The sequence below is a fragment of the Paenibacillus sp. 1SOY10 genome, from assembly GCF_056836745.1.
The window spans coordinates 57,672-115,342 of sequence record NZ_JBXENK010000012.1 but is presented as its reverse complement, the minus strand read 5'-3'; the positions used below and the strand labels follow the sequence as shown (position 1 = coordinate 115,342).

General features: G+C 49.4%; 56 protein-coding genes and 1 riboswitch (2 of these 57 cut by a window edge). Of the genes, 24 read left to right on the top strand and 32 right to left on the bottom strand.

Annotation, left to right across the window (positions count from 1 at the left end):
* The 4 genes in view from mnmL to AC1VOR_RS20730 are tightly spaced (at most 50 nt apart) and all read left to right on the top strand, a layout consistent with a single transcriptional unit that may run on beyond the window.
* Positions 1-236, top strand: the final stretch of a protein-coding gene (mnmL, locus tag AC1VOR_RS20745) for a tRNA modification radical SAM protein MnmL/YtqA (RefSeq protein ID WP_482620694.1). 718 nt of this gene lie to the left of the window's left edge; 236 of the gene's 954 nt are visible here — the last part of the coding sequence; the start codon falls outside the window, past its left edge; its stop codon occupies positions 234-236.
* A gap of 2 nt (positions 237-238) precedes the next feature.
* The gene (gene mnmM, locus AC1VOR_RS20740; protein ID WP_482620689.1) at positions 239-820 is read left to right on the top strand and encodes a tRNA 5-(aminomethyl)-2-thiouridylate-methyltransferase MnmM; all 582 of its coding nucleotides are present in this window, start codon (positions 239-241) and stop codon (positions 818-820) included.
* A gap of 50 nt (positions 821-870) precedes the next feature.
* A complete protein-coding gene (locus tag AC1VOR_RS20735) occupies positions 871-1,269 on the top strand; it encodes a VOC family protein (RefSeq protein WP_482620688.1) in 399 nt (132 codons plus the stop codon).
* 43 nt (positions 1,270-1,312) lie between these two features.
* The gene (locus tag AC1VOR_RS20730; protein WP_482620686.1) at positions 1,313-2,245 is read left to right on the top strand and encodes a lysophospholipase; all 933 of its coding nucleotides are present in this window, start codon (positions 1,313-1,315) and stop codon (positions 2,243-2,245) included.
* A 103-nt stretch (positions 2,246-2,348) separates the two neighbouring features.
* Here the strand turns inward: AC1VOR_RS20730 and AC1VOR_RS20725 are convergent, their stop codons facing one another.
* Both AC1VOR_RS20725 and recQ read right to left on the bottom strand, forming a co-directional pair.
* Positions 2,349-4,169, bottom strand: coding sequence for a B12-binding domain-containing radical SAM protein (locus AC1VOR_RS20725; RefSeq protein ID WP_482620684.1), 1,821 nt, complete (start codon positions 4,167-4,169; stop codon positions 2,349-2,351).
* 12 nt (positions 4,170-4,181) lie between these two features.
* Positions 4,182-6,014 carry a DNA helicase RecQ gene (gene recQ / locus AC1VOR_RS20720; protein WP_482620682.1) on the bottom strand — a complete coding sequence of 611 codons (1,833 nt, stop codon included), beginning with the start codon at positions 6,012-6,014 and terminating at the stop codon, positions 4,182-4,184.
* A gap of 162 nt (positions 6,015-6,176) precedes the next feature.
* Between recQ and rlmD the strand changes: the two genes are divergently transcribed.
* From rlmD to AC1VOR_RS20680, 8 genes are all read left to right on the top strand, one after another.
* A complete protein-coding gene (gene rlmD / locus AC1VOR_RS20715) occupies positions 6,177-7,637 on the top strand; it encodes a 23S rRNA (uracil(1939)-C(5))-methyltransferase RlmD (RefSeq protein WP_482620680.1) in 1,461 nt (486 codons plus the stop codon).
* A gap of 15 nt (positions 7,638-7,652) precedes the next feature.
* Positions 7,653-8,453 carry a hypothetical protein gene (locus tag AC1VOR_RS20710; RefSeq protein ID WP_482620679.1) on the top strand — a complete coding sequence of 267 codons (801 nt, stop codon included), beginning with the start codon at positions 7,653-7,655 and terminating at the stop codon, positions 8,451-8,453.
* A gap of 167 nt (positions 8,454-8,620) precedes the next feature.
* On the top strand, positions 8,621-8,998 hold the full coding sequence (locus AC1VOR_RS20705; RefSeq protein ID WP_482620677.1) for a GntR family transcriptional regulator: 378 nt from the start codon (positions 8,621-8,623) through the stop codon (positions 8,996-8,998).
* 2 nt (positions 8,999-9,000) lie between these two features.
* Positions 9,001-9,861 (top strand): ABC transporter ATP-binding protein, encoded by an 861-nt coding sequence (locus tag AC1VOR_RS20700; protein ID WP_482620675.1) that lies wholly within the window; start codon positions 9,001-9,003, stop codon positions 9,859-9,861.
* The gene (locus AC1VOR_RS20695; protein WP_482620673.1) at positions 9,858-10,505 is read left to right on the top strand and encodes an ABC-2 transporter permease; all 648 of its coding nucleotides are present in this window, start codon (positions 9,858-9,860) and stop codon (positions 10,503-10,505) included. The genes AC1VOR_RS20700 and AC1VOR_RS20695 overlap by 4 nt, the downstream gene beginning before the upstream one ends.
* 156 nt (positions 10,506-10,661) lie before the next feature.
* Positions 10,662-11,357: a response regulator transcription factor gene (locus AC1VOR_RS20690; RefSeq protein ID WP_482620671.1), complete on the top strand. Its 696-nt coding sequence runs from the start codon at positions 10,662-10,664 to the stop codon at positions 11,355-11,357.
* Entirely contained in the window at positions 11,347-12,807 is a 1,461-nt protein-coding gene (locus AC1VOR_RS20685; RefSeq protein ID WP_482620669.1) for a sensor histidine kinase, read from the top strand. The genes AC1VOR_RS20690 and AC1VOR_RS20685 overlap by 11 nt, the downstream gene beginning before the upstream one ends.
* 107 nt (positions 12,808-12,914) lie before the next feature.
* Positions 12,915-14,027, top strand: coding sequence for a TolB family protein (locus AC1VOR_RS20680; protein WP_482620667.1), 1,113 nt, complete (start codon positions 12,915-12,917; stop codon positions 14,025-14,027).
* Between the two features lie 79 nt (positions 14,028-14,106).
* Here AC1VOR_RS20680 and AC1VOR_RS20675 read toward each other — a convergent pair whose 3' ends face one another.
* The 27 genes from AC1VOR_RS20675 to AC1VOR_RS20545 all read right to left on the bottom strand — a co-directional run bounded on the left by AC1VOR_RS20675 (position 14,107) and on the right by AC1VOR_RS20545 (position 44,459).
* The gene (locus AC1VOR_RS20675; RefSeq protein ID WP_482620666.1) at positions 14,107-14,919 is read right to left on the bottom strand and encodes a prepilin peptidase; all 813 of its coding nucleotides are present in this window, start codon (positions 14,917-14,919) and stop codon (positions 14,107-14,109) included.
* The gene (locus AC1VOR_RS20670) at positions 14,916-15,965 is read right to left on the bottom strand and encodes a type IV pilus twitching motility protein PilT (protein ID WP_482620664.1); all 1,050 of its coding nucleotides are present in this window, start codon (positions 15,963-15,965) and stop codon (positions 14,916-14,918) included. The genes AC1VOR_RS20675 and AC1VOR_RS20670 overlap by 4 nt, the downstream gene beginning before the upstream one ends.
* A gap of 29 nt (positions 15,966-15,994) precedes the next feature.
* Complete coding sequence (locus tag AC1VOR_RS20665) at positions 15,995-16,825, bottom strand: serine/threonine protein kinase (protein WP_482620663.1); 831 nt, start codon at positions 16,823-16,825, stop codon at positions 15,995-15,997.
* Positions 16,807-17,367, bottom strand: a complete 561-nt coding sequence (locus AC1VOR_RS20660) for a vWA domain-containing protein (protein ID WP_482620661.1) — start codon at positions 17,365-17,367, stop codon at positions 16,807-16,809. The genes AC1VOR_RS20665 and AC1VOR_RS20660 overlap by 19 nt, the downstream gene beginning before the upstream one ends.
* A gap of 20 nt (positions 17,368-17,387) precedes the next feature.
* Positions 17,388-19,883 (bottom strand): DUF5702 domain-containing protein, encoded by a 2,496-nt coding sequence (locus AC1VOR_RS20655; protein WP_482620659.1) that lies wholly within the window; start codon positions 19,881-19,883, stop codon positions 17,388-17,390.
* A 23-nt stretch (positions 19,884-19,906) separates the two neighbouring features.
* Entirely contained in the window at positions 19,907-20,581 is a 675-nt protein-coding gene (locus AC1VOR_RS20650) for a hypothetical protein (protein WP_482620657.1), read from the bottom strand.
* Positions 20,556-21,851, bottom strand: coding sequence for a response regulator (locus AC1VOR_RS20645; protein ID WP_482620655.1), 1,296 nt, complete (start codon positions 21,849-21,851; stop codon positions 20,556-20,558). Before AC1VOR_RS20645 ends, AC1VOR_RS20650 begins: the two co-directional genes overlap by 26 nt.
* A complete protein-coding gene (locus AC1VOR_RS20640; protein ID WP_482620653.1) occupies positions 21,848-23,584 on the bottom strand; it encodes a hypothetical protein in 1,737 nt (578 codons plus the stop codon). Before AC1VOR_RS20640 ends, AC1VOR_RS20645 begins: the two co-directional genes overlap by 4 nt.
* Positions 23,585-23,634: 50 nt before the next feature.
* On the bottom strand, positions 23,635-24,198 hold the full coding sequence (locus AC1VOR_RS20635; protein WP_482620651.1) for a type II secretion system protein: 564 nt from the start codon (positions 24,196-24,198) through the stop codon (positions 23,635-23,637).
* 5 nt (positions 24,199-24,203) lie between these two features.
* The gene (locus tag AC1VOR_RS20630) at positions 24,204-24,839 is read right to left on the bottom strand and encodes a type IV pilus modification PilV family protein (protein WP_482620649.1); all 636 of its coding nucleotides are present in this window, start codon (positions 24,837-24,839) and stop codon (positions 24,204-24,206) included.
* Positions 24,808-27,300: a vWA domain-containing protein gene (locus tag AC1VOR_RS20625; RefSeq protein ID WP_482620647.1), complete on the bottom strand. Its 2,493-nt coding sequence runs from the start codon at positions 27,298-27,300 to the stop codon at positions 24,808-24,810. Before AC1VOR_RS20625 ends, AC1VOR_RS20630 begins: the two co-directional genes overlap by 32 nt.
* 104 nt (positions 27,301-27,404) lie before the next feature.
* On the bottom strand, positions 27,405-28,052 hold the full coding sequence (pilO, locus tag AC1VOR_RS20620; RefSeq protein ID WP_482620645.1) for a type 4a pilus biogenesis protein PilO: 648 nt from the start codon (positions 28,050-28,052) through the stop codon (positions 27,405-27,407).
* Positions 28,049-28,684 carry a PilN domain-containing protein gene (locus AC1VOR_RS20615; RefSeq protein WP_482620644.1) on the bottom strand — a complete coding sequence of 212 codons (636 nt, stop codon included), beginning with the start codon at positions 28,682-28,684 and terminating at the stop codon, positions 28,049-28,051. Before AC1VOR_RS20615 ends, pilO begins: the two co-directional genes overlap by 4 nt.
* A gap of 2 nt (positions 28,685-28,686) precedes the next feature.
* Entirely contained in the window at positions 28,687-29,679 is a 993-nt protein-coding gene (gene pilM / locus AC1VOR_RS20610) for a type IV pilus biogenesis protein PilM (RefSeq protein WP_482620642.1), read from the bottom strand.
* A gap of 23 nt (positions 29,680-29,702) precedes the next feature.
* Positions 29,703-30,242 carry a prepilin-type N-terminal cleavage/methylation domain-containing protein gene (locus tag AC1VOR_RS20605; RefSeq protein WP_482620640.1) on the bottom strand — a complete coding sequence of 180 codons (540 nt, stop codon included), beginning with the start codon at positions 30,240-30,242 and terminating at the stop codon, positions 29,703-29,705.
* A gap of 27 nt (positions 30,243-30,269) precedes the next feature.
* Complete coding sequence (locus tag AC1VOR_RS20600; protein ID WP_482620638.1) at positions 30,270-31,481, bottom strand: type II secretion system F family protein; 1,212 nt, start codon at positions 31,479-31,481, stop codon at positions 30,270-30,272.
* Between the two features lie 23 nt (positions 31,482-31,504).
* Positions 31,505-33,178 carry a GspE/PulE family protein gene (locus AC1VOR_RS20595; protein WP_482620636.1) on the bottom strand — a complete coding sequence of 558 codons (1,674 nt, stop codon included), beginning with the start codon at positions 33,176-33,178 and terminating at the stop codon, positions 31,505-31,507.
* The gene (locus tag AC1VOR_RS20590; protein ID WP_482620635.1) at positions 33,178-33,981 is read right to left on the bottom strand and encodes a hypothetical protein; all 804 of its coding nucleotides are present in this window, start codon (positions 33,979-33,981) and stop codon (positions 33,178-33,180) included. The genes AC1VOR_RS20595 and AC1VOR_RS20590 overlap by 1 nt, the downstream gene beginning before the upstream one ends.
* Positions 33,965-35,650 (bottom strand): DUF6382 domain-containing protein, encoded by a 1,686-nt coding sequence (locus AC1VOR_RS20585; protein WP_482620634.1) that lies wholly within the window; start codon positions 35,648-35,650, stop codon positions 33,965-33,967. The genes AC1VOR_RS20590 and AC1VOR_RS20585 overlap by 17 nt, the downstream gene beginning before the upstream one ends.
* Before the next feature lie 20 nt (positions 35,651-35,670).
* On the bottom strand, positions 35,671-36,183 hold the full coding sequence (locus tag AC1VOR_RS20580; protein ID WP_482620632.1) for an A24 family peptidase: 513 nt from the start codon (positions 36,181-36,183) through the stop codon (positions 35,671-35,673).
* A 29-nt stretch (positions 36,184-36,212) separates the two neighbouring features.
* Positions 36,213-36,407 (bottom strand): Flp1 family type IVb pilin, encoded by a 195-nt coding sequence (locus AC1VOR_RS20575; RefSeq protein ID WP_482620630.1) that lies wholly within the window; start codon positions 36,405-36,407, stop codon positions 36,213-36,215.
* Positions 36,408-36,436: 29 nt separating this feature from the next.
* Positions 36,437-37,309: a type II secretion system F family protein gene (locus tag AC1VOR_RS20570; RefSeq protein ID WP_482620629.1), complete on the bottom strand. Its 873-nt coding sequence runs from the start codon at positions 37,307-37,309 to the stop codon at positions 36,437-36,439.
* Between the two features lie 4 nt (positions 37,310-37,313).
* Positions 37,314-38,153: a type II secretion system F family protein gene (locus tag AC1VOR_RS20565; RefSeq protein ID WP_482620627.1), complete on the bottom strand. Its 840-nt coding sequence runs from the start codon at positions 38,151-38,153 to the stop codon at positions 37,314-37,316.
* 5 nt (positions 38,154-38,158) lie between these two features.
* Positions 38,159-39,421: a TadA family conjugal transfer-associated ATPase gene (locus tag AC1VOR_RS20560; protein ID WP_482620692.1), complete on the bottom strand. Its 1,263-nt coding sequence runs from the start codon at positions 39,419-39,421 to the stop codon at positions 38,159-38,161.
* An 11-nt stretch (positions 39,422-39,432) separates the two neighbouring features.
* Positions 39,433-40,530: a P-loop NTPase family protein gene (locus AC1VOR_RS20555; protein WP_482620625.1), complete on the bottom strand. Its 1,098-nt coding sequence runs from the start codon at positions 40,528-40,530 to the stop codon at positions 39,433-39,435.
* Between the two features lie 171 nt (positions 40,531-40,701).
* Positions 40,702-43,281: a winged helix-turn-helix domain-containing protein gene (locus tag AC1VOR_RS20550; RefSeq protein WP_482620623.1), complete on the bottom strand. Its 2,580-nt coding sequence runs from the start codon at positions 43,279-43,281 to the stop codon at positions 40,702-40,704.
* A 296-nt stretch (positions 43,282-43,577) separates the two neighbouring features.
* On the bottom strand, positions 43,578-44,459 hold the full coding sequence (locus tag AC1VOR_RS20545) for a LysR family transcriptional regulator (protein ID WP_482620621.1): 882 nt from the start codon (positions 44,457-44,459) through the stop codon (positions 43,578-43,580).
* Between the two features lie 140 nt (positions 44,460-44,599).
* On the opposite strand from AC1VOR_RS20545, the gene zwf reads away from it, so the two are divergent.
* The 7 genes from zwf to AC1VOR_RS20510 all read left to right on the top strand — a co-directional run bounded on the left by zwf (position 44,600) and on the right by AC1VOR_RS20510 (position 51,675).
* Positions 44,600-46,132, top strand: a complete 1,533-nt coding sequence (gene zwf, locus AC1VOR_RS20540) for a glucose-6-phosphate dehydrogenase (RefSeq protein WP_482620619.1) — start codon at positions 44,600-44,602, stop codon at positions 46,130-46,132.
* Positions 46,133-46,197: 65 nt separating this feature from the next.
* Positions 46,198-46,857: a fructose-6-phosphate aldolase gene (gene fsa / locus AC1VOR_RS20535; protein ID WP_482620617.1), complete on the top strand. Its 660-nt coding sequence runs from the start codon at positions 46,198-46,200 to the stop codon at positions 46,855-46,857.
* A gap of 18 nt (positions 46,858-46,875) precedes the next feature.
* Positions 46,876-48,288: an NADP-dependent phosphogluconate dehydrogenase gene (gene gndA, locus AC1VOR_RS20530; protein WP_482620616.1), complete on the top strand. Its 1,413-nt coding sequence runs from the start codon at positions 46,876-46,878 to the stop codon at positions 48,286-48,288.
* Between the two features lie 176 nt (positions 48,289-48,464).
* The gene (locus tag AC1VOR_RS20525; protein WP_482620614.1) at positions 48,465-49,142 is read left to right on the top strand and encodes a uracil-DNA glycosylase; all 678 of its coding nucleotides are present in this window, start codon (positions 48,465-48,467) and stop codon (positions 49,140-49,142) included.
* A complete protein-coding gene (locus tag AC1VOR_RS20520) occupies positions 49,139-49,699 on the top strand; it encodes a CDP-alcohol phosphatidyltransferase family protein (protein WP_482620613.1) in 561 nt (186 codons plus the stop codon). Before AC1VOR_RS20525 ends, AC1VOR_RS20520 begins: the two co-directional genes overlap by 4 nt.
* Positions 49,700-49,785: 86 nt before the next feature.
* On the top strand, positions 49,786-50,793 hold the full coding sequence (locus AC1VOR_RS20515) for a permease (protein ID WP_482620611.1): 1,008 nt from the start codon (positions 49,786-49,788) through the stop codon (positions 50,791-50,793).
* Between the two features lie 15 nt (positions 50,794-50,808).
* A complete protein-coding gene (locus tag AC1VOR_RS20510; RefSeq protein ID WP_482620609.1) occupies positions 50,809-51,675 on the top strand; it encodes a TIGR03943 family putative permease subunit in 867 nt (288 codons plus the stop codon).
* Here the strand turns inward: AC1VOR_RS20510 and AC1VOR_RS20505 are convergent.
* Together AC1VOR_RS20505 and AC1VOR_RS20500 are read right to left on the bottom strand one after the other, a co-directional pair.
* Positions 51,665-52,075, bottom strand: a complete 411-nt coding sequence (locus tag AC1VOR_RS20505; RefSeq protein WP_482620607.1) for a NusG domain II-containing protein — start codon at positions 52,073-52,075, stop codon at positions 51,665-51,667. The two genes, AC1VOR_RS20510 and AC1VOR_RS20505, sit on opposite strands and share 11 nt — an antisense overlap.
* A 212-nt stretch (positions 52,076-52,287) precedes the next feature.
* Positions 52,288-53,787 carry a stalk domain-containing protein gene (locus tag AC1VOR_RS20500; protein WP_482620605.1) on the bottom strand — a complete coding sequence of 500 codons (1,500 nt, stop codon included), beginning with the start codon at positions 53,785-53,787 and terminating at the stop codon, positions 52,288-52,290.
* A 196-nt stretch (positions 53,788-53,983) separates the two neighbouring features.
* Positions 53,984-54,027: riboswitch (PreQ1 riboswitch) on the top strand.
* Positions 54,028-54,187: 160 nt separating this feature from the next.
* On the opposite strand from AC1VOR_RS20500, the gene queC reads away from it, so the two are divergent.
* The 5 genes from queC (at position 54,188) to AC1VOR_RS20475 (ending at position 57,666) form a co-directional block, all read left to right on the top strand.
* Positions 54,188-54,856: a 7-cyano-7-deazaguanine synthase QueC gene (queC, locus tag AC1VOR_RS20495; RefSeq protein WP_482620604.1), complete on the top strand. Its 669-nt coding sequence runs from the start codon at positions 54,188-54,190 to the stop codon at positions 54,854-54,856.
* Positions 54,853-55,344, top strand: a complete 492-nt coding sequence (gene queD / locus AC1VOR_RS20490; protein ID WP_482620603.1) for a 6-carboxytetrahydropterin synthase QueD — start codon at positions 54,853-54,855, stop codon at positions 55,342-55,344. The genes queC and queD overlap by 4 nt, the downstream gene beginning before the upstream one ends.
* Positions 55,341-56,075, top strand: a complete 735-nt coding sequence (queE, locus tag AC1VOR_RS20485) for a 7-carboxy-7-deazaguanine synthase QueE (RefSeq protein ID WP_482620602.1) — start codon at positions 55,341-55,343, stop codon at positions 56,073-56,075. Before queD ends, queE begins: the two co-directional genes overlap by 4 nt.
* A 29-nt stretch (positions 56,076-56,104) precedes the next feature.
* Positions 56,105-56,602: a preQ(1) synthase gene (queF, locus tag AC1VOR_RS20480; protein WP_482620600.1), complete on the top strand. Its 498-nt coding sequence runs from the start codon at positions 56,105-56,107 to the stop codon at positions 56,600-56,602.
* Between the two features lie 92 nt (positions 56,603-56,694).
* A complete protein-coding gene (locus AC1VOR_RS20475; RefSeq protein ID WP_482620598.1) occupies positions 56,695-57,666 on the top strand; it encodes a 2-hydroxyacid dehydrogenase in 972 nt (323 codons plus the stop codon).
* Here AC1VOR_RS20475 and AC1VOR_RS20470 read toward each other — a convergent pair.
* Positions 57,655-57,671, bottom strand: the 3' end of a protein-coding gene (locus AC1VOR_RS20470) for an MDR family MFS transporter (RefSeq protein ID WP_482620596.1). 1,528 nt of this gene lie beyond the right edge of the window; only the last 17 of its 1,545 coding nucleotides appear in the window; its start codon lies beyond the right edge, outside the window — the gene reads right to left on this strand; it ends in the stop codon at positions 57,655-57,657. The genes AC1VOR_RS20475 and AC1VOR_RS20470 overlap by 12 nt on opposite strands.

Here is a 57,671-nt window from a genome sequence, read left to right as displayed (position 1 = left end):
AATACGAAGCCGGCTTATTGCGCTTTCTGGAGCAGGATGAATATGTTAAGCTCATCGTGGATACTTTGGAATTCCTCCCACCGGACATGATTGTCCATCGCCTGACGGGAGACGCCCCACGCGATCTCTTAGTAGGTCCGATGTGGAGCCTGAAGAAGTGGGAAGTGCTCAATGCCATTGATGATGAACTAAAGCAACGGGATACATGGCAAGGCAAATACTGGAGGGGGCGCTAGGCATGGGCTTTCTCTCCGTGTTAAGCTTCGCCCATAAGCTTGTAATTGAACGGCTCACTCCTGGCGATATCGCCGTCGATGCTACGGCTGGAACCGGCGCAGATACGTTATTTCTGGCCAAAGCATGCGGAGCCAAAGGCCAAGTTTTCTCTTTTGATATTCAGCAGCAAGCCCTTGCCTTGACCCAAGCCAGGATGGCGAAGGAAGACACCGGCTTGATTGCAGATGTTACTCTGCTGAACGTAAGTCATGCCCAGATGGAGCAAGAACTGCCCGTGAATGTGCATGGACAGGTAGCTGCCGTCATGTTCAACCTTGGCTACCTGCCGGCCGAAGGGGCAGATCCGGCATTAATTACCGTTCCTGACAGCACCATCCCCGCACTGGAGGCCGGACTTCGTCTGTTGCGTCCACGCGGTGTCTTGACCGCAGTTCTCTACCCCGGGCATCCGGGTGGAGAGATTGAAGCGGCGGCTGTCGAGGATTGGGCGAAAGCTTTGCCTGCGTCCATGGGACAGACTATCATCTATAGGCAATTGCAGCGACCATCTGCACCATACTTAATCGCAGTTGATCGAAAATAAATCTTGAAGAGGTAGCACTTGAAATGAACAATTGCATGGGGGGCATACTAATGGGGATTCGCAAAATTGAACATATAGGAATCCGCGTTTCGGCGCTGGAGGACTCCATTGAATTTTATGAACGAATTATCGGTATGAAGCTGCTTCATACCATTGGGGAAGTCGACGATGGACTTCGTCTGGCTTTTCTGGCCTTTCCCGGGCAGGAAACGGTAGAAGTCGAACTGATCAGCATCAAGGATAGCGAAGAGTTGCCGAATGAAGGTAAGGTCCACCATCTCGCCTTTTCGGCCAGTGACATTGAAGAGGAATATGCACGGATTTCTTCGCTGGGCCTCTCCGGCCTGGACCCGGAGATCCGCGATCTGCCGAGTGGGGCCCGCTTCTTCTTCTTCAATGGCCCGGATGGGGAGCGAATTGAATTCTTTCAGCCCACGTTTCTGGCCTGATTAGTTAGACCTAACATAAAGAGTGTGAGAGAGGGATTGACGTATGGAGGAACTTACGTTTACCTTCGATAATGGAACAGGTCATGACGTCTTCGTCTACCGCTGGCGGGCTGAAGACTCGAAGACGCCTCCCGTGGGCATCCTGCAAATTGCGCACGGGATGGCAGAAACGGCCAAGCGTTACGAGCGATTAGCTCGTAGCTTGACTGCCTGCGGCTATATCGTATATGCCAGCGACCACCGGGGACACGGGCGTACTGCGGGCTGCCCGGAGGAGCTCGGCTATCCTGGCAGCGACGGCTTTACCGGCATGGCAGAGGATATGCTGGCATTATCCGAAATTATCCGGCAAGAGCAGCCAGGATTGCCGCTATTTCTGATGGGTCACAGCATGGGCTCCTTCTTGACGCAAAAAGTCATGTACCTGGCGCCGGAACATTATAGCGGCTTTATTCTCTCCGGTACCAACGGCCCCCGCCCTTTGCTCACCTTGGGCAAGAGCCTGGCTCGTGTGCAGTCCAGGCTCCAGGGGGACAGCCACCGGAGCCTGCTGCTAAATGCAGTAACCTTCGGTGGCTTCAATCGCAAATTTCTGCCCGTCAGAACGCCCTTTGACTGGCTGTCCAGCGATGAGCAGGAGGTGGATCGGTACCTGGAAGATCCGGAATGCGGTTTTCTATGCAGTGCAGGCTTCTTCTACGATTTCTTCACCTTGCTCCAGGAGATTCATCAGCCCCGCAATATGCAAAAAATTCCGAATCACAAGCCTGTTTATATCTTTGGCGGAGAACTTGATCCGGTTGGCCTGAATGGTGCTGGTGTGCGCCGCTTGGCCAAATTGTACCAACAACTTGGCCTCCAGGATGTCGAGACCAGGTTATATCCCGATGGTCGGCACGAAATGCTGAATGAAATCAACCGGGATGAGGTCACGAAGCATTTATGTGACTGGCTGGAGCGGCATCTGCCGGAGTAGACGGTCGCCAGTATGGTGTTGTTGGTTGCAATGCAGTGTCAGTACGCAAAGAAATAGCGGGTAACGAGCGGGATTCCTCCCGGCTCGTTACCCGCTTACTTGATTATATGGACGATGCCCCTCCCGATAGAGCCATCTGGTTCGGTGATACCAAGAAATACACGGGACGCTCGCCTAGCTCCTGCTGATAAAGAACAACCAGCAGCAAGCTCTCAGGCAATACGCCCTCTCGTGCCGTGTCCAACATCGGATCAAGCTCAAGCTGAACAGCGGCATCCACATGCTCTCTTAGCGCCAAAGGCACTTCCTCCAAGACGGCATACTTTTGCAAATCACGTTCCTCAAGGCCATATGCTTTATAACGTGCCGGAAGCAGAGGCGACTGTCCTGCCAGCACCTTAAAGCCTGTGCTGCGCCGCTCTTTATTCATGCGGTCCTCCCACCAGATTTTGCGGGGCTTATATTTATGTTCCAGCAAATAATCCAGCTTCAACAAGCCAAGCACAATCTCTGGCTCGTTCATCCCCCGATGCTCCAGGAAAGCATACAGACGGGTAAATAAATCCTCAAGCTGATGCCCAATACGTTGCCAGCCCTGTTCCTCCCAATAGTCGCCAAATTCCTGAAAGAAATCAAACGGAGATTCAAACTCACGACTAATCAGATACTCCAGCGTATGATCCATGCGATGGGCATTCCAATACTTCTCAAGAATGTCCTCCAATCGCTTCAACCGGATCACATCCGAGAACGGCAGGATATCATTACCTAAAATCTCGTAGGGCGCATGATCCATAAATGTATAATTATACTTGGCCGCTTCATTGCGCAGTCCCGTTCCCCGCAGCATTTTCAGAAATCCAAGCTGCAATTCCTCCGGACGCATGGCAAATACATCGTTGAAGGTTTTACGGAAGGAGAAGTAGTCCTCTCCCGGCAGCCCGGCAATCAAATCAAGATGCTGGTCAATTTTCCCGCAGTCCTTGATCTTCATAACCGTCCGGGTGAGCTTGGTGAAATTTTGCCGCCGCTTGACCAGTTCATTGGTTGCATCATTCGTCGACTGTACCCCGATCTCAAAGCGGAAGATTCCCGGCGGCGCATTCTCCGCCAAGTAATCCAGTACCTCTGGCCGCATAATATCGGCTGTAATCTCAAATTGGAATACGCAGCCCTGATGATTCTCAATCAGGAACTGGAACATTTCCATCGCATAGCTGCGATTAATGTTGAAGGTCCGGTCCAGGAACTTGATGATCTTGGCACCATGCTCAATCAGGTACAAAATATCAGATTTCACTCGCTCGATATCGTAATAACGCACCCCCACCTCTACACTGGACAGGCAGAACTGACAGTTAAACGGACAGCCCCGACTCGTCTCAAAGTAGACTATGCGTTTGCCCAAATCGGGAATATCATCCGCAAAACGATGTGGCGATGGCAGCGTGTTAAGATCAGAGTTGGGACGTGGAGGATTAACGACGATCTCCTCCCCCTTACGATAAGCTGCGCCAAAGACATAATGGAACTTCCTTTCACCTGACAGCTCTTGAAGTAAATGATGGAACGTCTCCTCCCCATCTCCCATGACAATAAAGTCCACATCGTCACACCGCGCCATAAAATGTCTGGCATCATAAGATACTTCCGGGCCACCGAGTATAATTTGAAGCTCCGGCAGCACCTTCTTGAGCAAAGTCGCCAGCTTAAGCGTCTCTTCAATGTTCCAGATATAGCAAGAGAAGCCAACTACGTCTGGCCGTTTCTGAAATAGATCGGAGACGATATTCATCACCGGATCTTTAATGGTATACTCCGCCAGTTCAATATCAAATTCCTTTTCGCTATAGGCCTTCAGCAGGCGGATCGCCAGCGAAGTATGAATGAATTTTGCGTTCAACGTTGCCAATATGACTTTCACAGGCTCACAACCCTACTCCATATTTTGAAAAAAATCCAGAAACGGCTTCCCATATTTACGATACTTGACCTCACCTACGCCCTTGATCTTCAGCATGTCCGCTTCACGGGTTGGGCAAACGACGCTCATTTCGCGCAAGGTCGCATCGTTAAATATAATATAAGAGGGCACATGTTCCTTCTCCGCCAAGTCCCGGCGAATTAAGCGCAATTGCTCGAACACCGTCTCGTTGACCGCTGATGGGCCATCGTCGTAGCTACGGCGCCGTGAGCTGCCAGATGGACGACTTGCCGCTGTTGGCTCTGGGGCCCGCAACATCACCTGCTCGCGGCTTTTCAGCACCTCCACTGCCAGCGGCTGTAAACGCACTACCGGATACTGCCCCTCGGACAAGGCCAGATACCCCTCGGCAATAAACACATTAATCAGCTCAGAGATTTGCTTCTCCGTCTGGGTACGCAGCATCCCATATGTAGGGAGCTTCTCGAAGCCATACTGTAGCACTTTCTTGTTCTGTGAACCCTTGAGCACCGAAGCGACCAGGGAAACGCCAAACCGCTCCCGCATTCGGTGAATACAGGAGAAAATGATTTGTGCCTCCCTCGTCATGTCCACCAGTTCGCGTTCGTCTCGGCAGGAGCTGCAGATGCCACAGGGCTTATGGTCATGCACCTCACCAAAGTAATCCAGCATCGCCCAGCGCAGGCACTTTGTCTGATAGCAGTATTCCACCATCTGCTGAAGCTTGCGGTACTCATTGCGCTTCCGTTCGTCGTCCTGAGGGTTTTGTTCAATCAGAAATTTCTGGGTCATGATGTCCTGTGGGCTGAACAGCAAGATACATTCGCTGGGCTCGCCGTCCCGCCCGGCCCGGCCCGCCTCCTGAACGTAAGCCTCCATATTCTTAGGCATATTGAAATGAATAACATACCGAACGTTAGACTTATCAATGCCCATGCCAAAAGCGTTTGTCGCTACCATGACCCGGATATCATCGTAAAGGAAGGCCTCCTGGCTCTCCTCCCGCTCCTTATCGGCTAAGCCTGCATGATAGCGTCCGGCGGGAATACCTGAACGACTTAGCCGCTCATAGAGATCGTCCACCTCTTTGCGGGTAGCCGCATAAACAATCCCCGGCTGGTGAGCATGGGTATTGGCATAATTCAACACAAATTCCTTCTTGTTCTCACCGCGAAGTACGGACATCGACAGGTTGTCCCGTCCCAGGCCCGTGACGAACACCTCCGGCGTATCCAGCCTTAGCAGACGAATCATGTCGTCCATAACCTCTGGCGTAGCCGTAGCTGTGAACGCAGCCAGGATCGGCCGCTGTGGCAAGCTCTCCACGAACGGCGAGACGGCCAGATAGCTCGTCCGGAAGTCATGCCCCCATTGTGAGACGCAGTGCGCCTCGTCAACCGCTACGCAGGAGATGGTCAAGCCGCTCATTTCCTCGCGGAACCAATCCAGCTCCAGCCGCTCCGGCGCTACATATAGCAGCTTGAGCTCACCCCGCCGTGCCGCGCGGATGCGGTCGTTGACTTCTTTTCCCGACAGTGTGCTGTTGATATAAGCAGCGGATATCCCGGTGGCTGTTAGTGCATCCACCTGATCCTTCATGAGTGAAATCAGCGGCGACACGACTAGCGTCAGTCCTGGCAGCATCAGTGCGGGGATCTGATAGCAGATCGATTTCCCCCCGCCCGTTGGCATGATCCCCAAGGTATCCGCTCCAGACAGCACGCTGGCCACTATACGCCGTTGTCCTTCACGAAAATCGGGATAACCGTAATATTTTTGCAGCAATTGCTGCGCTTGTTCCATCGTTAATACATCCGTGGTCATTTCAGCATTTCTCCTAACATCCCATTCAAAGACTTCATGAATTAAGTTTAACGAGGTTTGCCGAATTGGGCAACCGAATCCATCCAACCCGGGATATGGAACCATTCCCTCTGCCCGTGGTATAGTGAGCTTGTATAAATGTTTTGAGGATGGAGACTGGAAATGAAAGAAAACAAGCATGCTACCCCGCGAAATAGCAAAAAGAATAGCTCCGCCAATCCGGCGAACCGCTCCAAGCCCTATGCCGCCAAACGCGAACAAGCGGAAGAAGTGCGCGCCGGTGACCGTATTGTCATCACGATCAAGAGACTGGGCATCAACGGGGAAGGCGTAGGATATTATCGCCGCAAGGCCGTATTTATTGAAGGCGGCATCCCCGGGGAGGTCGTTAAGGCCGAAGTTGCCAAGGTTGATCCCAAATATATAACCGCTCGGATCAAGGATATTGAGAAGCGTTCCCCTGGGCGTACGGATGCCCCTTGTCCCGTTTTTGACGTATGCGGCGGATGCCAGATTCAGCATATTAAATACGAGGGACAACTTGCGGGTAAGGAGGACATCATTCGCGAGGCCTTCTCGCGTTATGCCGGCTTGCAGGAGCTAAGAATGAAGCCGATGCTCGGTATGGATCACCCCTGGGGGTACCGCAACAAAGCCCAGCTTCAGCTTGGCACCTCCCCAAAGGGCATCATCGCAGGACTATATGCGGCTGATTCCCACCGCTTAATTGATATTACCGGTTGTCCAATTCAGCATCCCAAGGTCAATGAAGTGGTAGACAAGACGCGAGGGATACTAGAGCGCCTTAACATACCGGTGTATAAGGAGAAAAGCAATCAAGGCCTTGTGCGGACGATCGTGGTCCGCGTAGGATTTCAATCAGACCAGGTCCAAGTGACCCTGGTCACGGCGAATGACAAGCTCCCCCGTCGGCAGGAGCTTGTCAAGGAGCTTCGCCTTGCCCTTCCGGGTCTCACCTGTTTGGCGATGAATGTCAATCCCAAGAATACCTCACTTATATTCGGGCAACGAACCAAAATTCTTTGGGGCTCCGAAGGAATTCAGGAATCATTGGGGGATCTTGACTTCTCTCTGTCCCCTCGCGCCTTCTTCCAGCTTAATCCGCTGCAAACGGTCAAACTGTACGAGTCGGTACGCACAGCAGCCGGACTAACGGGACAAGAAACGGTGGTTGACGCCTATTGCGGCACAGGAACTATCGGCTTATGGCTAGCCCCTTATGCCAAAGAGGTACGCGGAATTGAGTCAATCTCGGAAGCGGTCGAGGATGCTAGGGCCAACGCAGAACGAAACAAACGCACCAATACTTCATTCCATACGGGGTACGCCGAAGAACTGCTGCCCCGCTGGGTCAAGAACGGCTTCTCGCCGGACGTCATCGTCGCCGACCCGCCCCGTACCGGGCTGGATAGCCGCTTCCTCGAAGCTGTGCTGCGGACGAAGCCGAAGCGCTTTGTGTACGTCTCCTGCAATCCCTCCACCCTGGCCAAGGATTGCAAAATCCTGCTGGATGGCGGATACAAGCTGGAATGGCTCCAGCCGGTCGATATGTTCCCGCAGACAAGTCATGTGGAGTGTGTGGCAAAGTTGGTACTTCAGTAAAACAAGGAGGGGCCTATGGTGAGCAAAGTGACTAAAAACGTTTTCTATGACGATCTTCAGGAGGCTAATAATTTCAAGCAGCTTGAGTACAGATTGCTAGGCGAGTCGAATCTTCCAGGTCCACGGGCGAATCTAGGCGTAGCTTCCGCCTTTGCAGATGCCTTCGCATCAAATGAGGTAACTCGCGAAGCTTGGGAATTGATTGTGGATTGGAGCCAAATATCGGATGCTCCCACGGATGATCCCCGTGAGTTCTTGCCTTTTTCCGCGCTACAGGCGATGGGGGCCTACTACCGCTACGCAGAGTCTGCTCGGCGAGAAATCATCCTGAATCGTTGCCATGTAGCGATGATTGACTCCAGATGGCGGATGCGTGAAGCTGCTGCAATCGCCCTGCAAAGAATTGGGGAACAAGATTTTGAAGTGCTCCAAAGCTTGTTTGATTCGATGTTTAGCTCGGCTGGGGCACTGGAAAAGCGAGCCTTTATAGCAACTTTAGCCCACCCTCCCCTGCTCAAGGAACCTGCTCATGCTTTGTATGCGCTGAAGCTATCCGAGCAAATTCTAAATGAGATTATTGCTGGACAATCCCGCTATAATACGGAAGACTTTCGCATTCTGTCCAAAGGTCTGGAGTATGCGCTCAGCGTATTCGTGGAACATGCCCCTGAAGCAGGCTTTCAATTGTTGGCCAAATTTGCCGTTACTGAGGACAAACGGATGTTGAAGATTATAAAATCCAATCTCGGCAAAGCTAGGCTAACCAAAAAATTCAGTCAGGATGTGCAGCGCATCCATCTACTGACAGGATTATAATAACAGTTAGGATTGTGACTTAAGGAGCACTGTAAAATAGTGCTCCTTTTTTTCTTGCCTCAAAACCCGAATACCAACTTTTTTTAAAAATTATACCCATTTCAAGTATCTTTGTAATATAATGTACTGTATCAATAAGTACACTTAATAACAGAAGGAGGGGCGTTGTGGAAATCATCATAAGTAGTAATACCAGTAAGCCCATTTACGAGCAGATCACCTCACAGATCAAAGCCATGATTATGAGTGGCGAATTGCCAACCGGCACCCCTATTCCTTCTATGCGGGCATTGGCTAAATCCATCCATGTAAGTGTCATTACGGTTCAAAAAGCATATGAGGATTTACAGAGAGATGGCTTTATCGAAACAACCGTTGGCCGTGGGAGTTTTGTATCGGCACAGAATAAGGATTTTTATCAAGAAGAGCAACAGCGATTAGCGGAAGAACATTTGCAAGAGGCTGCTGAAATTGGGCGAACGAGTGGAATTTCGTTAGATAAGCTGGTTGAACTTTTGACGATGTTCTATCAAGAGGAGGAATAACGGTGGAAGCCATTTTACAGGTGGAGAATTTGACCAAACAATACGCTGATTTCAAGTTAGACCATGTTTCGTTTTCTGTTCCTAAAGGGACTATCATGGGGCTGATTGGCGAGAATGGAGCAGGGAAAAGCACCACGATCAATGCAATTCTTGACCTTATCCATAAGGACGAGGGCACGGTTACTTTTTGGGGACAGGAGTTATCTTCATCCAAGCAGTATAAAGAGGACATCGGCGTTGTATTTGACGGTATCAACTTCTATGATACGCTGACCCCCGTGCAAGTTGGTAACATCTCCAGAATCGCTTATAAACAATGGGACCGAGATCTATACCAAGGATATTTGAAAAGGTTCCACCTTCCCCTGGACAAAGAAATTAAAACGTTATCCAAAGGAATGAAAATGAAATTGAGCCTGGCTGTGGCCCTCTCCCATCAACCAAAATTGCTGATTTTGGACGAAGCTACCAGCGGTCTTGATCCGGTCATGCGAGATGATATTCTTGATGTTTTTCTGGATTTTGTCCAGGACGAAAACCACTCCATCTTGATGTCCTCCCACATAACAACGGACTTGGAGAAAGTTGCCGACTATATCACTTTTATTCACCAGGGCAAACTCCTTTTTTGTAAAACGAAAGACGAATTGCGTTATCGCTACGGCATAATTCGCTGCGGCGCAGCCATCTTCGACCAAATTGATAAAGCCGATATCCTTGCGTACCGTAAAGAGGATTATCAATGGAATGTGCTGGTGTCTGACAAGGAAAGGGCCAGAAGAAAATATAAATCCGCAGTAGTGGACGATGCTACGATTGACGATATTTTGCTGCTATATGTGAAAGGAGAGCAAGCCAAATGAAAAGCCTCATTTTAAAAGATTTATATAATATTCGGCACAACGCAAAGTCCATGCTATTCATTGCTCTGATACTTGCTGCTGCTCTTATTCCTACATCGGGTGTGGCAGAATATATATTTGTATGTGCTATCTTGCACAGTATGCTGATAATGACTACTTTTTCGTTTGACGACAATTCCAAGTGGACACGATACGCTATGATCATGCCTGTTTCCAAAAAAGATTTGGTGGCCAGCAAGTTTATCGTGTTGTTAATTTTCTCTGCTATTGGTTCGGTAATGGGATTGATCATCGGTACTGTTGGCGGAACGATAGCAAGCAAGATTACATTCAATTTGGCAAGCATTTATGAATTATTAGTTGTGGCTTTAGCGGCATTGGTTGTGGCTATGATTTTCGGTGGTATTTCGATCCCCCTTGTATTCAAGTTTGGAGCGGAGAAAGCTCGTATGCTTCTATTGATCTCCTTCTTGATCCCTGCTGCCATTGGTCTGGGTGTATATCAGTTGTTAGCTGCGCTTGGTATTGTTCTCACAGAACAGTATGTTATCATTCTGCTTGGTTGTTCCCCGATGATTGCATTTCTTTGGGACTACATGATGTATAGAATTAGCTATCAGATTTTTTCTCATCGAGAGCTTTAGCGAATAAATGACCCTACATTTACTATAAAGATTAGAACAGGAGTCATGCTTGATTTGACTTGCTGTTATTTCATTTGCCCTTATGTTGTAATAGGGCTGGAAACAGCGTAAACTGCAAAAGATAGCTGAATTCCCGGAAAGGAGTGGCGGCTTGCGATGAAGGAGAAAATCCTTGTCATTGAAGATGAACAAACCATAGCAGATGCCATCACTTATGCCTTAACCAGAGAGGGTTATATGGCCGAGGCGGTGTATCATGGGGAATTAGCCCTGAAGAGGATCGATGAGCTTCAACCGGATGCCCTGATTCTGGACGTCATGCTCCCCGGCCTGGATGGGTATGAAATTTTGAAGAAGCTTCAAGGAAAAGGACGTGTTGGGGTCATCATGTTGACCGCAAAGGAAGACATCGTTCATAAAGTATTAGGTCTTGAGCTAGGTGCCGATGATTATATGACCAAGCCGTTTGACATGCGGGAACTGCTGGCCCGCTTGAAATCTCTGTTGCGCAGAATACAGACGGCAAAGCATCCCCCGGATTCAGATGAGATCAGCATTGGGGGCATCACGCTCTTTACAGATAAACGCACCGCTCTGGCAGGTGACCAGCCCCTTGAATTAACTCCGAAGGAATATGACTTACTCGCTCTGATGCTAGCTCATCCAGAAAGGGTCTACACCCGAGAGCAATTACTCAATTCAGTATGGGGAATCGATTATTTTGGGGGTACGCGTACGGTCGACATTCATGTTCAGCGTATCCGCAAGAAACTCGGTTCTCCTTTTGACAGTGTGGTTCAGACCGTCTACGGCATAGGCTACAAGGCCTTGGGAGGCAACCGTGAGAATTAGTATAAGAATTAAATTCAGCCTGTTTCTGGCCGCCCTGCTACTCCTTGTCGTATTTCTGCTCAGCTTACTGGTGCTGCGAGGCATTGAGAACAATCAGCAGAATCAATACGAACAATATTTAGCGCAGCAAGCCAAAACGGCGAATATGTATTTTATACAGACCATCCTTTCGGAAGAAAGCAAAGTCCCTGAAACCTTCCTCACCACCAAAGGCCAGGAGTTCGCCGAGGAGCTGGAGCTAATTAGCGGACAAGCCTTAGTTCTATATGATATGGCGGGAGAACCTGTCAGCCGCAAGACAACAACCTCCTCCCCGGCCAACATCAAGAGAACGCTCTCCTACGCCCTGGAGCATAAAACGGCTTATCTCGTGGAAGGGGATTCTCTCTTCTATCTGACACCACTTCGAGCAGGCAATGAGCAAGTGGGGGTTATACAATTCTATTACTCCCTATCCACCCATCAGGCCTTTTATAACGATATCCGGCAGTTGTTCATCTATATAGGCGCGGGTGTATTTATCTTGAGCTTCCTCGTCGGTAATATATATTTTAATTCCTTTGCCACAGGCATTATTAAGCTTAATCAACTGGTCGAACGGATAGGGAAGGGCCACTATGACACTACTACCCTCAGACGCAAGGATGAGATCGGCAAGCTAAGTCAAGGAATTCATGCGATGAGCGGACAGATCAAACAAACCATTCAGGGCATGGAAGACGAGCAAAATAAGCTCAAGCTCGCGGTGGACAAACTGTCCTTGCTGGACATTCAACAGAAACAATTCATCGGCAATGTTACTCACGAATTCAAGACCCCTCTTACCTCCATCAAGGCCTACATTGATCTGCTGGAGATGTATCCGGATGACGAGAAGCTGCTGCAGACGGCGATTGTCAATGTGAAGGGCGAGACCGAACGCCTTTATCAAATGGTCGATAAGGTCTTGCAGCTATCCGCACTGGAGAAATATGATTTCGAGCTTAAGCTTGAGAAGCTCGCGGTTAAGCCAGCAATCGAATCCGTACTGGGCAGCTTGAAGGGAAAAATCGATAAGTTTGATATTAGGCTCCATGTCGAGCTGGAGGACACCTACATCCAGGGGGACAAGGACAGCTTGACCCTTGTTCTGGTTAATTTACTGGACAATGCAATCAAATATAATAAAACGAATGGAAACATCTCCATCAAGAGTTACGTAGCCGCTGACCAGGTAGTTATTGAGATTGCCGATACCGGGATTGGCATTCCCCCCGAGCTGGCTGAGAAAGTATTTGAACCCTTCTACACCGTAGATAAGAATAGATCCAGGGAGCATGGCGGGGCCGGGCTTGGCTTGTCACTTACCCGGAAGCACGCAGAAATGATGCGAGGCTCCATCGCTCTGATTCATACCGGGCCAGAGGGTAGTCGGTTCAGGATGGTCTTTCCCGCATCTGATTCAGCTTGATCCGCTTTGTTTACAAGTTGGATACAATTGTTAACCTGATGGCTACATTTGTAGATTCCCACGAAACAAGTTCTTGATAATTTAATTATCGAGGAGGCGAAGAGAAAATGAAAACCATAACATTAACTAAAACGATCTGCATATTGACTGTCCTGCTTCTGGCCGCAGGATGTAACGGGGCACAAGACAATGGCAAGGTCACCATCGAGGAGCCAGGGAGTTCCATTACCATTATTGATGATGATAAAGGTGATGCTGGTGAGCCCGGAATTTCCATCGTGAAGATCGATGCCTATAAGGATGTGGAAATCTCGGATTGGCTGGATGAGAACACGCTCATCGTTGCGAGGGAGAATGAGTCCTTGGAAGAAATGAGCCTTGAAGAGTTGGCTAGTCATCACCCAAGGAGCTTATACAAATACAATCTGGCTACCCAAGAGTATACTTTGCTTAAAGAAGAGTCTAACCTGAATCTGGGCGGAGCAAAGCTCTCGCCGGACCACAAGTATTTACTTTATTCTGTAAATAGTCTGGGAGACCCGTCGTATGAGGTGCTTGACCTTGATAGTCTGAATAGCTCCAAAATTTCCGGAGAGAATGTCGGCAATGTAGGTAGCGCCTACTGGGCGGATCCGGATACTATTGTCGGGGCCGGGTATATGAATGGGGCTTATATCTCCGATACGAAGGGAAAAGCAACCTCTCTCTCGGAACTCGATCAGGAGGCCCTGTTTATTGTTAGGAAGGTCAAGGATACGGTTTATTACAATACTTCCAGTGACAATACACTGCAAGCTCTCAATCTGACTACCCGGAATATGACCAGCTTAGACCTGCCTAATGTGGGCGGCCTCTACCCATCCCCGGATCAGAACAAAATCCTGGTCTTGCAGTATAACGGAGCTAAACAAACATTATCGCTGGCAGATGCGGATGGAAGCAATCTTAAGCAAATAGCTGAGGGCGTCGAACTGGGCGGCATTTCCTGGTCCCCGGACCAACGGATGATTGCCTACAGCATAAAAGGCGAAGAGAACGGGGCTTCCGTCAGCGGCTTATACGTGCATGATCTTCTAGCAGGCGAGTCCACCTCGATTGCCGTGGATATTACAAATGCCCTAACTAGCTGGAGTCCTACCGGAGAGCAGCTTGCTTATGCACAGTGGGATGGGGAACAGTATAATAGCAGCATTGTTTATTTGAAATCCTCGTTACAGTAATTATTGTACTCCCCATGGAGAGGCAGGTGCTAGACTGACCTGTTCACTTCATGGGGAGCGTTTTAATGAGGCAGAACAATTAATAAGCTACTATCAGGGAGAACAGCCAGGCACGGTAACCCGCAGCTAGAGGCTCAGCCCATAGATACCCCACAAGGCCACCCAGCGCTAAATAGGGGCCAAAGACAATAACCGCTCCACGGCGGTATGCTCCAAACAAGGCTCGTAGCCCCGTCACTCCAAGGGCAAGCAGACTGGCTGCCAGTAGGGTAAAGACCACGGCATGTAGTCCCGCAAACAAGCCAATAACCGCAAGAAGCTTGATATCTCCTCCACCCATCACATCCTTGCCATAAAGCTTCCAGCCTAGCCAGGCTATGGCGTACAAGACACCACCGCCAGCCAGGAAGCCAAGCCCGTAATTCCACAGTGGCAAGGGATGAATCCATAACCGCAGCAGAACACCACTCACCATAGCAAACCCAATCAGCTTATCTGGTATAATCATCTCTTGCAAATCTGTAAGAGCAGCCGTGAGTAGCACGCTCGCCAAGACCAAGGCTACAATTAATTCCGGATCCACTCCCCACCATACTCCAAGCAGCATAAAAACAATGCAAGCAACGAGTTCTCCCAGGATATACCGGGCAGATATCCGGATACCGCAATAGCGGCATTTTCCTTTTAGTAGTAAATAGCTGGCTACTGGAATCAGATCAACGATCTGGAGCCGATGATGACAGTGCATACAATGAGACGGCGGGGCAATCACCGATTGACCCCGGGGTATACGGATTGCAGCTACGTTGAGAAAGCTACCTACCAGCAAGCCAAGGATACAGCAAAAGATAATGCCCGTAGCTTCAAAGCCTGATATGATCCACTCGTTCATGTCAGTTCGACCAATCCGGCCAATGCCTCCGCTGCCGCCTCTTCAGTTACCAGCCGCTTCAGCAGCAACTCGCGCACGGCGGTATCCATGCTTTGCATACCTTTGAGCTGGCTCGTATGCATTACAGAGCGAATTTGATGCACCTTCTCCGAACGAATCAGATTGGCAATGGCAGGTGTATTAATAAGCAGTTCCACGGAGGCTACCCGCCCACGGCCATTCTTAAGCGGGATCAGCCGCTGAGACATGACGCCCAGCAATACGGAGGATAGCTGCTGCCGAACCTGCTGCTGTCCTTCTGGCGGGAAGACGTTAAGGATACGGTCAATCGTCTGCTGAGCATCTCCCGTATGCAGTGTCCCAAGTACCAGATGCCCTGTCTCGGCAGCAGTTAAGGCAATCTGTATCGTCTCCAGATCCCGCATCTCGCCAATCAGAATCACATCCGGATCCTGACGCAGCGCACCCTTCAACGCTATGGCAAAGCTCTCAGAATCCCGGCCAATCTCCCGCTGGTTGAAGATGGATTGCTTATGAGGATGGACAAATTCTATCGGGTCCTCCAGCGTAAGAATATGATAATCGCAAGTATCATTGATATAATCCAAAATGGCTGCGAGACTTGTTGTCTTCCCACTCCCTGTAGGTCCGGTCACAAGCAGCAGACCTTGCCGCTTATTAGCCAGTTCGACAATAGCTGGTGGCAAACCAAGCTGCTCCAGCGAGGGAATTCGCGAAGCCAATAGCCGAATGACCAAGCTGACGGTTCCCTTCTGCAAGAACACGCTTATGCGGTAACGTGCCTGCATATCATCGGTGTAAGAAAATTCCGTCTGCCCCCGCTCATATAGTCGAACAAGTTGCTCTTCACTCATCAGTTGCTTGGCAATATCCTCCCCATCTCGGGACGTCAGCAGGGGAGAATTGGGCAACGGACGGAGCCGACCGTTCACCCTGAACATTGCATATGCTCCCGTAGTAATATGTATATCCGATGCCTGGACGTTCCTGGCAAAATTAAATAAGGTCTGCACGGTTATGACCATCGGCTTGTCCCCTCTTCAAGTAATCAAGATCAGTATAAGTTCCAAAGCGACAACGCTTTGCGCCTGGCCTTCTCCATGGCTTGCCCGGCTTCCAGGGCCGATTGAAATCGAGCTTGGCGTTCATACGCCAGCAGCTTCTTCATAATTCCTCTGGTTCTCACTGTCACTGCATGATTGCTTCTGTCGTCGGCCTGGGCGAAATAATGCAGCCTGCCCTGATTCAGCAAATAATACATAAAGGCACCAAGCCCATATAAATCCGTACGGGCATCCGACTGCTCATGCTCATATTGCTCGGGTGCGGCAAATCCCGTGGTACCCAGACGCACCGTATCCAGCAGCCCATCAGCCTTATACCATCTGGAACTGCCAAAGTCGATCAGGTGAAGCTGTCCCCGCTCATCCAGCAGTACGTTGCCCGGCTTCAAGTCCCGGTGAATGACTGGCTGAGGTAGACTATTGTGTAAATAGTCCAAAATGCCACATAGCTGTATCCCCCAGTCCAGCACCAGCGATTCATTCAGCGTCTTCCCCCTTGCCCGAAAGTGCTCCTGTATACTCATGCCCTGCACATACTCCATAACCAACCCTCCAGACGGCGCTGCCTCACTCGTGTCAATGATATCCACAATTGATGGGACAAAGGGATGCTGCACACCAACCAGGACATCCCGTTCCTGTATATAGCGGCTCTCAATTCCTTGTTTATATAGTTTGATTGCCCGTAGCCTGCCACAGAGCCTGGCGTCCTCAGCCAAGAACACGACTGCCTCCATCCCTTGCCCCAGTGGATAGAGGATGCGATACCGCGAGGCGAGCAAATCCGAATCCGAACCACTGATTACCATTTGCCAATCCACTGCCGTTCATAGGCTCCTGCCGTAAATACAAAATCCTGCCGCTTGAATGGTACAGGTATAGTCGTCTTGTAGGAGATGATCACCTCGACCATCTTATTGTCAAAGCTTACCTTCTCGACCTCAATACTGTCTTTGCGGAACAGGACATGGTCTTCAAACTCCTTCAGACGGACGTCAACCAGGATTGCCTTGCCCAAGCTGTCCGTCAATTCCTGAGAGCCGTTGCTGATGCCATTCAACAGCTCACCTAACCCGTTATCCGAATTAGCCTGCTGGGCGGCCTTGAAGAACTGCCTGTACGCCTCCACATTGGATTGTTCCTCGGCAAAGTAGAAGTAAGCTCTATCGAACAGGTTAGCAGCGCGGGCACTATAAGAGGCCGTGCTATAAGCAAGCTCATTGGAAAAAGCAAACACGACGGATAGCTTGATTAACGTAAGCAGAAACAATAGCAAAATCAAATAGGCCGGCAGCAAAATGCCCGATTCAAGAACCAAAGTTCCCTTAGCCCCTCTGCCAAAAGCCAGGAGTCTCTTCCCCACTAGAACCATCCTCTACCTGCTTAATAACTTAGCTGCATAGATTTGCTGAATTTATAGCGATTCCCATTCACCTGAGAGGTATCTCCTCCATAATCCACCCATTTAAATACCTGGGGCAAAAACCATAATCGCATAGACACATCCACCTTGGTATCAATTCGCGTATATTTGGTATAGAGATCATAACGAGGGTCCTTAATCTGGATAATGGATTGCAGCCGGTTAATTTTCTCTTCTGCATTGCTCTGGGTACCCAAGAAGAACCTCAAATAGTCCTTATACTTCCAGCCCAATTCAGGAAATCCCTTATACAAGGGGATACGTTCTCCCTTCTTCAGGCATGCCATATCCATAAAGGAGTCGAATATAGCCAGCACCAGCAAAATAATATAACCGATCCCAAACGGAATGGCCCGAATCGGCGCATATTCCTTGGCCACCACCATATGGGCAAAATTAAGCCCCAAACGCATCAGGTAGGTGTAGGCCATAACTGCCTTGTAGTTATCTCCCGGTGTATGGCTACCCTGAATGACATACTCGACCTCTTCATCAAACAGCAAATTATACACCGCGTAATCCGTTTTACTAATGTCTCCTGTCTTCATGCGCAGCAAGGTATACTCATTAATCAACAAGTTATCTCCGCTGTCCAGATTGGCAGCCAAGGAGACCATCTTCTCGTCAAGCATATCACCGCCGCCCTTGGCCGCATCGACCGGATCTTCTCCCATCCCGATTTCCTTCAGACTGACATCGCTGGAGGCTGAAGCAAATTTGTCATGGTAGCCCGCCATCTTGTTATATTTCTCCACATAGGATTGATAGTTGGCTGTAGTGGAGGCGAATTGACCCAGATTGAAAATATCGTCAAAGCAGTTGCTTACGCTATTAAACAGGCCCATAATTTCCGCTCTTTCCTTCCGGGCTTCATCACTCTCTCGCTTCAGCTTATCAATGGTATCCTTCACCAGGCTCATACTATTCTCAAATCCTTGAGAGAAGCCAATTAACTGCATGAATGATACGTAATCCTTCAACTTCTGGGCATCAAAGGTATCTGCCGGGGAATTCTCCACAGTAAAGTCGCCCGGATTAGACGCCTGTAAGAGGGTAGCAATTTTCTTCTCTATATCCTTCTTGGCCGTCTCCAGCATCTCCTTGGACCCGGAGAAGTTAAATGGCTCCTGATCCTCCCTGACTGGCTTACCACCATCAACGATCGGCGCCTTCCATTCATCAGCTCTGGTCTTCAGATTAGACATCGCTGTTTCTGCATCCTTAAGTCCCTTCTTAATTAATTCCAGATCCTTCGTTAGCTGGGAAGGGCCGCCCCCGCCACTGGCTGCTTCATTTTTCTTCTTATCCTTTAACTTATTCAGCTTGTCCTGCGCTTCCTTGACCATCTGCCCACAAGGGCTGCATGACCCAAAAAAACCAGCCTTGAGCTTGTCCCCAACAATCGACTTGGTATCCTTTTGGCGTGCCTCTGCCGCTTGCGATACATTGTCATAATTACCTTCATTCTGGCGGGTATTGTATGGATCACCGCCGTTATTGTGCTCATCAATCCGCTTGGAGGCGGCAATGGCCTTATCCAAATCTGATTGTGCTGCCGTCAAGCTTTTTAATTTGCTATGAATATCCCCGTAGGAAGTTGCAGAAGCCTCAATCCAGTTCTTGGCGATGATATACATGCCCAAATACGTATTAACACTTTCTTTAAGACCCGGGTCTTGCGCCACCTCCGCCAAATTATCCGTCTCCGCCTTATTGACCAAATCCAGATACTGTCTGTAGATGTCTGCTCGCAAATACATCAGTACATACGTAACAATAGGCGCGATAGGCAACTTGGTCGTGTAATTCATGCGAAAGCCCTTGGACATGGCATAGGAAATAAACTGTGGCGTCAATGAGCTGTCATTATATTTCTTATTGATGTCGTCCAGTCCCAGCTTCAAGCTATCTATGGCTTTCTGAATCGTCTCATTATCCTTCTCCATACGATCAATGGCTTTGGTTTCAGAGGAGTTGGACTTTAGCTTCTGGGCCATCTCGCTTAACGGGTCCAGCATGGCTAGTGAAAATTCAATAGGCCCCTTGTATTTCATATCGTCGAGCACCTGCATCGTAAATACATTACGATCCGCCAAAGTAAGGGATACATCCTCATTGCCGTTAAATGACGTGTCTTCCAATAGTACATTGAGGAAGTCCGTCTCACTGCCCTCTGGCACCGTTACGTTACGCTCTACAACATCCTTCAGCATGGCTTCCAGATTAGCGTCTTTAAATATATTTGTGCCGTAAATACCGTATTTCTCTTGAAGTTCACGATCATAATTGGACAGAATGGAGCGATTGGCGGCGGCCAGCGCGCGCTCCGTCTGCAAGTGGGCCGCCATCATTCTTGCATAATCAATCAATACAGCATCAAAAAAGAAGATTGCCGTCAAAATCATGAGTAGAAATAGAGACACGGAGCCCTTTTTATTCTTCCAAAATTTTCTCATGCCCATCCCTTCCCTAGGGTCGCCTACTTGATAAATGATAGAATAGAGTCAAAAATTTTCTTATAGGCTCCAGTCGTGGCGGAAATCGAATTTTTATCCGTTTTCAGCGCATAGCCAAAGGCGAAATCGATATACCTGGCAAATTCCGTGGAATCCATCACTTCCGACGTTGCTTTCGCTTGTAACTTGCCATCGCTTTGGAAGTCCGGCAGAAAGAAAGTAACGAACGGTGATACTTTGATGGGATGCTCCAGCTTGACCACCACAAACTGGCGGATCACCTTATTCTGAAACTCTACCGTGCCGGACATGCCTTCTGGTATCCCGCGGACGCCCCGAGCAATCTTCTGCTCCTGGATACTTCCGCCCTTGAAGTTGGCATGGCCCGTTTTAGGAATGGACACCTCGGTGCTGCCGTTGTCCAGAATTCGCCAATAGAGAGGTAATCGCCCCTCAGCGGGGCTTACATGCCAATACGTCACAATTCGTTCAGCAGCGACTGCCGCGTGAATATGCAGCGTAACCAACTGATACACGTAGAGAGCAAATACCAGAAAAGCTACATTCGCAAGCAACAAAATCGGAAAGATCAATGAAGCTTCGATGGTAAACGTACCTTTCTCTCCTTGCATCCATCGCCGGACTCCGCCGCTATTCATTGCACGATGAACCTTATTTGCGTTTTGCGCTGCGTCCAACAGTCTCCTCCAGCCAGCCTACAAGTTCGAAGAAGCCTTCCAAGGTAAAGGTAAGGGTCTGCTTCTTATTCAGGCTACCCATTTCAATATTCAGCTTGTTCTCCCCTTCGGTACATACTACTAAATATTGCTTGGTCTCCCCGTCAATATCTTCATTCCAGTTACACATATGTGTTTTGGTCATACGCTTGCGAATTTGCACCTCCTGCTCTGGATGGGTCCGAAGAATTCCGGGAACTAAACGATCGTTCTGTGCGGGAGCCTCGTCTATTGCAGCCCGAGAGGTTGCTGCCTCCTGGGCCGCCGCTACCGGAGCTGGCATCTGGGCCATCATGGTCTGCATCTGTTCAAACATCCGGGCCATTTTCTCCAATCCCCGGTCAATCTCTCCCGTGTTCTTGAAATCGTGTTCCTCCACCTTTACATCTTCCACCGCATGCAATGCTTCTCTCATAACTTCTTCCTCCTGCTCTTTAATAGATGTTAATTCGGCTAGCACCTCATGACCTGACTGTTCCTTCACTTCCGGCTGATCCAAAATCAAAATCTCCTTTTCCCAGCCTACAAGCTCCTCCTCAGCTTCCTCCCGTTCCATAACGGCAACTTGGGTGAATTGATCTGCCGAGGAATGATCCATCTCTGTCAAGGCACGCCGTTCAAGCTCCTTACGCGTGAAGTAAATACCATTATCCATATGAATGGCTTCTGACAGCCTTTGCGGTGACTCCAGTTCTACGGAAAAAGGGATATCCTGTATGGGCTTGACAACAGGCGGTTCCACATAAGGTACTTCTTCTACATTCTCTGTAATTGGCCAATCCTGATAAACTGGCTCCTCCTTATGCTCTTCTTGCTCTGGGGCAGCAGGAGCATCCGCCCTCCATGAAGCTTGCTGTGTGTCCCGCTCCACAACATGCTTGTCTATACATTCGCGTACATCCTCAGCATGAAATGGTTTGAGCAAATACCCCTTGGCCCCCAATCGAACAGCAGACACAATTAGCTCTTGCTGAGCACCGGAACAAATAACCACCATCGGAGCATCCAATCCAGCAGCAAGCAGATCACGGAGCAGGCGAATCCCCTCTTCCTCCGATGAGGACATGCTCAGAAAGATCATATCTACATCAAGCTCCCAGCACCGCTGAATAGCTTCCCCATTCAGGTCAAGCTCAGCCACCACCTTATGGCCTTGCTTGAGCAATAATTCTTTTAACAACTGCCTTGTAAACTTGGAATCATCAATTAGGGCAAATTTATAACTTGTCATAGTGCCTCCTGTCCACTTTCATAAGCCGTACGGCTAATATAAAGATTGAATTGCTTGGCAAGGGGAATCCCGGCAGGCGGGGTCTCATACAGATTGATATCATGGGTGATGCGCAGCCGGGAACTCTCCGGTGCAAGACCTGTCTGGGCACGTATCGCATAGCGGCTCCATACCGGCTCTGATTCTGCGACACCTGGGAGCGGAGTTAGTTCACCCAATACGGCATTAAGCTCCAGACCCTGGTCGGCATGTATTCCTCCTACCAGTCGAAGCCGCGAATACACACCATACAGCTTGATGGCTCCGTTCGCATAGAGATAAGCAGCAATCTCTGTGTCTGCGTTATCGTGGATATATTCTCCAATCTCAATAGACCCGGAGGCTGCAATAATCAATGGTCGACATGTTCCTTCGGACGGTTCCGAGCATCCCCTATTCATTGAACTTATATCCCGGAGCTCCACATTCCCATCCACATACACCGTGCCAAACAATTTGACTGCGCCATACACCTTCAAATCCCCACGTATAAACAGTTGCCCCCCTTCCAGGCGGAATCCGTCTCCAATTACCGCGTTTCCGTTAATGGCAAGAACTTGTCCTTCATCCAGTCGTACCGTCCCTTGAAGGTCAGCAACGACCAAATCCGGGTCCTGGTAATCCACGGTCAGCGAGCCCCCTTGCACGGTTAACTCAGAGCCTGGCTCCATGCTAAGCAGGCTGTTGGTCAGTAATATATCTGCTGGCCTTGCTCCAGTCGGCGGCCTGATTAGCGAACTACCACTAATCTGCGCCCACACCTGATCATAATGCCTCCAGCCCTCCTGCTCGGCATCGGCCAAGATCCATTCCGGCCATTCCACAGGCTCCGGTGGCACCTGACACAGAGCGCAAGCGTCAGTATAGCGACTCATAACAGCCTCCACCGCTTGATTTACCTCTACCCGCTCAGCTTGTTCAAGCGAAGTGTCCCGAACGGGCAGGGACCGTGCGTCAAAGGTCTGGCCCGATGAGTTAATCAAACGACCCGTTGCATTATAGAATCCTCTTAAGGCCGGTAAAGTGGTGGCTACCTGTCCCGTTTGACCCGGTTCCTTCAGAAAGGTGGCCTGATCCCCCAGCTGTACATCGCCTTGCACAAACATATCGCCTATGGTAAAAACAGCTCCATTCATGGTCAGCGCAGGCGGGCTGCCTTCCCGGTCTTCCATATTGGCCGATACTGCATACCGCATAACCTGGTTGATAGAGTTCACATACATGACGCGGCTCTTGGCTACACTGACGGTTGGCATCATATCCACCTTACCCGTGGAATACACTGTCACTTTACGTACATAAGGATAATCTGGCTCAACGCTTACTCGGCCTGTCGGCGTTGACTTCAAATCCGCTATCGGGTCACTGACAATTTTAATCTCGTAACTCTCGCGCGGCTCTGCTCCAGGATATGTCCCTTCCAGCGTAGATAGCAGGCTGTTTATTCCGTTCATGCCCAGCAGGTTCTGCTCCAGCAGTTCGGTCCGCTGCCGATAATTGGGCTCCGTCCGATTGGCGCTGGATACGACTTCGCGAAGGGCTACGGTGGCTTCGTCCAATCCCTTCTGCGCCAGGGATTCAGCAATAATTCTGGCTTCGCCAGCCGCGCTGGATTTAACGCCCTGGCTTACCACACCAAGCAACACAACACCGAGAATGATGAACAAGGTGACGACCAAGAGCGTAATTAACAAGGCAGAGCCCTTCTCTGAAGCTAGTATTCGGGGTCTAGTGTTCCTGTGCATCAATTGGCTCGCAGCAGCGGGATACGTGAATCAATTTTCATTTCCTTCTGCTCCTCCTTTTCCGTGACATTACGGTGCCCATATAACACAAGTAAATGGACGGCATCTTGATTACCCACAGCCTCCAAACGTCCTTCCCGGATACGGAAGCGGTGCCCCAAATCAAACGTTCTGGTCAGGTCTCCCGATTGCATATCTATTACCTCAATAACGCTTCTGCCATCGCCTTGATCGGGAATCATAGTCATCCGATACTGTTCCAAATATACCTCTGGGTCAGCAGAACGCTTAATGTAAGCAATAGATAACCGTTCTCCCGAACCAGGATCTGCAGGCACATTCTCCACATAAATGGCATCCTTTAGCTCCATGATCAGCTCGCTGAACAAGGCTTCTCCTTTACTGCGCATCTCGCCTTCAATTAGTACGCTCTTATAAATGGACAACGCCATGAATAACATGGAATAGGCAATGGACACTACCATGGAGAAAATGAAGATGGCTGTCAGCACTTCCAGAATCGACAGGCCCTTCTGATTGTTAAGTCGCTTCAATCTCGTCACTAACTTCATCTCCCAATGAGGTACGTATCCAGGGATACGGACTTGGTTGCTACCGGACTTCCGTCTTCTGCGGTCTGCCAAAAAACCGTCACCACCATCCGCAACAATGACTCTTCCATACGTAACGGGAACAAAAACTGATTAGCTGCATTGAGTTGCTGCAACCGTTCATCAGATCTGTTACTGATCTCCACTTGATACCGATACAGAGTCGAGTGAACGGATCCGCCTGCCTCATCAATCGGAAGATGGGGATCAAGCATTCCCTTGAACATGCCAGCCACTCCTTGTCCGGCATTCGCATCTGCCGACATAATCAGGGCATAGGCTCCGGGAGGCATCTCTTCTACTAATTGAGCGTAATAAGTCTCATATCTGCCTCCTGTCGGGAGAGGTTGCCGGAAGGCTTCCTTCAATTCCTCCGCCTTCAGCCGGGCCAGATTAGCGGCGATAGTTCGGTGGTTATTGTCGGCCGAGCGCTCCATCGCAGTGACGAAGTACCCCATGAAGGCAAGCGACACAATAGACAATATCGTGACGGCCACCAGGATTTCGATTAAAGTAAATCCATGCTCATTTCTCCCCGGAGCCGCAGCCGGACGCTTGGAGCTAGTATTTTTTCTGATCGTAATTGATGGCATAGTTTTTCCTTTGATCCGACTGGAAGGTGATGCCGTTAAACGGTGCTGCGGCCCCGCTATTGAAGGTCTGGACAATTCTGACCGTGATGTATTGTGTGCTTGCGGATTGACGCATGATATGAATCTTGTCAAACACAGCCGGCTTCCAGGGCTCGCCTGCCAGTGAATATTCCACTAGGGTCGTCATTCCCGGCATGCCGAACTTGGAGGCAATGGGGATTCTTAGCTCAGGATCTCCCCAGCGCAGCATGGCAATAACCGGTTTGTAAGACACCGTTGCAGCGGGCTGATCGACCTCAATCTCGAAGTCCAGTTCCGGCAACACCAGGATATACATCTCTTTTGTAGTAGATAGTCCACCCGTATTGGTTACTTTGATCACCATTTGATACCAGCCGTATTGCTCAAAGCGATGGCTTGCACTGCCTCCTCCGTTATTAAAAGCAAGGGTATAATTGGCACCATCCCGTTCCGGGTTAATTCGCTTTGTCTCGAAGCGTATTTCCTTGCCCGGCTCTTGCGCAAATCCGTATTCAATCTGCTCAATAAGGTCATCATAGGACTCCTGTCTGGAAGCCTTGATTGAGAATGCCGGCTCTTTTCCCCGAACAATAATAAAGTTGGCCCCTGTCACTACATCAGATTGATCATCATCAGGCACGGTCACCTCCACCTTTGGCGGATTTTTGGACTTGAACAAGATGCTCTTGCCTGCAATCACCGCCGTCCGGTTAGTCCCGTTCGCCTGGAAGCTGGTGGTAGCATCAGCTAGTCGATAAGTTCCAGGCAGCCCGGTGTAGATAAGCCGGATGTTGTTCTTCAAGGTAAGCTTGCCACTGTTATAAATAAAGTTGTCGATAGGTATTCGCAGCGTGCCGCCTGATAAACTCACGCCCTTGGGTGCCTCCGCCAATTGGTACCCTGCGGGGAGCGGCTGGTTAATGACGATATTTCGGTAATCTCCCCAAGGCTTTCTCTTGGCTTCGGTTCGTCTAACGAGGTCAGCAAATGCAGCCTCAGTACCCGTATAGTTCACGCCCCCATAAGAGCGGTCACTGCGATACATGGATAGATAGCGTTGTCCGCCACTTTTTTGCACGATATTCTCCAGCGCCTTTAAGCCCTCCCGGTAGTTCATCTCTTGATTGGCCGGGTCATCCAGGCGAATGAGATGCAGGGGAATGCCCATGGCAAGATACAAATTATCAAAGTCATAGGTGGCCTCCACCGCCTTCGTGATCTCTCCTGCCGTCTTGGAGTCGGTAGAATAGCGGGCTTCATATTTCTCATTAAAGATACGTGTATACGTATCGAAGCCCCCGTCGGTAATCAGAATCACCGCCGGTTCATAGTTGGGATCTCCATGCTCGCGCTCGTATAATACGTAATCCATCGTCTCATGAAGTACGCGCGTGACATCGGTATGTGTTCCCGTCACATGAAGCGAATCCGCCTTCTCAATCAAGAAAGAATAATCATTGGTCCGCTCAATAATATGCTCGTACACAATATGCTCGGAGAACGGAATGAACGTCACACGGGGTGCTTTACCTACCTGAGGCCCCGTTCGCTTTGTCAGAGGTTTGCTCTTAGTCCAACTGCTGACAAATTGATTTTCTCTCAAGCCCGATTTCGCATTAGTCTCATTACTAACTTTGGTTATTCCATAATAGTTTTCTTGCTGGTCATCGGGGTACAACTGCCTTAATTGCTGGATAAATGCCCTGATGCCATACCTAGCTGCATCGAGGCGTTGCGGACGATCCCCTCCAGGGGCATTTGGTGCATCTCGCTCCATACTCTTGGAGATATCCCATAATATAATGTAGTCCGATTGATCCCGCCGTTCGATCTCTATATTGGGTGTGAGTGAATATTCCAGGGTAAACGGGTCACCAATGTAGACCGTGGACGTAGGGGCCGCCAAGGTACCATTCAGTTGTGGATCCGTCATACGTGTAGAAGGACCCTCTACCCGGTTCTTGAAACTTAGGGCCGGTGCATTCAGATTTCTTGGATTCCGTGTACTCCAGTCCTCATTAACGGTATACTCCAGCTTCGCTTGGCCTAGCTGATGACGAGCCGGCTTGCCCTTATATACCAGCGTTACAGTCGCGCGTTTGGTATCCCTGCCTGATCCATAAGGATATTCGGTAAAGGATATTCTTAACTCGTTGTACTTGATTTCAACCTCATTATTGAACACATCGCCCTGATGAGAGACAATCGCGAAGCCATAAGGAATCGGCTGGACAATCTTGGGGAATTTAAAATTTGCCGATTCGGTAGGCCGAATTGTGTAAGTTAGCGTAAACTGCTCGCCTACGAATATATCCGTCTTGCTCGCAGATACACTCCCTTCCATTTGAGGCGAACCCGCCGCAGTCATGCTCTGCCCCGGAAATAAAGAAACCGTTAGCAGGACCAGTAACAACGTCAGGGCCGCCGTTCTTCTTCTCACAATCCACACACTCCCTCCGCCATCATTTTGGAATCCCCAATCTTGTAACCTTATAGGGGTTGTTCAAAAAGTCTGCTTCCTAGAACGAAGCTGTTCGAGAAAACTCAGTAAAGCAACTGTCTTCTTCCGGGTACTTCCTGTGGCGCTGCTGGCTTGGGGAATTGCCCGAAGCTCGCCAGTTCCGGTGCATAATAAGCAGCAATGATCAGTTGACAGGCGATCCTGGGATCTTTCACATTTTTCTTGAGAATATCTGCATTTTCTTGCACCACGCTTAACTCCAGCTTGTCCAGGGTCAATAGACGTGTCGATCCATGAATTTCTTCCAACAAGCGAACAAATTGATCATAAGTACCGTTCAGGCTTGTCGTCATCGTCACCTTGCGTAAGCCTGCCCCTACCTCTCCTGCCTGCTGATCAGCTATTCCGAACTGGTAGCCCTTCATCTGAACGCCACTCACCGTTTCCAACCGTTTCATCTGCTCCAGCATTTGATCTGTATATGCCTGCTCCGGAACGATCTGGCGAATTAACGCTAATTCATAGCTCCCCTTGGCAGCCTCTTCCTTAAAATTGCTGCTGTTACTCAGGAGCAACTGATATTCCTGCTGCTTGCGAAGTAACATCTGCGAAGCCACCTCACGTTCCACTTGGGAAGGTCGAACCAAATAGAAATAAGCAACTAGCAGCAAGAAAATCGCGCAACCAATAGTGAATGCCTTTCGCACTTGCGTATCTGCCAAAAATGTCATGGCGCTGCGTCACCTTCTCCCTGCTCTGTGCCTGACTCGGGCGAGCTTACCACTTGTATAACCAGCGTCGTTCTTAAGGGGGGTTCCACATTGTGCGATGCTCCACTCTGGCCTGGGTCAGAGACAAGAAGGCCTACCTTCTCGACATCACCCAACTCAGCAACCGTAAAATGTTCCGATGCTCGCAGGGATTGAACAAACTGAGCAAGTTCCCCTGTGGTTGCATACAAGGCCGTCAGCTTTATTGCGGATGTCCCTTCCATCGTCAGGTTTTGTACATTTACAAGCTCGGGCAAAATCTGAGTGAACTTTTCCAATAATGCAACACGATCCGGTTCATTATGCTTAAGCTGCTCGGCTAATTGCTGAATTTGCTGGACCGAAGGTTGCTTGGACAATTGAGTGGGCGCCTGTAATTCCGAGATTCGTAGTTGGATGCGATCCAGTTCTCCATTGATTTGGCTAGTTTGAATCATCGCACTTAACCATAACCAGGCCAGCAGCAACAAGATCATCGTGGATGCCGTGGCCATCGCCCACTTCTGCACTCGCTTTCTTAGAATACTTATGCCGGATTGGCTTCGTATAAAGTTAATCTCTATGGGCTTGTTCTCACGTTCCAAACTCCCCATGTCTATGCCCCTTTCATGGCCAGTCCGATCGGAACAATATAATCGTAGGGAGTATCTTCCGCCTGCTGAATCAGCAGTTGTAACGGTAATTGCTCAATCTTCCCTTTGAAAGATTTCTCAAGAAATTCCGCCACCATCTGCACTTTTCGCAAATCCCCAGCCAAATAGATGGTACTAACGTTCTCCTGCTGCTCCGATACCGAATAGACGTAATAATTAATCATGCGCACAATTTCAGCGGCAAGCATCTGTGTCGTATGATTCAAGTAATATTTCTCCATTTCAAGCTCGCCTTCAGCATGATGGGTCTGAATGGACCGCATGAATACAGGAACGCCCTCGGCAAAAATGGACAAATTCACCTCGTCGGCCTCCACATGAAGGATCGCGTACAGTGGGCTTAGCCCATGCAACCCATACTGATCCATGTTGTACAGCATTCGCTGCAAAGCCAGCGGTGCCAGTTCGACCGATGCAGGCAGGAGACCGGCCTGCTTGACCACATCAACATGCTGCTGCACGATCTCCCCGGAAGTCACGAACACCAGAACATCCTGCTCCTTGCCCTTTCGCTTGCGTTGTCCATCCGCTCCTGCCTCCGGTAGGTATGGGGGCCCTAAAGCGACATAATCGAACAAGAAGTCCTCAAAGGGCAGGAACTGCCAGGAATGAATTTCAACATCGACTTGCTTCCGCATCTCTTCATCACGAGCAGCCGGCAACGTTAAGCGCCGTAAAATACTCTTGCCTATGGGGACGGAGATATGCACCTTCTCCCCCTTCGTTCCGGAGTTCACAGCCAATCGTTCAATCTGAGCCGCCAGTTCCTCTGCCTGGTAGATCGTCCCCTTGGATACGATACCCTCTTCAAGCGGCAGCTCAGAGCAATGCTGAATCGTCAGGCTATTGTTATTGCCCTTCAGCTTGACCAACTTGATGAGGGTATCGGTAATGTACAGACCGCAGGCATGTCTGGGACGTTTGAGTGCAAACATGATAGGGACCTCCCTGGTAACTCTTAATTAGCAAATCCTATATCTCTGATCTGTTCCTCCGGGACATAACCAGCATAGCGAATTTCTGTGGCAACCTCGGCAAAAACCCTAATCGTCGCGGTGTCACTCGCCCCCTTGCGTAGCAAGTTAATGTCATAGGTATAACTAAGCGAGCCTGTTTGCTGCCCAATTCTTACAGCAGTCGCATCTGCATATTCCTTGGTTGGTTCCTGCGGGTCTTTGATCTTCTTCTCTAAATAGCCTTCATCCCGCAATTGCGCATACGTTATATCTTGAGTTGTCGCTCCTGAATCAGGCTTGAACCCTTCCGTAATCAGCTTATATCTTGCCGCGTCCACGATGATTTGCGCGTTGGCCCGGTGGGCATTTTTCTTGGTGTTATTAATGATCCCGCCAATGGATGGAATAGCGATGAGCGCGATAATGCCTAGAATAACGACAATGGCCAGCAATTCGATGAGAGTCAGGCCTTTTTGGTTTTTTAACGGACGAAATCGCTTGATAGCAACGGACTTTCCTTGCGTCAAAGTTACAGCTTCCATTAATAGCACTCCTATTCATATAGTTGGTTATTTGATGATTTGCTCATACAGCGAGAACATCGGGGTAATAATTGCTGCTACGATTACCCCTACCACGGCCGTCAATACCATCATCATCGCCGGTTCAATCAGCGTCTTGATTTGCTCGATGGCACGCTCCACATCCGATTCATAGTAGTCGGCCACCTTGGACAGCATGACATCCATCTGTCCCGTTTCCTCCCCCACCTGCACAACCTGATTGAACAGATCAGGGAAAAACCCGCTTTCACGGAAAGGCTCGGACATCTGCTTCCCTTGCATCATCTTCTCCCTTGTCCGCTGAAGCACCCGGGCCGCCGCTTCATTCTGCACCACTTTCTCCGATACAGACAGAATCTGTGTAATCGGAATCCCTCCGTAGAATAAAGCGGACATCGTTCGAGCCATACGGGCCAGTGTCGACTTCTTCAGTAGCGAGCCGAACAGCGGAATTCGGTATTTCAGGGAATCCAGCCAATAACGGCCTGTTTTTGTCGCAATGACCGCCCGGAACAACACCACTGGAACAATCAGCAGGGCAAGTACCCCATACCAGTAGGTTCCCAGCATGTTGCTTACAGCTACGACAGATTTGGTGATGACCGGAAGGTCTGCTCCTTGCTCGGCGAAGAGTTCCTCAAAGGTGGGCACAATGCTGCGGAGCAGGAAGACCACGACACCCGCGGCTATAACAAGCACGATACAGGGATACGTTAACGCAGAGCGCACCTTGGCTAACGACTTGCTGTCCTTCTCATAGTGATTGGCCATATGATCGAGAATGTCGTCCAGATTGCCACCCACTTCTCCAGAGGCCACCATGTTGATAAACATGGATGGAAAATCCTTGGGACGTTTGGCTAAGGCATCCGAGAGCTGAAGCCCTGCGCGCAGATGATCCAGCACTTCAGACAAGGCTCGCTTCATCAGCCTGCTCTTCGTCTGATTAGCGAGCAATCGCAAAGCTTGATCGATCTGAATACCAGATCGAATCAGCGTAGCGAACTGGCGACAGAACACGACGAACTCCTTCTTGCTGATACTGCTGCCGAGTCGAATCTCCAGATCCAACACCGATTTCTGCTTTTCTTCCAGCGATTTCACCATCAAACCGCCGTTGCGCAACTCCAAGATGGCCTTCTGCTTGTTCTGGGCCCACAACATACCGCGAATGCTTTTCCCCTTCTTGTTCACCGCTTCATATACAAAGCTTGGCATAAGCATCTGCTCCAATTCTGATATCATTCACTGAAGGCAGCCTTCAACACTTCCTGTACATCGGTCTGTCCCGCGAGCACCTTCTCCAGACCATCAACCATCATCGTCCGAAAAGCTTTGCCCTCCAGCAGTTGCTCAAACTCGCCGCGGGTCCGGTTCTCCACAATAGCAGTACGAATATCGGCATCAATAGCCAGCACTTCATGAATACCAATGCGGCCATGGTATCCAGTCTGACCACACACCCCACATCCCCTTGCCTTCATTAATTGAAGCTGCTGGGCATCTTGGGAAGAGATGAGACTATGAGAGACCAGCAGTAGCTTCTCCTCTTCCGTCGCCGGAGTTCTGGTCGCACAATGACTGCACAATCTGCGCACCAGCCGCTGGGCAGTCACGCAAGCAAGTGAGGAAGCAATCAAGTAACCCTCTATGCCCATATCCTGCAAACGATTGATGGTGCTTAGCGCATTGTTGGTATGAATCGTGCTCAGCACCAAATGACCGGTTAATGAAGCCCGAACCGCGATGGCCGCCGTCTCCGGATCACGTATCTCACCAACCATAATGACGTTCGGGTCCTGACGTAATATGGACCGAAGGCTGGAAGCAAACGTCATGCCGATCTGTGTGTTCACCTGCACCTGCGTAATCCCATTGAACCGGTATTCGACCGGATCTTCAACGGTAATAATCTTGATCTCTTCATCCTTCATTTCACGCAATATGGAGTACAGGGTGGAGGTCTTCCCGCTTCCAGTTGGTCCCGATATCAGGATGATCCCGTTAGGCAACTTACTCATCTTCTGAAAAATTTGCAAATTACGTGGGCTAAAACCCAATTCATCCAGCCCTTTAATGCCTGCCGATTGATCCAGCAAACGGAGTACGATGCTTTCCCCATTCACAGCGGGCAGTGTAGATACCCGAATATCGATTCTTCTGCCCATGATTTGCAATTGGATATTGCCATCCTGGGGCAAGCGCCGCTCCGCGATGTTCAGCTTGGCAATAATTTTTACCCTTGTCGTCAGCAGGGCTTGCATATTCTTGGGTAGCTCACGCTCCAGACGCAATTGCCCATCTATCCGGTACCTGATCTTGACGCTCGTCTCATCCGGCTCAATATGAATATCACTGGCCTTAAGATTGACTGCGGCATGAATCATTTGATTGACCAGTTTGATAATAGGCGCATCGCTGCTCTGTGCATCCGGTTCCTCTTGCTCTTGGGCAGCTTCAGCCGCTGTTTCCTCCACCCATTCGTCAAACTCGCCTTGCATGCCGTAAAATTTGCTAAGGGCCTGCTCTACCTCCGAGCGCAAACCAAGCAACGGTTGAATCTCTTTACCCGTAATCAATTGAAGCTGTTCAATGACCGAGAAGTTCAATGGATCAATCAACGCAATTTGCAGCTTATTCTTTACCAGAGCGATTGGAATAGCTTCATATTCACGCGCTGCTTCTTCTGGAAGAAGCTTCACCGCTTGCGGATCAATGTCTATGTTGTACAGATGAACCAGCGGAAAACCTAATTGAAATTCCAGAACCTCCGCCAGCACTTTCTCGGTAATAAAGCTCTTCTCCAGGAATATTTCACCTAGCCGTTGCTTCGTGTCCCGTTGCTGCTGCAATGCTTCCTCAAGCTGGGCCTGAGAAATAATCCCGCTGGTTACCAGAAGCTCCCCCAGTTGCATCAAGGGTTGCCTCCGCTCTCGCCAGTCCGTGTAGCTTCGCTTGACCGCTTCGGCTCATAGATCAGATTCGCTTGTGGCGCATAATAATTTTGATACAGGAGTTCCATGCTGTCATCGGAAACGGCGTATACATGGACAAGCCGGCCTGGATAACCTGGAATGGTTCTGCTCTTGGTCCCCAAGGCATGATCCTCTACCTTCAGATCTCCCTGTGCAAACTCTTCTACTTCTACCTTGATCTCTCTCTTCTTCCACAAGGAAGGCCCATACCCCATCCATTGAAAGGATGCCTGCCCTCCATGGACCTCGACCTTGCCACTAACCTCGTAATTATGAGGATTTCGCAGTGTAAAATCCTGTTGCCCTTGGCGGAATTCCAAATCATACCCTGACTCGGCCATGGCTGGCAGAACGGGATGGGTGGCACGCTCGCCAACCTCCAGTCCTGCTTGAAGACCCGTCTGTAACAAGAGGGAACCGATCTGCTCCAGATCAGTATCCGCTGGCTTGGCCTGTCCGTCATCCGCTAATTCCTTGAACCATTGATCCAGGGAAAAGACATTGCCCGCTTGAATGACAAGTTCATCGAGCTCCTTGGCCCACTGCAGCATCGCATCATTCTCCAGACTGACTTTCTCTGAGAGAGACATTGCCTCTGTCGAAGGGGGGATAGCTTGTGAAGTTGGCTGTGCTGACAATTTTTCAAAGGCCAACACTCGCAACCCCTGCCCTCCATCATTCATTAAAGCTGGGAGCCACATCACCACCGCAATCAGTAGCGTAAATTTAAATAATCGTTTCATCGAATCCTCCTGCTCCATCTGTCAAGGCAGCCAGTAGATGATCGTTGAAGACAAAAGGCTGCTCTCCCTTTAGAGAGTAGAAAAATTGAAACTCTGTTTGTGCAATCAGTAACTTGTCATCATTATTCAGTAGATATTCACGATAGGGTGCGAGACGGGTTCCGTTGAGAAAGGTTCCATTTCGCGATCCCAAATCCCTGACGATGTTCTTGCCAGATTTCTTGATAATCTCCAGATGAGTACGGGATACCCCCTCCACATCTTCGCAATAATGGACCACGTCCTCCTGACTGCCGATGCGAAACACATCCTTATGTACGGCAATCCGTTCTACCAATCCCTCGCGGCGTACCACCAAATAGGATAAGGCCTTTTTATCTTCCTCCGAATCGCTGTTGTCGAAGCCTAGTAGTCCCGTGCTGTGGGAGCCGCTATCCCCCAGCATGCTTGTGAACAAAGGCAGAGCTTCATAATAATTTTCCGTTGGCACTTCCGGACCGACGATACGAACCGGCTCAGGCTGATGTGGCACCTGCGGGACGCTTCGTTCCCTGTGCGATTGATCCTTGATATGTTCATCGCCTTCATGCGCCCCTCCAGAAGAAGGAGCCGCCGGCCCTGATTCGGAATCCGGTACCGGGGCCGGTATCTTCCTGCGCTTGACCCATTGATAGCGAACCAGCAAAACCACCGCCAGTAGTACAAGCAGCCAGTATAGACTAAGCCAGCCAGCATTGCCCTTCTCCAGCACATCCTTCAGCACCAGCGCAGCACCAATGGCCAAGGCTGCCAAGGCGATATTACGAAGCTGGAGCTCCCGCTTGGGATCGATGGGCTTCAGCCATCTGCCTCCCCCCTGCTTCTGTCCTTTACCCGATTTATTGCTTTTTTTAGTAGCCTTCTTGGGCTTGATATCCAGGGCCCGCAGCAAAGGATCCTCTGCTTCATGGGAAGCGTTCTGGGTTGCTGTCTCATGCTGCTCCTTTGGCCTTCCCGGCGACAGCATCGCTTCGCGTTCCATGGCCGTTGACAGTTTCCCCACACTGGAATCCGCCTGCTCGAAGCTTGGCGTTGACGTCGGCTGTACTTGCGCATCATCCGTTCGCAGTTCTAAACGATGCAGCAGTTCTTGAATCCCCGCCAAGGTGAAGCTCTCGGTATAAAAATATTGCAAGATAGCTTGGAACCCCGCCGCATTCATCCCATCCACAAAAGCAATCAAGGTCGTCGCCAATTGCTTCAGCCGCTCCGGTACGGAGCCAGTCAGCCCTACATTTTCAGTAGGCAGATAGACAAAGTAAATATCCGTCAACTGTTCCCCAACAAAGATGAAATTCTCATGGAGCACATGCTTGTCCTCATCGAGCATATATTTCTTGCAGTCTGATAACATCAGCACCGTTCTGAGCAAGATGTCATAATACTCGGACATACTCATACGTCGATATTTCAATACCTGTGATAGCATCTTTGTACCGCTGATATTATAGCGAAGCCTCAGTTTCAAATCTTTTTCTTCAAATTCAATGGGGAGCAGCCGCTCAATGCTGTATTGCTGCAGCATTCGCACCTGGACAGCATTTAGCTCTTCACCCCGAATTCCTTCCTGATCGTAGAACACCAGGTAACTGCCGTTTTGCTCAATAAATTCAAAAAACAATTGTCCCAAGCTGTTCACCTCAAAAGCAATCAATAGTAGAAGACGGTGACAATCACGCCGGGCACCACCGCATACATGAATGGCATATGAATTTTACCCGACTGGAGGAGGCTCCTAATGTATCCGGTATGATTTGACGCATTGGTCAGCAGAAATGCTCTGAACGTTTCGAGCAACTTCGTCCATAACAGCTTGCGCACCGCCAGAATAATGGCCGCATACAGGGAGGCAAATACGATTGAATGCATTACACTATATAATGAAAATTCAATGCCAGTAAGTGCACCTAGCGCGGCAAACAGCTTCACATCCCCCGCTTCCACCGCTTTGAACAGATGCAGAATGAGCATGGCGGCGAAGCCGGCGGCCAGACCGGCTAGCGAGAAGAGTAGACCGGCCAGGCCTTTCAGTATGAATGCATGTCCGATACCCACAACCATACCGCTGACAGTTAACCAATTTGGCAAGCGATGATAGCGGATATCCAGATAAGCCGCACATGCGATTAATAAGGCCAGCAAAATCAATGTGCTTAAGTCCACAAGCAACCCCCTCTAAACATCCCTCTTGTCTAGTTTGTTGTGTCTACTTTCTGATCCATAATCAGGTCACTCTCCGCTTGGTCAAGCACCTTTTGCACCCATGCGGTAATTTGCTTGCGGAATGCCACAGCAATAACAATCAGTACACCAGCAATCAACAAAATCTCCAAGGTGCCCAGCCCTTTTTCATTTCTCCAAAATGCAATTGCCCAATTTTTCAACACAACATTCTCTCCCTTACAAATTGTTTTTATTACATTAAGGACAACGCCGGAAATCCGACGATGACCATAATGACCAGGAATACGAATACCATGGGAAACAGCATCTTCGAGCTGGCTTGCTCGCCCAGGGTTTTGGTAATGCTCTTACGCTTCTCCCACAAATCCCGGGAAATTTCCCGTAGCGAAGCGACGAATTCCTCTCCGCCACGGTTATAATTCAGCAGCATGGACGTAGAGAAGATGGTTGCCTCCTGCACACCGCAGCGCTTGCTGAAATCCTCAATCGATTGATGGAAGGAATAACCATTCTCCAGTTCTGCCGCCACCATGGCGAGTTGATCGTACAGAGCATTCGGCTTATCTCCACTTCGCTTCTGCTTGGCACAGCGAATCAGCGCCTTTTGCACCGTTTCCCCCGCATTCACGAGCAAGATCAGCTTGTTAAGAAATTCAGGCAGCTCCATCGTAATTTCTTGCTTCATCTTTTTCACTTTCTTCTCCAGCTCTTGCATTTGAATCAAGGGAATGAGCAGCGATAAGATGAACCCTCCAGGAGCGAACCACCAATTCTCCGGCATTAACAAACCCAGCACACAGCCAAACACGGTGACGATGATAGAGATGGACACCGCATCGGCCAGGAACATTTTACTAGTGATGAGCGCTTTCCGTTGTCCATGCAGCAGCAGGATGTTGTGATAAATTCTTCCGCTAATCTTCGGAATGCGCTTCTCCAGCTTGATGACATACATAATAGCCAGGCTATAGGGGGCAAGTACCGCCAGCCGCGTATATTGTCTATTGCTTTGAACCGCCTGCTTATAGCCCTCCAATACGTCCGCCCTGACCACTACCACAACCAGCAGTCCAATGTAGACTAATAAAAATAATCCGCCAATCATCGGCTCACACCCTGATATCCATAATTCGTTTGGAGGCGTAGGAGCAAACCCCAAGTACAGCGAGCGCCCCCGTCATAACCAGCCGCCCACTAATTCCTGTGTAGAGCGGCTCCATATAGTCGCCGGAGAAGAAAGCCAGGCCAGCAATCAGAACCAGGGGTGCAAACATCATCGCGGTAGATTCAAATTTCTTCCCCGCAACGAGTACAGCAATTTCCTGCTTAATCTCAATTTTCTCTCCAATCATATTGGAGGTACGACGAATGACCTCCACCAGATCGCCACCCTGGGTACGGCAAATCATAAATACATCAATAAAGTTGGTGATGTCCTCTATGTCCGCTCGTATGCTGAAGTCCAGCAGCGGCATCTCCAGCGATTCTCCGTTGTCTATACGATGATTGATTTGGTTCAGTTCTTTAATAATGTAGGTATCGGGGTCAGGATAGAGTAGTTCTAAATCCTTTACGATTTCGCTGAATGAATTCGTAACCGAGCGGCCAGCCGCAAGTGACGAAGCCAGTGAATACAAAGCCTGACGGAACTGTAGCGTCAGCTCCTGCTTTCGCTTCTTGAGCAATCTTTGCTTCATCATTCTCGGATACACGAAAGCAAGCAACGCTAGAATGGCCGCCATAGGCACGCTCTTGTAAAAAATCATGCATACCACGAAAATAACTGTCGCAGCCACCAATATTCCGCCGATATATTGCACCCAGGATAAATGGTACTCATTATAGTTGATCTGCTGGTTGCGGGCGGGCCGCTTCACAGGAAATGCCGACCATTCCAGCATGCGCTGGAATCGGCCCGGAAGCCGTCCCATCATGTCCGCCGTGTCCATTCACTTCACCCTCCTTCTCCAATCGCTACGATCTCCCCAATTTCATCCAGCTTGATGCCGGCAAACCGGAGCTTGTCCAACTCCCGCATCACATTGCCCGTGGGGACAAGAGAACCGATGATCTTCCCCTCCGCCGTCTCCCCCCGTTCCTGAAACCGGAACAAGGAATTGAGCATAACCTCGCCTCGATCGTCGACTCCAATAATTTCTGAAATTTCCACGACCTTGCGTGTCCGATCTCTTAACCGCATCAAGTGAATCATCACATCAATGGCCGAAGCAATTTGCTTCCTGACTACACTGATCGGCATCTCCGCACCACTAATGACCATAGATTCGAGACGGCTGAGCATATCGGAGGTAGAGTTCGCATGCCCCGTAGACAGCGACCCATCGTGACCCGTATTCATCGCCTGCAGCATATCCAGCGCCTCGGCACCTCTGACCTCCCCGACAATGACCCGGTTAGGACGCATGCGCAGCGAGCTTCGGATCAATTGGCGAATCGTAATTTCTCCTCTGCCTTCCGTATTGGCATTACGGGTTTCCATGCGTACGATATTAGGTACATTCAGAATTTGCAGTTCGGCCGAATCCTCAATTGTAATAATTCGCTCATCCTGCGGGATGAAATTGGACAGGGCGTTCAAGAAGGTGGTTTTGCCAGAGCCAGTACCGCCTCCGATAAACATGTTATATTTGGCGACCACCAGCTTCTGCAAGAAAATCGCCACATCCTCGGTTAATGCGCCTAATCGGACGAGTTCCTGCATGTCCATTGGCTTCTCGGGGAATTTTCGAATCGTCATGGTTGGTCCGTTAAGCGCGATAGGCGGCAACACGACGTTGACGCGGGAGCCATCCTTCAGCCTGGCATCTACGATGGGACTCGACTCATTCACCACGCGATTTACAAAGCCCACAATTTTCTGAATGACATTCTCCAACCGACGTTCATTTTCGAACTTTTGCGGTGATTTCATCACCTGGCCATTTCGCTCAATAAATATCTCGTCGTAGCTGTTAATCATGATCTCCGTGATACTCTTGTCTTCAATTAACGGCTGCAAGGCATCCAGTCCACGAAACGAGTTCATGATACGTTCGATCATCTGCTGTTTCTCGCTAATGGTCAGGTTGTCTTCAACGGTGTGTTCGAATACAACTTGTTCAATCTGACTGAGCACATCATCATCAGAAGGTGCCCCCTCCTGATCCAGCCAATTCTTCACGATCAAACGCAGTGTATCGAACTTCTCATCGGTCATGGTCTGGATACTCATGTAGTAAATACCCTTGAGCCCGCCAGCATTTGTCTGACATAGTGATTAAAATGTCGATTTCTTGAGTAGTCCGCCGCATCCCCCGTCTTCTTCCATTCAGGAATATAAGGTAGATATGACGTTATTTGGAAGTCGGAATCATAAATAATCTGTTCATCCAATTGCTTATTCAGTATGAAGAACAATTGGCTAAAGAACCGGGTATCTCCTAAATTGGCACGTTGTAGATAGCGCAACACGATTTGAGTCTTGGCCAGGCACTGCTCGTTATGCTGCATCATCCAGTAAACAAAGTCACTCTCCTGTAAAATACCGAGGTTACGCTCATCAACCGAATAGTCCATATCCACAATGATGTAATCGTAACGCCCCATCTGACACAAGACTTGCAGCAGCCTCTTGGCATCAGCTTCAGTCAGCTCCAGTAAATCCCTGACATTAGATGGGCCTGTTAAATAATCAATACCCAGGCTCTCATGATGTTGTCTCAAGCTCTCAAAGCGAACGGAAAGCTGCTTCTCGTTATTGCGCATATAATAGAGCAGATTGGAAATTCCCTCTTCTGCCTTACGGCCCGTGTGCAGCGGATTACCGCATACCGCCTCCATATTCAGATACAATGTCGCAAAATTGCGCTGACTTAATTGATGTGCAGTAGCTAATGCCGTCGCGGTCTTGCCGGAGCCGCCTATACTGGAATAGAACGCTGCAATCTTGGTCTTACGATCCCGTTGGAACTTCTGTGATGCATTGGGATTAAGCTTGGCATAATGCTTTAACGCTTGTTCGATTAACTGATTAAGCGGCTGATACATTTGCAATGCTGGTTCCATTGCTTCAAGAGCCCCGTCCTCTACCAGCGCAATGTAGGCACATTTTCCCTCTTGATGATTCGGGACCATTGGCATTAGCTCTTCCGTGGCCAGGACAATATGAGCAGGCTCGCCAGAGGCAAGCAATTCCTCCACGTGTGCTTTACTTGAGCAAAACCGAACAATGAGCTTGCTATGATAGTCCGATTCGCGAATGTAAGTGTGTAATGCTGTCTGGTACTGCGAATCCGCTATGGCGGCAATGACATAAATCTTCTCCATTTCCCGACTCCTTTCGAGCACATCCCCATTATGGGAGCGCCAAAAAAGGTTGTAAATCAACAGAAGGGTTGAGAAGAGGGTTGGAGTCCTAGGACAATAGTTGTAGTGGCAAGGCTTTATCCCTATTCATTCGACAATTGTAAAATTTTTGTAAAATTTGCTCGTGTATCTTTACAACAACCCTTTTTGCCTTGCTTTCTCTATAGCCAATACACGATTGGGGACCTCCAATTTCTTGTACATGTTATTCACATGGGTTTTGACCGTAGCCATCGAGATCCCCATTTTCTCCGCAATCAGCTTGTTTGATAAGCCCTCATGGAGCAAGCGCAAGACCTCTTGCTCCTTCACCGTTAATAATGACGCTTCTGCATCTGGACCCGTCAGTTCTTCCATAGGTCTGGTGGTATTCGGTTTGACCTTGGCTTGATGCACCAACCGCTTCACGTACATCAGGGACACCTTATGAATGATGGTACGATAATGGCTTTGACGGGACTTCAGATACACGCGAAGTAGTTCAACCATAGGACCATCGTAATCAGCAAATGAACGAACACATCCCTCCGTTTCTCCTAGATGAAGGGCTTCCTCCAGAACATCCAGAGCAATCGATAATTGACCACTTTGATACAAGACCAATCCAAGCAAGGCAAGGCTTCGAATCAGACAGAGAGCATCACCGGTTGCACGAGCATGCTCGCAAATGGTATAAGCCCATTCCTCCGCCTCCTCCTGTTTGCCCTGCATTAACAATAACCGCGTGTAAATTCGATAGGCGGCAAATTGCTCTGCCGGGATTTCCTCGGCTATGCTCACCTTATTATCTAGCAGCCATTCCTCCGCTTTATCGGCTTCTCCCATACGCAAACAAATCGTCGTCATTAACAGGGCTGCACTTTTTTCCAATTCAAGGTTCTCAAGTGGCTCTATATCCTTCTGTAGTTGTTGTATATCCACAAGACATTGTGGACCCTTATCTCCGCTCCGGGCCAGCTCGATAGCTGACAATACGAGACGGACTCGAATAGCAACCTGCATGATTCCGCACGCTTGAGCATCATCCAGCAGTTGACGTGCATACTGCTCGGCTAGCTCCAAGTGATTCCATTCATATAGCAAAGCTATGTAAGAGATATTAATCTCTGTGGAGATGACTCCACTTTTGCCTTCGGCCCCTGCTCCCAAGAATCGTTTCAGCAACACCTCCGCCCCTTTCAAACTGCCAATATGAGTATGTAAATCCCGTAGAGAAATGATAGAATCACTAGGGATAACTACACCTTCGAACAGCTTTTCTTTAGGGTCTGCCTGGATATATTGACTCCAATGCTCGATGGACTTCAGAAAATCCTTGGTCTTGTAGGCATACAACGTTTCAATCAGCAACAGCCCTGTTCGCCATACCTTCAAGTTCTCCTCATTCTGTTCCGCAGCAACTTCAAATAGCCTTTGACGTAATCGGTCACAACACCGCCGACTCTCCTCCAGCTTGCCATCTACCAGCTTGATCACAATATGCAGCAGATAAAGCCTCGGCTGGCTAAATAAAAATTTCAGCGGAATCCGGTCAAACCAATAGCGAATATCCGGCTTCTCCAGGCTGCCTGGATGAAACAAGATACCTGCAAGCAGTTTGGCCATCGATTCGTAGGCCTCGGCATGTAAATAGTAATGAAGTGCTTGCAGTGGTTTGTCACTCTGCTCCATCCATCTCCCTGCCCTGGCATGCAATTGTACACTTAAGCCTGGCGATTTCTGCTTCAACTGGAACTGTAAAAATTGGCGGAACAGCGGATGATATCGGAACCATCCCTCCACCCCTTCAATGGATGCTGTAAACAACCTCCCCTGCTCAACTAGGCTTCGTAACTCTTCCCCCTCGCCCAAATCACTAACGTATACGCACAATTCTGCGTTCATCTCCTCCAAAATAGATGAACGATATAGAAGCTGCTGCTGCCGTTCACTTAAGGAAGAGAGAATTTCATCGAAGAAGTAAGCGGCAAAATCCTTGTTTTGCCCCATGATATGTCTCCACGGCTCGCTGCTGCCGGCATGCTCCAGCATAGACATCGCTGCCAGTCTCAGCCCTGCTGCCCAACCTTGTAATTGTTCATGTATGTAAAATATCTGCTCATTACGCAAATCGAGATCATGGTAAAGACTAAAAAACAACTTTGTTTCACTAGGACTGAATTGCAGGTCGCTCTTGTCAATTTCGAGCAACTCATTCGCCGCCTTCATTTTGGCCACTTGCAGAGATGAATAAGCCTGACTTACCAAATAGACATGAACCTGCTCAGGCAGCAATCTGATAAACTGATTCACCTCGGCCAGAACATCCGCATCGGTAATATAATTGAAATCATCCCACACCAATATCGTCTGTTCCCGCTTCATGCTTAGCTCATTCAACAAATCAGCAACGGACCAAGGGAGCTTGCCATGCTTATCCAATAATCGGCTTAACTGTCCCCTGCGAAACAGGCTGTTCGGCTGAAGAGACGCTGCTACATGTGTCCAGAAGCTATGAGGATGATTGTCCCTTTCATCCAAGGTGACCCATGCCACAAATGTCTCCATCCTTTTGACCCAATCGCTTAGAATTGAAGTCTTCCCATAGCCCGAAGGGGCAACTACAAAGGTAACCCGTTTGTCTAACCCCTGATCCAATAACTTGTAGAGCTTGGGACGCGAAATGAACGTATTGCTGATCGGTGGAACCTTTAGTTTGGTCTGAATAATCAATCCATACCTCTCCCTTCAACTTCTATCACACATGATTCTTTATAATCGGTAGCCCTAATGATGACAATCAACCTTTTAGCTGAATGGATAGGTGGAGACCAACGATAACCAGTGTATCAAGGGAAAGTTTGCTCAAGAAAAATATGAAGTTAATTCTAAGTAAAGCGACTATGGAACTATATTCTAATAGGAAAAATTGCTCATTTTTATATTTTTTCTTCTAAATTGGTCATTTCAAGAACAAAAAGAAGCGTAGCTGAATACTCCAGCCACGCTCCAAATTATTGCTTATTTTGTCATTTAAATCCTTCAATAAACTTCTTCGCCGCACTGGTTAGCGGCAAATTCCGCATGTTCATGACTCCCACCTGGGAAGGGGGAAGCTCAACATCCAGCTTGATCTCAAACAAAGAGCCCTCCTCTAATTCCTTGCTGACAAATTCGCGGGCTACATACGATATCCCCAGCCCCTTACGTGCCAATTCAATTAATAAATCCACGCTGCCCACCTCAATCTCCGGCTTTAGCTCATAACCATAGCCATGAAATAGCTCCGTAATAGCCATCCGAGCCCGGCTATTCCGAGAGAAGAGAACAAGTGGATAGTCCAGCAATTCCTGCAAGGAAATTACCTTATTATGAATCTCAGGGGCATAGCGGCAGCCCGCCACAAAACAATCCTGAAGCTCAATGCCCTCCTGAACCTCGATTTGCGAGTCCATGATTGGCATTCTAGCTACGCCAAGATCAATTTTTCCTTCTTTGAGATACCCCATAATTTCCGGGGTGGTCCCGTGCAATAGTTGAATGCCAATGTCAGGGTACTGAAGATGGAATTCCTCCAGATAGGGCAGCAAGTAATGCTTGAACAGTGAATCACTGCCGCCGATTCGCAACACACCGCTATCCAGATTTTTCAGCTCCGCCATTTTCTTCTCAGCCAGCGAGATCAGGATCTGGGATTGTTCGATGTAAGAATATAGAACCGCCCCCTCTTGAGTCAGTGAAACACCCTTGGAGTTCCGCTGGAACAAGGTGAGGCCAAAGCTCTCTTCCAATTGCTTGATGGCGTGGCTAACGCTCGGCTGCGTCAAAAACAACGCATGCGCCGCCTGGGTCAAGCTCCCGGTCTTTGCTGCCCAATAGAAGACTTTATATAGCTCATAATTATTTGTCATAAATGTGGTCTATAGCTCCTGTCAAATATATTAATTACATGTATAGTGCTAATTCGTATTATAGTGGTATCAAGCTAATGAATCTATAGCTAAACATAGTTGCATAGACAGAAAAGCTATGCCGAGAGGAGAGAACCTGGATGGATGCCAATACATTCGTATTGTTTGGGGCAACCGGCGATTTGGCAAAACGCAAAATTTACCCGGCCCTGTTTAATTTATTTATTGATGGAAAACTGCCGGAGCTTTTCTCCGTGATTGGTTTGGGCAGAAGAGCCTGGTCCGATGACACCTTTAAGGCGAACATCGAGCAATCTCTGCACAGCTTTTCGAGACGTGAAGTCAAAGATCCTGAGGCCGTCAAGAAATTTCTCGGCTTTTTCCGTTATCATGTGCTGGACGTAGACCGCACGGAGGACTATCAAAGCCTGCTGCAAATGATTGAACAGCGTGAGCAAAACCTGGCTATTACGCCAAACCGCTTGTTCTACTTATCCGTAGGACCCGAGTTATTTGAAACCATCGCTGCGCATATTCAAAATAGCGGACTTGGCGACACTACGGGGTGGAAGCGCCTGGTCATCGAGAAGCCATTTGGCCGTGATTTGCAATCCGCTCGCGATTTTAATGAGCAGCTTAGCAAGTCCTTTTCCGAAGAAGAGATTTTCCGCATCGACCACTACTTGGGTAAGCCAATGGTACAGAAGCTGGAAGTGCTTCAGCGGACAAATCCGGTCATTCAAGCGTCCTGGAATAACCGTTACATTGCCAACGTGCAAATTACCGCAAGTGAAACGGTGGGCGTAGAGGAAAGAGCCGGTTATTACGATCATTCCGGCGCTCTTCGCGATATGTTCCAGAATCATATGCTGCAATTGATGATGATGCTTGCCGGTCATTTGCCGAAGAGCGATGACTCCGAGCAAGTTCGCTTGAAGAAAAAACATGTCATGCAATCCCTGGAGCCTCTGTTGCCGCAAAATGTCAACAGTCAGGTCATCCGCGGTCAATATAAGCAAGGTGCTATTCAAGGAAAGCCGGTCCCGGGCTACAAGGACGAAGCCGGTATTCCCCAGGATTCACAGAATGAGACCTTTATTGCTGCCAAGCTGCAAATTGATGATCAATTCTGGCGGGGCATCCCGTTCTATATTCGGACGGGTAAGCGAATGAAGGAGAAGGCTACCCGAATTGTTATCGAGTTCAAGGAGCCCATTAAGCGAACATCTGAGGGAAATAGCGTTCATAAGCCGAATTTGCTGGTGTTTGAGATCAGCCCTAACGAAGGCATCTATCTGCGGTTAAATACTGAAGATTCAGCGCAAAATCAGGATCTTACAAAGGTGCTCATCGGCACGCACAAGAGCGGCAGCGAGGTTCCGGAAGCTTACGAGAACCTGATCTATGACGCTCTACGCGGAGATTCCTCGTTCTTTGCCCATTGGGATGAAGTGGAGCTCGCTTGGAAATGGGTTCAACCTATTCAGGAGGCCTTTGCTGCTAACGAGGTGCCATTGTACGAGTATGAAGCCGGAGGTTTTGGACCACAAGCGGCTCACGATCTGCTCGCGGAGGACGGCTTTGAGTGGTGGTTCGACCAAGAACATGCAGACACAAGCTCTGCCCAAGCACAAGCCTCCCGGCAAGACAAAGAGCCGTCGCTGGTTAAGTAATCAAGTAGCTCATTTTTTCAGTCAGATATCTCAAAAATAGGTTTTCTAAATTGGAGGGATTGACGATGAAATTTTTTATTGATACAGCAAATCTGGAGGATATTCAAAAAGCCTACAAGATTGGCGTATTGTCTGGAGTTACGACCAACCCTTCCCTGGTCGCAAAAGAAGGCGTCAAATTCGAGGACCGGATTGCAGAAATTTTACAGGCCGTGCCGGACGTGGAGTCTGTCTCCGCCGAAGTGACGCCAGATGCCGTAACCACGGAAGAAATGATTGCCCAAGCCAACGAGTTGATTCAGATTAATAACCGCGATCCGCATATCACAATCAAGCTGCCTATGACTCTGGCGGGACTAGAGGCAACCAGCGTGCTGGCCAAGCAAGGTGTGAAGACTAACGTTACCTTAGTCTTTACCGTCAATCAGGCCTTGCTGGCAGCCCGGGCAGGGGCGACCTATGTGTCGCCTTTTCTCGGCCGTCTGGATGATATATCCGAGGACGGTGTACAGCTTGTCACCAGAATTGCCGAACTGTTCCGGGTGCATCATCTCGATACGCAGATTATCGCCGCATCGGTTCGACATCCGGACCACGTCACCCGCGTGGCCTTGGCTGGTGCACATATCGCCACCATTCCATTTGGTGTCATAGCCCAACTGGTGAAGCACCCACTCACGGACCATGGCTTGGAGAAGTTCGCAGCGGATTGGAAGAACGTATAAATTTGGAGGTACCTACTGATGCAGAAACAACAAATCGGGGTTGTCGGCCTGGCTGTCATGGGCAAGAACCTCGCACTCAATATAGAAAGCAAAGGCTTCTCCGTAGCTTTGTACAACCGTTCCTCCGCGAAAACGAAGGAATTGCTGGAAGAAGCTCCGGGCAAAAATTTCGTCGGCACTTACAGTATTGAAGATTTTGTGCAGGCGCTGGAAACACCGCGAAAAATTTTAATCATGGTCAAGGCCGGGCAGCCGACAGATGACACGATTGATCAGCTTGTTCCGTTCCTGTCTCCCGGCGATATCCTGATTGATGGAGGCAACGCGCACTTCCCCGATACGCAGCGCAGAAACAAGTTGCTGGAAGCTCAAGGCTTCCGCTATATCGGAGCTGGCGTATCCGGTGGCGAAGAAGGCGCGCTGAAAGGACCGGCCATTATGCCGGGTGGACAACGGGACGCTTACGAATTAGTAGAGCCGATTCTTACAGCCATCTCCGCAAAGGTGAATGGCGACCCTTGCTCCACCTATATCGGGCCAGATGGTGCTGGACATTACGTCAAGATGGTGCATAACGGCATTGAATATGGCGATATGCAGCTCATTGGCGAGGCCTATCAGCTATTGAAGGATGTACTGGGCTTAAGCGTCGACGAGCTACACGATATTTTCACGGAATGGAACAAGGGTGAATTGGATAGCTATTTGATCGAGATTACAGCCGACATCTTCGGGAAGAAAGATCCTCAGACTGGAAAGCCGATGGTGGATGTTATTCTGGATTCCGCCGGCCAGAAAGGCACCGGCAAATGGACCAGCCAAAGTGCGCTGGATCTGGGTGTTCCGCTCTCTATCATTACCGAATCCGTATTCGCCCGCTTCATCTCGGCGATGAAGGATGAGCGCGTTGCCGCCAGCAAACGTCTGAGCGGGCCTAGCACGACTGCATTCCAAGGTGATAAGCAGGCATTCATTGAAGCCGTTCGCAAAGCGCTCTACGCCAGCAAGATTGCTTCCTATGCCCAAGGCTTCGCCCAAATGCGGCTGGCCTCCGATGAGTACGGCTGGGATTTGAATTACGGTGGTATCGCCATGATCTTCCGTGGCGGCTGCATTATCCGCGCCCGCTTCCTGCAGAACATCAAGGATGCGTATGACCGTAATTCCGAGCTCCGCAACTTGCTGCTCGACGATTATTTCAAGGAAGTCGTAGAGAACTATCAGGAAGCATGGAGAGAAGTCATTGCAACAGCGGTGACCCGTGGCATTCCGGTGCCAGCCTTCTCCTCTGCCCTGGCTTACTACGACAGCTACCGGTCCGATCGTCTTCCGGCCAACCTGCTGCAAGCACAACGCGATTATTTCGGCGCGCATACCTTTGAGCGGGTGGATCAGGAAGGAAGCTTCCACTTCCAATGGATGCAGCAATAACTAGCGATAACTAGAATACATCATAACTCAGCCCTTTCGTCTCCTTCACAGGAAGGCGAAAGGGCTTTATGATGAATTAAATGTGTCGCAAGCAGGAGCAACAGACCGTTTTGTCGAAATAAAATTAGGTTGAACCTAAATGAACAGAAAACAAGTCAGACCGAGGTGACATGCGCTTGACCATTTTAAAAAATGATTGGGCTCCTTATCTGGAGGCCGAATTTAACAAGCCGTATTATTTGCAACTGCGTACATTCCTGGCTCAGGAATATCGCACGAAAACGATTTATCCCGATATGTATGATATTTTCAACGCACTTCATTATACGTCCTTCGCTGACGTGAAGGTCGTCATTCTGGGTCAAGACCCTTACCATGGCCCAGGGCAAGCCCATGGACTTAGCTTCTCCGTGAAGCCCGGAGTGAAGGCACCGCCATCCCTGCAAAATATCTTCAAGGAGCTGCGCGACGATTTGGGCTGCTTCATTCCGAACAACGGCTATCTGGTCCCTTGGGCCAAGCAAGGCGTGCTTTTGCTCAACACCGTCCTGACCGTGCAAGCCGAGACAGCCAACTCCCATAAGGATAAAGGGTGGGAGAATTTTACTGACAAGGTAATCAAGACGCTGAACGAGAAGAGTGATCCCGTTGTCTATTTGCTATGGGGTAGCCACGCTCAGAAGAAAGCGGCCTTGATTACGAATAAAAATCACTATTTGATTAAAACACCGCATCCCAGTCCCTTGTCGGCTCACCGTGGGTTTCTTGGCAGCAAAGCCTTCTCACGAGCAAACGAATTTTTGCGTTCCCAGGGACTTCCCGAGATTGATTGGCAAATCCCTGATCTGACATGAAGCACGCGGCTAATAGCCTGACGATAAGTCGAATGATCCTTTCAGGCCTGCTGATTTTCCTCATCCATCGGCCGGCCTGTTTCATTATCTTCTACAGCATAGCGGGACTAACCGACTTACTGGACGGCCCCATCGCGCGTAAGAGTGGTCATGCTGATGAGCTGGGAGCACGGCTGGACTCTATGGCTGATATGATCATGTTTGGTGTCGTTACCGCTGCTTTTATCGTTTGGTCAGGTCCCGAGATCTATAGGCTACTGCCCTACCTTTACGCCACTCTAGCCACCCGTATTCTAGCTTTACTCTATGCCGGCTGGCGCTTTCGAACCTTCGCTATGATTCATACCTGGGGAAATAAATGTACCGGCTTGCTCGTGTTTGCTGCACCTTTTGTCCTCCTGTGGCCAGAGTATGTGCCGTTGGTATTTCGCCTCGTCTGTATCATCTCTCTCCTCTCTGGTATCGAAGAGCTACTCATTCATTTGACCTCGCAGAAGCTGGATCTTAATCGGAAAAGCCTCTTCTCCTTCGGCAACTCCCCTTCCTCTCCAAAATAAACTTGTCCCGCCCAGGCTAACCCCGGTTCTGAATTTCCTTGAATCGTAATAATTATGATTATGATGAAGCTTATAAGGAGATCCAGATGAACAAAATCCCAGTTCCCCGGCTGTTGCCTATGCTGCTACCGGCTGCCTTTGCCTTGGCCTGCTTGACCGTAGTCTCCCCCGCTCTCCTGCGGCAAGTGCCCATGGATGAGGTGCAGACCTTTAAGACAAGCTTTCTTGGCATTCTGCTCGAAGCGTTGCCTTTCGTTCTGGTAGGAGCCATTCTGTCTTCACTGATGCATTTATTTGTATCTGAAGAAATGCTGCGCCGCTGGATGCCAAAGCATCCCGTACCGGGCATTCTCTTCGCTTGTCTGCTCGGGCTGATATTTCCCGTATGCGAATGTGGGATGATTCCCTTGATCCGTCGAATGATTCAGAAGGGAATGCCCGTGTATATGGCCGTTGTATTCATCTTGTCGGGCCCCATTCTGAACCCTGTGGTGTTCAGCGCCACCTATATGGCCTTTCGCCTATATCCTGAAATGGTCTACGCTCGTATGGGACTGGCCTTTGCCGTTGCCGCAGCCATTGGCACCATTCTGTATCTCTACTGGAAGGACAATCCACTCAAGCATTCCTTGGCACGTGGCGCTACCCAAGACGGCAATGGACAAGGACACACACCTGCTCATGGCAGTAATAAACTGACCGCGGTGTTCGTACATGCAGCCGATGAAGTGTTTGAGATGGGCAAATATCTGCTGATCGGCTGTCTGTTAACCGCAGGCATTCAGGCGTTTATCGCCAGAGAACATCTGGCGGACATCGGTAGTGGCCCGGTCAGTGCCTACCTGTTCATGATGGGCTTTGCCTTCGTGTTATCCCTGTGCTCCACTTCCGATGCCTTTGTAGCCTCCACCTTCTTACAGACTTTTTCCGGGGGTTCACTGCTGGCCTTTCTCGTCTTCGGACCTATGCTGGATTTCAAAAATATGCTAATGCTGCTCTCTGTATTCCGCACCAAATTCGTTATGCTGCTCGCCTTCCTGATTTCTGCACTTGTATTTACGGGAGCCGTATGGGTCGGTGCGCTATGGTTATAAGGAGGATATCGCCATATGAATCAGCCGCTCATGATCCGCAGGCATTATCTAATCAGAGCCTTCATCTTGCTTGGCTTCGCCCTGTTCATTGCCTATTTAACCCGTTCCGGAGCGCTCTATTTCTATATTGCTCCCCGTATGGAGCCATTGATTCGGTATGTACCCATTCCGCTTGTTCTTATGGCTATCTGCTTGGCTTATCAAGCTTTGTTTCAACGCTCCGCCGCTCTATGTGATTGTGAGCGTCCTCTTTCGGCATCCGGCTGGAAGAATACCGCTGTCTACGGTTTATTTCTGCTTCCGTTGCTACTGGGTACCCTGTTGCCCGATCAGGAACTAGGCAGTTTTGCCGCCGCCAAGAAGGGCATGAGCCTGTCCTCTCCCTTGCTCGCCTCAGAACAACTGGAGGAAATCTTCAAGGCACCCGATCCGTATAATACCGAATTTGCTGCCTTGGCCCAGCGACTTTATCCCGAGCCCATCATTGAGGTCAAGCCCGAAATATTCTCTGAAACGATTGGAGCTATCGAGCTCTTCCAGGACAAATTTCGCGGCAAAAAAATTAAGCTAAGCGGGTTCGTCTACCAGGATAAGGACCTCATAAAGGATGCCAAAGAGTTTGTATTAGGACGCTTTCTGGTATTATGCTGCACCGCTGATTCCTCTCCATTTGGTGTCATCATCACGTCAGATCAACCCATTTCCGGGCTCGCCAAAGATGCCTGGCTTGAGGTGGAGGGAATCATAGAACCTCAGACCAGACAGGGCAAGAGCATCATTACGATCAAAGCAGAGCGGCTCTCAGAAATTGAACGGCCTGCCACCCCTTATGTATATCCAAACGGTGATTCCATCCAGGTATGGGATAATATCAACCGCTAATAAAGGCATCGACGGCGTCTTCATCGGTCAACGGCTCACCGCTTTGCACGATTTGCACGTATACCCGGTTAGGAACGCAGATAATCGTCTCATTAGGGCGAGAAATGAAGCCCATCTGCATTGATATCTTCTTAGGGCAATCAGCGAATATCATTTGGATGCCTTCCTCAAATACTTTCAAGGTATTACGGCCATACGACGTAGCAATATCGATCGTCTGCTCCCCTTCATCCAGCGGGACACTCCGGTACAGCTCCCCATCTACCTGAATTTCGGCATAAAGTGTTGCCGGATCATAGGTTTGACGACTTTCGAACTCTTGACGGAACCATAGCCAAATCGAGCCTACCAGTACCAGTACGATCATTAACAACACATCGCCGCGTTTGAGTCTCAACATTTTGATTTCATCCTGTCTCGCTATGCAAGCGTAATAATTACGAATATATCTTATTCATTCTAGGGAATCTCCTTTTCATTTGTCAATTCACTTTCACACACCAGCTTCAACGCCGAAAAAGGGCCGTTCCCGGGTGCATGGCTAGATGCGGGGAACGACCCTTTAAGTTATAGGCTGCCTATCTCTCGCCAGCAAGCGCTGGCTTACTCATTCTAGTCTCTTGTCAGCATGATCCAGCCTTCCATTTCAGTGTCCAGCTCAGCGCCCAGAGCTTCTGCCATAAAGCGAAGCGGCACGTAACCCGAACCGTTGGTGTGGATGAACATAGGCTGCTTGAGTTTTACGACAGCACCGTCTACCAAAGCCTCGCTTGAACCGACCTCTAGCACAATTTCCTTGCCGGTAATATCATCGGTCACAACAAAACGCTTGGGAGAATCCTTTGTCCATTTAATATCAGCATCCAGTTCATCAGCGAAGAAGCGCAGTGGAATGAACGCCGTACCTTCTTTCTTAATGACTCCGTAATAGTCGCTCTCCGTATCAATGAACGCTGTCTTATATCCAATGCTCATCGTTTCATCCAAGAATTCATATAGCGCGGGAACATCTTCAAAGTTGCGCAGAATTTGTCCCGGTGTCGGATCAGCTACAGTAAAGTCCAGGACACCCTTACTGGTGTCTACTTTATCTGCTTTGACGGCTCCCCCGATGTTCCAAGCTTCGCTGTCGCTGTGTACTTTCACAGCCGAAATCGGAAGATCGTTGGAACTTGGCAAAGCAATGTTAAGATCCATTGTTTGCTTACGAAGATTCAGCTTACCGTCGAAGTATAGGTCTAACTTCAGGACAGTATCTTTGCCGAAGATCGTTGCTACATCAGGGTCTTCCTCCAGTAAATTCTTCACCTCTGTATCATAGGAGGCAAGAATCTCATCAAGACCTGCTTTCAGTTCAGCGTAGAATTCCTCTACCGCTGCCTGTTTACTATCAGGCCCTTCAACGTATTCTTCGTCGAACATGTAAATATATGGAGCAAAGAGATCGTAATATCCTTCGATTAAAGCCTTCAACCCTTGCTCATCCTTGGAAGCATTGGCGAGAAACGGCTTGATTAACCCAAAGAATTCGTCACCGCGAATTTCCGTATGAAGATGCGTCAAATTCAGTTTTTCACCGTTCACTTCAGCCTGGCCTTGCTTGACAGACAACACCGAGGGATTAGGGAAATGCTTAAAGATAAATTCCCCGACCTGGACCGTCAGTTCCTGTGACTCTTCATTCATCGCATTCAGGTCATTTGTCCCCAGTAATCCTGGAATTCCCTGTTGCTGCGATATGTACAATGGTTGCTTGGCACCTTCGATTTCCAGTCCAATCCCCTGCTCATCCATGGACACCAGGAATGGCGTTTTCTGACCGCTCAGTTGCACATCGCCTTTTATGGACACCGTCTGAGAGTCTTCTACTTTCGCTTGTTCAATATTTAGAGAAAAAGAATTGATCAGTTCAATAGCAACTCTATCTGAAATAGACAAAGCTCCCTCAACTGGTACTACTTCTACACTTAAAGTCTGTCTTGATTCACTGGACACCGGATTGATATTGTTGGCGAGCGCCTTGCTGATATCCAAACCACCAACCGATTGGCAACCGGCAAGCACAACGAGCATGAACGCCAAAGGAATAGACAGCCATTTGATCTTCTTCATGTGTTCCCCTCCTTCATTTGAATACTTCCATTATCCGATAATAATTCATTTTTGGGAACGGTATGTTCCGGATTTGGGACTATACGCCTACCTTGCTTGCTTTACTTTTCCACTTTCAGACGGGACAATATATGCTATAATAAAAGTTATGACAACTGAAGAAACTCATACCCTTCTTCACAAATAGTAAAGGGGTATGAGAGAGGTTCGCGAACTCCCTCTATAAAAAACTATAAGCGCCTTCCTTATGCGGAGGTCTTTTTCCATGATCTCTGTGGTAGCTCTGACTATCGCCTAAGGGTAACTTGGAAAAAGCTCGTGCATGTGCCGGGCTTGTTTTTTGTGACCAGTTCAAGAACTCTCTTTCTTCCATTATTCCATGAAGACGGAGGGTTTTTTTATGCTTAAAAATGAGAAAGCCATCGTAGTATTCAGCGGCGGTCAGGACAGCACTACTTGCCTGTTCTGGGCCATGAAGCAATTTGGTGAAGTAGAAGCAGTCACGTTCGACTACGGACAACGCCACAGTCTGGAGATTGAATGTGCACGAGAAATTGCCGGGGAGCTTGGCATCAAGCACACGGTGCTCGATATGAGTCTGCTGGGGCAATTGACGCAAAATGCCTTGACCCGCAGCGATATCGCCATTGAGCAAAAAGAAGGCGAATTGCCCAGCACATTTGTGGATGGACGCAACCACCTGTTCCTCAGCTTTGCTGCGGTTATGGCCAAGGGTATCTCAGCCAGGCATATTGTAACCGGGGTATGTGAAACAGACTTCAGCGGATATCCAGACTGCCGGGACGTCTTTGTCAAGTCGTTAAACGTGACACTGAACCTGGCTATGGACTATGAGTTTGTCATCCATACGCCATTGATGTGGATTGACAAGGCGGATACCTGGAAGCTGGCCGACGAGCTTGGTGCCTTCGACTTTGTCCGCGAACGCACCTTAACCTGTTACAACGGCATCATCGGCCATGGCTGCGGTGAATGCCCTGCCTGCAAGCTGAGACAAGCCGGATTAGACAAATACTTGCAGGAGCGGAAGGGGGCAAATCAATCATGAACCGGACACCTGGAGAATTTCGTATTATAGAGTCCTTGCAGAAGCTGGGCGTGGATATCACCAAGGACCAACTTCGCTATCATCGTCGCCGGGTGCTGGTCAGCAAGGAATTTACCTTTGATGCAGCACATCATCTTCATGCCTATGAAGGCAAATGCAAAAATTTGCACGGCCATACCTATAAGGTCGTATTTGGCATTAGCGCCCTTCCGGATGAAACGGGAATTACCGTAGACTTTGGCACCCTTAAAACCATCTGGAAGCAGGAAATTGAAGGTTACCTTGATCACCGCTATCTGAACGAAACCCTGCCCCCGATGAATACCACCGCAGAAAATATCGTGGTATGGATTTATGAGCAGATGGAGGCGGCTCTGGGTTCAGCAGCCTATCGCTCCGCCATCTTAGAGGGACGGACGGAATTTGTTCGTCTGTACGAGACGCCAACCAGCTATGCCGAGGTCAAGCGGGAGTGGATGCAGGAATGAGTGAGCCATTGATTCCTGTACTTGAGATCTTTGGACCTACCGTCCAGGGCGAGGGCATGGTGATTGGCCAGAAGACGATGTTTGTCCGCACTGCGGGTTGCGACTATCGCTGTAGTTGGTGTGATTCTGCCTTCACCTGGGACGGCAGCGCCAAGGATTTGATTCGCCGGTTGACGGCAGATCAAATTCTGGCGGAGCTACGCGAAGTGGGTGGAGACCGATTTGCCCATGTCACCTTGTCAGGAGGCAATCCCGCTCTGCTCCCGCAGTTAGCCGGGCTGGTCAAGCTACTCCATGCCGAAGGACTAGCCGTAGCCGTCGAGACGCAAGGCTCTCGTTGGCAGGATTGGCTGGCGGAAATTGAGCAAGTGACCCTCTCGCCCAAACCGCCCAGTTCGGGTATGGAGACCAATTGGGACGCTCTGGACGATATCGTCGGCAAGCTGAACCATCGCCCGGCCCCCTTTGCGGTTAGCCTGAAGGTCGTCGTATTTGATGATTTGGACTTGACCTATGCCAAGCAGGTGCATAAGCGCTATCCCGAGGTAGCCATGTATCTGCAGGTAGGCAATCCGGACGTGAAGCGCATGGATATCCCGGAACATGCCTCTGATCTGCTCCACCGCTATGAAGCGCTGATCGATAAAGTCATTGCTACGCCTGACCTGAATCAGGTTCGTGTATTGCCGCAACTACATGCCCTGGTATGGGGCAACAAACGCGGCGTCTAACTCTCAGATTGAATTAAGGAGGACTCTTTATGTCCGGAAGAAAACCCGAGGAAATGCAGGATGTTACGCTGCTGGGCAACCAGGGCGTCAAATATCCCTTTAACTATGCGCCTGAGGTGCTTGAAAGCTTTGACAATAAGCACCCGTACCGCGATTATTTTGTAAAATTTAATTGTCCTGAGTTTACCAGCCTCTGCCCGATTACGGGGCAACCCGATTTTGCCACCATCTATATTAGCTACATTCCCAATATCAAGATGGTCGAGAGCAAATCACTCAAGTTATACCTGTTCAGCTTCCGCAATCACGGGGACTTCCATGAAGATTGCGTTAACATCATCATGAATGATCTGATTAAGCTGATGGAACCGAAATATATTGAAGTATGGGGAAAATTCACTCCGCGGGGTGGTATTTCCATCGATCCTTACTGCAACTACGGACAGCCCGGCACCAAATACGAGGCTATGGCTGAACATCGCTTGTTGAACCATGATATGTATCCGGAAAAAGTGGATAACCGATAAACCCATATAGACCATAGGTTACGGTATAATAGGGTTATCTGAACACCCACGTCCTGCTGCGCCCAAAGAGATACTGGAGAGGAGAAATGCTGATGAAGCCAAAAGTGTTTGTGTCGAGGAGCCTTCCCCCAGAGGTCAAAGACTATCTGGAAGAACATTGTAATGTAAGCCTGTGGGATCGGCCCGAGCCGATTACGCGGGAGCAGTTGCTGGCAAGCCTGGCCGAAGCTGAGGGCCTACTGACGGCAGACCGCAGCATTAACCGGGAATTGCTGGACCACGCCCCCAAATTGAAGGTAGTCAGCAATGTCAGCGTTGGCTATAACAATTTTGACCTTGCAGCTCTGAAAGAACGGGGAGTCATGGGGACAAATACGGCGGGTTCGCTGAACGATACCGTGGCCGACCTCATCTTCGCTTTGATGCTGGATGTCGCCCGTCGCGTCTCCGAACTGGATCAATATGTGAAGGCAGGACAATGGAAACGTGGGGATGGCCCAGGCTTCTTCGGTCTGGATGTCCATCACAAGAAGCTCGGTATCATCGGTATGGGTGAAATTGGCGAAGCCGTGGCACATCGGGGCAAATTCGGCTTCGGCATGGAAGTGCTCTACTACAACCGCAGCCGCAGACCAGAATCCGAATCCACTCTGGAGGCCCGTTACCTGCCGATGGATGAGTTATTACAGGAAGCAGACTTCCTTGTCCTCATGACGCCACTTACACCGGAGACCCGCCATTTGATCGGCGCCCGGGAGTTTGCGCTGATGAAGCCAACGGCCATCTTTGTCAACGCCTCGCGCGGAGCGACGGTGGATGAAGCAGCGATGGTCGCCGCCTTGCAGAACGGACAAATCTATGGAGCTGGCCTGGACGTATACGAGCATGAGCCGATAGCTGCGGATCACCCTCTGCTCAAGCTCCGTAACGTCGTTACCTTACCTCATATCGGCTCTGCTACTGACCAGACCCGCCGTAAGATGGCTATGGTCGCCGCTCACAATCTGGTCGCTGCGCTGGAGGGCCGCACTCCTCCTAATCTGGTGAAGGAATTAAGGCTGTAGCGCCT

What these genes read in the sequence shown, in the direction of transcription:
- AC1VOR_RS20645 (WP_482620655.1), bottom strand. Translation starts at nt 21,851, where the DNA reads ATGACAAGTTATAAATTTGCCCTAATTGATGATTCCAAGTTTACAAGG.
- AC1VOR_RS20510 (WP_482620609.1), top strand. Translation starts at nt 50,809, where the DNA reads ATGAATCAGCCGCTCATGATCCGCAGGCATTATCTAATCAGAGCCTTC.
- pilM (WP_482620642.1), bottom strand. Translation starts at nt 29,679, where the DNA reads ATGTTTGCACTCAAACGTCCCAGACATGCCTGCGGTCTGTACATTACC.
- AC1VOR_RS20695 (WP_482620673.1), top strand. Translation starts at nt 9,858, where the DNA reads ATGAAAAGCCTCATTTTAAAAGATTTATATAATATTCGGCACAACGCA.
- AC1VOR_RS20730 (WP_482620686.1), top strand. Translation starts at nt 1,313, where the DNA reads ATGGAGGAACTTACGTTTACCTTCGATAATGGAACAGGTCATGACGTC.
- AC1VOR_RS20545 (WP_482620621.1), bottom strand. Translation starts at nt 44,459, where the DNA reads ATGACAAATAATTATGAGCTATATAAAGTCTTCTATTGGGCAGCAAAG.
- AC1VOR_RS20670 (WP_482620664.1), bottom strand. Translation starts at nt 15,965, where the DNA reads ATGGTCATAACCGTGCAGACCTTATTTAATTTTGCCAGGAACGTCCAG.
- pilO (WP_482620645.1), bottom strand. Translation starts at nt 28,052, where the DNA reads ATGACATTTTTGGCAGATACGCAAGTGCGAAAGGCATTCACTATTGGT.
- AC1VOR_RS20675 (WP_482620666.1), bottom strand. Translation starts at nt 14,919, where the DNA reads ATGAACGAGTGGATCATATCAGGCTTTGAAGCTACGGGCATTATCTTT.
- rlmD (WP_482620680.1), top strand. Translation starts at nt 6,177, where the DNA reads ATGAAAGAAAACAAGCATGCTACCCCGCGAAATAGCAAAAAGAATAGC.
- AC1VOR_RS20555 (WP_482620625.1), bottom strand. Translation starts at nt 40,530, where the DNA reads ATGGAGAAGATTTATGTCATTGCCGCCATAGCGGATTCGCAGTACCAG.
- AC1VOR_RS20735 (WP_482620688.1), top strand. Translation starts at nt 871, where the DNA reads ATGGGGATTCGCAAAATTGAACATATAGGAATCCGCGTTTCGGCGCTG.
- fsa (WP_482620617.1), top strand. Translation starts at nt 46,198, where the DNA reads ATGAAATTTTTTATTGATACAGCAAATCTGGAGGATATTCAAAAAGCC.
- AC1VOR_RS20680 (WP_482620667.1), top strand. Translation starts at nt 12,915, where the DNA reads ATGAAAACCATAACATTAACTAAAACGATCTGCATATTGACTGTCCTG.
- AC1VOR_RS20515 (WP_482620611.1), top strand. Translation starts at nt 49,786, where the DNA reads ATGAACAAAATCCCAGTTCCCCGGCTGTTGCCTATGCTGCTACCGGCT.
- AC1VOR_RS20600 (WP_482620638.1), bottom strand. Translation starts at nt 31,481, where the DNA reads ATGCCAAGCTTTGTATATGAAGCGGTGAACAAGAAGGGGAAAAGCATT.
- AC1VOR_RS20595 (WP_482620636.1), bottom strand. Translation starts at nt 33,178, where the DNA reads ATGCAACTGGGGGAGCTTCTGGTAACCAGCGGGATTATTTCTCAGGCC.
- AC1VOR_RS20590 (WP_482620635.1), bottom strand. Translation starts at nt 33,981, where the DNA reads ATGAAACGATTATTTAAATTTACGCTACTGATTGCGGTGGTGATGTGG.
- AC1VOR_RS20655 (WP_482620659.1), bottom strand. Translation starts at nt 19,883, where the DNA reads ATGAGAAAATTTTGGAAGAATAAAAAGGGCTCCGTGTCTCTATTTCTA.
- queC (WP_482620604.1), top strand. Translation starts at nt 54,188, where the DNA reads ATGCTTAAAAATGAGAAAGCCATCGTAGTATTCAGCGGCGGTCAGGAC.
- AC1VOR_RS20570 (WP_482620629.1), bottom strand. Translation starts at nt 37,309, where the DNA reads ATGATTGGCGGATTATTTTTATTAGTCTACATTGGACTGCTGGTTGTG.
- AC1VOR_RS20630 (WP_482620649.1), bottom strand. Translation starts at nt 24,839, where the DNA reads ATGCCATCAATTACGATCAGAAAAAATACTAGCTCCAAGCGTCCGGCT.
- queE (WP_482620602.1), top strand. Translation starts at nt 55,341, where the DNA reads ATGAGTGAGCCATTGATTCCTGTACTTGAGATCTTTGGACCTACCGTC.
- AC1VOR_RS20615 (WP_482620644.1), bottom strand. Translation starts at nt 28,684, where the DNA reads ATGGGGAGTTTGGAACGTGAGAACAAGCCCATAGAGATTAACTTTATA.
- AC1VOR_RS20565 (WP_482620627.1), bottom strand. Translation starts at nt 38,153, where the DNA reads ATGGACACGGCGGACATGATGGGACGGCTTCCGGGCCGATTCCAGCGC.
- mnmM (WP_482620689.1), top strand. Translation starts at nt 239, where the DNA reads ATGGGCTTTCTCTCCGTGTTAAGCTTCGCCCATAAGCTTGTAATTGAA.
- AC1VOR_RS20690 (WP_482620671.1), top strand. Translation starts at nt 10,662, where the DNA reads ATGAAGGAGAAAATCCTTGTCATTGAAGATGAACAAACCATAGCAGAT.
- AC1VOR_RS20500 (WP_482620605.1), bottom strand. Translation starts at nt 53,787, where the DNA reads ATGAAGAAGATCAAATGGCTGTCTATTCCTTTGGCGTTCATGCTCGTT.
- AC1VOR_RS20710 (WP_482620679.1), top strand. Translation starts at nt 7,653, where the DNA reads ATGGTGAGCAAAGTGACTAAAAACGTTTTCTATGACGATCTTCAGGAG.
- queD (WP_482620603.1), top strand. Translation starts at nt 54,853, where the DNA reads ATGAACCGGACACCTGGAGAATTTCGTATTATAGAGTCCTTGCAGAAG.
- AC1VOR_RS20475 (WP_482620598.1), top strand. Translation starts at nt 56,695, where the DNA reads ATGAAGCCAAAAGTGTTTGTGTCGAGGAGCCTTCCCCCAGAGGTCAAA.
- AC1VOR_RS20505 (WP_482620607.1), bottom strand. Translation starts at nt 52,075, where the DNA reads ATGTTGAGACTCAAACGCGGCGATGTGTTGTTAATGATCGTACTGGTA.
- AC1VOR_RS20560 (WP_482620692.1), bottom strand. Translation starts at nt 39,421, where the DNA reads ATGACCGATGAGAAGTTCGATACACTGCGTTTGATCGTGAAGAATTGG.
- queF (WP_482620600.1), top strand. Translation starts at nt 56,105, where the DNA reads ATGTCCGGAAGAAAACCCGAGGAAATGCAGGATGTTACGCTGCTGGGC.
- recQ (WP_482620682.1), bottom strand. Translation starts at nt 6,014, where the DNA reads ATGACCACGGATGTATTAACGATGGAACAAGCGCAGCAATTGCTGCAA.
- zwf (WP_482620619.1), top strand. Translation starts at nt 44,600, where the DNA reads ATGGATGCCAATACATTCGTATTGTTTGGGGCAACCGGCGATTTGGCA.
- AC1VOR_RS20605 (WP_482620640.1), bottom strand. Translation starts at nt 30,242, where the DNA reads ATGGAAGCTGTAACTTTGACGCAAGGAAAGTCCGTTGCTATCAAGCGA.
- AC1VOR_RS20520 (WP_482620613.1), top strand. Translation starts at nt 49,139, where the DNA reads ATGAAGCACGCGGCTAATAGCCTGACGATAAGTCGAATGATCCTTTCA.
- gndA (WP_482620616.1), top strand. Translation starts at nt 46,876, where the DNA reads ATGCAGAAACAACAAATCGGGGTTGTCGGCCTGGCTGTCATGGGCAAG.